Source organism: Lysinibacillus sp. G01H, from assembly GCF_028872195.1.
In the GTDB taxonomy this organism is placed as follows: Bacteria; Bacillota; Bacilli; order Bacillales_A; family Planococcaceae; genus Lysinibacillus; species Lysinibacillus capsici.
This window is the reverse complement of sequence record NZ_CP118397.1, coordinates 1,787,818-1,845,488: the sequence shown is the minus strand read 5'-3', so window position 1 is coordinate 1,845,488 and position 57,671 is coordinate 1,787,818. Positions and strand designations below refer to the sequence as shown.

Sequence of the window (57,671 nt, the reverse complement as noted above, 5' to 3'; positions counted from 1 at the left end):
AGGGCCAAATGTCTCTTTTGGCGACACTAACCCTGTAAACGGACCAATAATGAGCCCAGCGATACTCATAATGACAATGGCAGGCATGCGAAATCGCCATGCTAACCACTGTGAAAACAAACCGATAAAAATAATAAAAGGTAACTGAAATAGTAAATTGTCAAACATATGTACCACCTACAATATCCTAGGATGAATGTATATTCCCTCATTTTAGAATGACTAAACCTGTTACCTTACATTATGTACGTATTGTGCCAAAATTATCACTTTACCTCATCATGATCATGAACGTAATCACATTATAAAGAGCTGGTGCAACCAAAGCGAAAGCTAAACACACCACTGCTGCCCATTTTGTATTCTTAATATCACGGTCATCGCCTGTCTTGAGATGATGAAAATAAGTTAATGTGAAATAAAAGCATAAAATCATAAACAAGGGGAAAATGAGTTGTTGAGCAAAGCCATGTAGAAATGTAGCCATTGACGAAACCTCCTATTAGTATCCTCTTTATATAAATATTGTAATCTATGACCTATATTTCTACCATAAAAAAAGCAGGATCACCACTCGGATCCTGCTCCTAATTATTTAGATGAATCTTTTTAACAATGATTCATATAGACCCACCATTAATAATCCAATTACTATTGGAATGAGGGATGTAAAACTGAAATAAAAGCCTACGTCCTGATATTGTCCCGTAAAATGAAATTGTAGCCAAGACACCTCATATGTTTCCCCTACCCCATACAGGAAAATAGTGGTAAATAAAAATAGTGCCAGACATTTTAGTCCTTGCGCTTTTTTCATAGTATCACCTCATTGTATAACGGTCATTTGTTGCGCATAGCTTAAAAGATCCTCAACTGTTAATGCTGGATTTTGCCCAACCATACTATATTGGTAGCCGTTTTCTTGCCAAGCAAGGGAACGGAAATTTTCACCATCCATAACTGTGCCTTTTTGTCCACGAATATCGATTTCTTTTTCATTTAGAATGGGACCAATATCTGCAACGCTAGCATCTGCTTTAAAAATCGTAACAAAAAAAGCTAACTCTCCGTCTATGCTATAATCAAAAGAGTATTCTGGTCGATCCTCTATCCCTTTAACCATGGATATGTTGTCTAAGGTAAGACCATTTACTTCTGGCACTAATAAAAACTTTTCAAGCTGCTGCTTTACGTCGTCCAAAGAAATGGATGCTGAAGTGTCCTGTCCGCTAATTTCCTGAATCGTTACATCCTTTGGTAGATCTAGTGTAAATTGTTGAGCATCTATTTTTTCACCAAAATTAAGCTTAGAATACTCAGTGATCATATGAGTCCCTGCACTATCTGTCTTCATTTTTAAAGTCAGCCAAGTTTTTTTGTCAATCCATGCTTCGATATCTCCAAATAACGATTCCGTTTTCTTCGTTTTTGCGACGATTTTATACGTATCTCTACCTGCAACCTTCTCTTCCCCTGCTATCTTGATATCATGTGTATCTTTAACCATATTAAAAATAAGCTGTACCTGATCTTTAGGTGATTGCAAGCCGTCTAATTCGTGTTGTGAATAATCCATTGTGTAAGCCGTCTTTTCAGTGACATCATAGCTAATGACTTTAGCGTCATTTTTGACTGTGATAACATGTTCTCCATTATCACCTGTCATTTCTATCCGTCTATTGCTATCCTTTACCCATTCCTTCACTTGAGCTTTACCACCTAGCTCTCCCATATCTAACGTATATTCGCCATAATAAGTGAGTGGCTCTTTCGATTCTTGAAGGGCTTGGTCGATAATTTCCTGAGGTGTATAAGATGCCTCTGAATTACAGCCCACTAAACTAAATGTCATCACAGCAATTAAGCCTGCTGCTTGGCAAGATTTTTTCCAATTCATCATTCTTTTACTCCTTTATAAGGTGGTAGCCAGCAAATTACCGCTGTTCCAATGTTCTCTCTAGAAAGCAATTCGACAGTGCCACCATGTTTTTCAATAATTTGTTTTGTAATATTTAAGCCTAGTCCTGTTCCTCGTTCACCAGCCTTTGATCTCGCATAATCTGCTTGATACATAGGCTCGAATAATTTTACAATGTCCTGCTGTGGTATACCTCTTCCGTGATTTTGTACAATTATATACATACCCTCTTGCTTGTTTAAAGCCGACTTCAAGAAGTCAAAGCCCCATTTGGGATCATTTCCAGCATTGACTGCCGCTAAGCAGATTGTTGTCCCCTTTTCCCCATAACGCCATGCATTGCTTAATAAATTATCAATGACACGCTGAAGTTGTTTAGGATGCACAGCATAGAGCCCATCTACGGCACAGAAGACTTTTAATGTAAATCCTTCTTCCTCACATAAAGGTTCATAGTCAGACAGGGCCATGTCAAAAAATTCTTCTCCATCCACAGCAATGAGCTCTAATGTATAGTTCGTTGATTGAAGTAATGTAAACATCATTAAATCCTCTAGCATATGCTTCATCCGATCTGCCTTCGTAACGATGACCTGCTGATATTCTGCCTCCTGCTGTTCTGACAAGCCTTTATTTTGTAAAGATTCTGCATAGGCTTGGATGGCTGTAAGGGGTGTTTTCAAATCATGGGAAATACTTGCAATCATCATTTCTTTTTGCTGTTGTTCCGCTTTTAAAGAAGCCCGAGTCTTTTCAATTTCATCCTGCATCGCCTCAAATGTTTTGGCGAGTGCCCCAATCTCATCTTTTCTTACGCTTAGATTTGATTTAACATGCTGACCTTTCGCAAAATTACGCATTTGCTGCATCAGTTCACGTAATGGCCGATTCAGTTTCCGATGAAGCAACAAGATGACAGTTAAATAAATAATAAGAAATAACAGGATCGTGCTTGCGATGACGAGCCACGAACGCTTTTCTACACCCTTTACCCAATCTGTTCGTAGTAATTGAATTTCATAGATGCCAAGCAAATCACCTTTTAGATATACAGGCTCCTTGTATGTAAAGGCGTTATATGCTTGCTGTAAATCATATAAACCATTTAACATGCGCTCTTTCCCTACATAGCCCGTTAGCAAGGGGTTGGAGGAATATAAAACATAGCCAGATTTCGTATAGAGGGTAATCGCCAGCTGCTCATTGGTAAGTTCCTCTATTTCCTCAAAATCGGCATTTTTTTGATAAAGCACTGGATTGTCAAGGACGTCTTTTACCTGATTTAGCTCTGTCCACTTGTCAAAGTACTCCGCCACATTTTTATCTTGGTAATAAGCATTAATCCACACATAAAGGCTATAAGCCCCTACTATGGGTAATACCATTACAATAAAAAACATAATTAGTAACCACGCTTTTATTTTCATAATGGTTCACCAATAAAACGGTAGCCCTTACCCCACACAGTTTGAATGAAATTTGGGTTTTTCACAGAATCCTTGAGCTTTTCTCGCAAAGCCTTAATATGCACTGTGACAGTATGAGTGTCCTCTAACGTTGCTTGCTGCCAAATATGCTGATACAGTTCTTCTTTTGTAAAGGTTTGACTCGGATTTTTAGCTAGCAGCCTAACAAGAGCAAACTCCTTTTGAGTTAATGCAATTTCTTGCTGATAAACACATACTATTTCTCGTTGCCAATCTATTGTTAATCCATTCGCATAGGCAGTATGCTCTTCTATCACGTCTTGCTTGTGGTAGCGTCGCCATCGTCTAAGGTGAGAGGCAACTCGTGCCTTTAATTCTTCTAAGCTAAATGGTTTAGCGATATAATCGTCTGCCCCCTGCAAGCCCTCCACCTTATCCGCATCTTCCTTGCGGGCACTCATCATTAGGATCGGCACATCACTCTCCCAACGGATATTTTGAGAAACCGTTAACCCATCCATTTCTGGCAGCATCCAATCCACTAGCACTAAATCGAAAGGTTGCGTTTGAAAATCTGCCAGTCCCTCAAGGCCCGTAGTAGCCCATGTCACATAATAGCCCTCCTGCTCCAGCGTATCCTTCACAATGCGTCCAATCGCTGTATCATCCTCAATCAGTAGTAACTTTTCCTTCATCATTTTCCTCCTGTATTCACCTTACTACGGAAAAAACGATTTTCTCCGAACTTTACACTTTCTTTATAATTACCTTAGAGCGTATCCGCACTTTACACAAGGGGAGGAGGCTACCGATTTCATCGAAGCAGTTTTTCTTCCTGCCCGGGCTATCCGCCACTTTTGTGGGGCTATCCTTCACTTTGCCGCTCCTATCCACTACTTTAACCGGGCTATCCTTCACTTTGCCGGTTCTATCCGCTACATCCTTCATTTTTATCCCATTTAAAAAAGGAATGCACTATGATTGTGCATTCCTTAGCGAACTAGAAAAATAAACTTAAAATATAGTAAATCAATGCTGCCATGACAGCAGAGATTGGCATCGTGATGACCCATGTTGTAACGATTTTTCGTGCCATCCCCCATTTTACTCCTTTAACACGGTGTGCTGTTCCGACACCCATGATGGATGAAGAAATAACATGTGTTGTAGAAACTGGTAAATGGATTAAAGTGGCTCCAAAGATAATCGATGCAGAAGCTAAGTCTGCCGCTACCCCATTTACTGGGCGGATTTTCATGATTTTACCGCCAACGGTTTTGATAATTTTATAACCTCCGACAGATGTACCAAGACCCATCGCAGTTGCTGCAGCAAAACGTACCCAGAAAGGAATATCATCTCCTTGGTGTAGGCCGCCCGCGATTAGCGCAAGGGTAATAATCCCCATCGCCTTCTGCGCATCATTTGTCCCGTGTGTAAAGGATTGTAAGGCTGCTGTCCCAATTTGCATTGTGCGGAAGCCTTTATTCGTGCGATATAAATTCATATCTTTAAAGATGACCTTTAATAATGTCATCATCAGGAAACCAGCTGCGAATGCTAGTAATGGTGAAAAAATAAGTGCTTGAAGAATTTTAATAAACCCAGCATAGTTCAAAATATCAAATCCTGCTGCGGCAATAGCTGCCCCTGCAACAGAACCAATCAATGTATGAGAAGAACTTGATGGAATCCCAAAATACCATGTTAATAAATTCCATGTAATGGCAGATAATAAGGCTGCTAAAATCACAACAGAACCTGTAATATCGCCATCATAGGCATTTAAAGAAAATGGGTCCACAATATCTTTTGTTAAGGCTTTGGCTACCCCAACGAATGTAATCGCTCCGACGAAGTTCATTACCGCTGCCATATAAACCGCAGTACGTGGCTTTAAGGCACGGGTAGATACAGAAGTAGCAATCGCATTTGCTGTATCATGGAAGCCGTTAATAAAGTCGAACACAAGTGCGAAAATAACGACTAATATGGTGATTAATAAGATCGTATCCATTTCGTACACTCCATCTTATGCATTACGCATAATTATTGTTTCAATTGTGTTTGCTACTGTTTGACAGCTGTCCGCAATGTCTTCAAATTGCTCATAAATATCCTTGAAAACAATCAAACGCATTGGGTCTTTTTCTTGGATGAATAATTGCTTCATTGAAGAACGGAAAATTTCATCACATTCACGTTCATTGTCCTTAATTTGAATAGCATGTTTACGCATTTCCACAAGCTTTTTACTATTTAACAGTTCCATGGCTTGTACCATTTCATCTGTACTCTTCGCAATATATGTGAGGAATTGGCGCATTGGCTCTGTTACTTCTGTTAGGTTGTACATATTGAAGTGCGCAATACAGCCTTCCATTCCATCAATTACATCATCTAATTTATTGGCTAAGGCTAAAATATCTTCACGCTCAATTGGCGTCATAAAAGATTTATTCAGCATAACAATTAGCTCATGGATTAATTTATCGCCACTTGTTTCGTATTGCTTCATTGTATCTGCGATTTCTTTTAGTGCATCTATATCTTGAATACGTGCATTATGAGCATAGTAAATACCCTCATTCACGTTTTTCGCGATTTTTAATAGTGATTGAAAAAATGGATCTTGCTTGTTTGAGTTGAACATCCTGTTCCTCCTGTTGAAAAAATATTGTCGATTTCTGAACCATCATAACAAAACATTTACACAATTCAACAAAATTTTAAACACTTTGCTGTTGATTTTACAAAACTGTAATATAAAATTTGCCACATTTATTTTCAAGCTATTTTCCAAGTTGCAAACGTTGGAAATCAAATATTAAAAATCACGATTTTTTCTTTAAAAACGCCCATTTTTTCTTTTATTTTTATAAAAATACTTGAAATAAACTTTTTCCTGCTTATTTGTTTACCTTGTGAAATGTTAAGGAATTGTAAACAAAATTTACATGAAAATGTTGGAATTTCATTGTGATTTTTTGACTTTCGCAGTACGCTATGGTAATACGCGATGAAGAAAGATGGGAGCATATTTATGGATATTGATTTACTTTCACTCACAATATTATTACTACTTGCTTTTATCGCCTCTTTTTTAAATGCGATTGTTGGAGGTGGTGGGCTCATCTCCTTACCTGCATTAATGGCTGTTGGTTTACCTCCAAGTACAGCTATTGCCACAAATAAACTAGCCAATACCATTAGTAATGGTACAAGTATGCTAACTTTTTTACGTGCAGGTAAAGTAGACTTCAAGAAAATTGGAAAAATCCTCCCCTTTATCTTTGTAGGATCTTTACTCGGTGCCTTTACTGTCCATCTTGTATCCCCTGCTATTTTAAAACCACTTATGCTTGTTATGCTCGTCCTTGTAGCTGCTTATACAATGTTTAAAAAAGATTGGGGACAGCAATATCAAGAGCGTGTACTTAGCACAGCTAAAAATTTAGCCTTTATAGGTGCATTTGCGGCTATTGGCTTTTACGATGGCTTTTTTGGACCAGGTACGGGTTCATTTTTTATTTTTATTCTATTAATGATGGGCTATGATTTCCTCCAAGCTGCTGGTAATGCAAAAGCTTTTAATTTTACCTCAAATTTAGCGGCATTAATCATGTTTTTAGTTTTAGGAGAAGTTCATTTTCTATATGGTTTTTCGATGGGCTTTGTCATGATCTTTGGGGCAATTCTTGGATCCAAATTTGCGCTGAAGCGTGGAACGAACATGATGCGTGTCATTTTTATTGTCATGACATGTTTATTGATTTTGAAAAATGCTTGGGATTATCTCTTCTAAGACCACCAATTTTCAGTCAATTGACAAAAAATATTAGCGTGCTATAATACTTTTGGGCTTCACCGCATTGAAGCGCAGAAGTATGTATTAGGAGGATTCACATGTTTCGAATAGAAGCAAAGAGTAACCCTCGATTTCTTGAGGCAAGCTTTATCACTATTTTAATTATTGCCATAATGGCTTATAGTATTGGCTATTTAAAGGCTACGCCACATATCCCGATTTTTCTTGTGATTGCCATTTTACTCGCTTATGGACTACTGAAAAAAGTACCCTTTCGCGATCTTGAAGGTGGTATGATTGCGGGTGCTAGCGCTGGACTTGGCGCCGTTTTTATTTTCTTTTTTATCGGCATTTTAATTTCAAGCTGGATTATGGGCGGAACGATCCCAACCCTTATCTATTATGGCTTTTTAACTGTTTCGCCAAATTTTTTCTTTGCCATCGTGTTTTTAATTTGTAGTATCGTTGGTATTTCTATTGGAAGCTCCCTGACAACTGTCGCGACGGTTGGTGTGGCATTTATGGGCATTGCCGGTGCCATGGATATCTCGCTAACCATTACTGCTGGAGCGATTGTTTCTGGGGCCTTCTTTGGTGATAAAATGTCACCCTTATCCGATACAACCAATCTTGCTTCTGGTACAGTTGGTGTAGACCTTTTTGAGCATATTAAAAATATGGGCTGGACAACCATTCCTGCTTTTCTTATCTCCTTTGTAATCTATGCTATTATTTCGCCAACAGGAGCTGCTACATCCTTTGAGACTGTGGAACAATTTAAAGAAGGTTTATTGTCTACAGGACTTATTCATTGGTATACATTATTGCCAATTGTTGTTCTCGTTATCATGACTTTTTATAAGGCACCAGCAGTCATTACATTGGCTGTTGTATCCATTATTGGAGTAGGTCTTGGCTCTCTACTTGACCCAGTTCCCGCTTCAGATATCTTCAAGATTCTGTTTGATGGCTATGTCTCTCAAACTGGTAATAAAGATGTAGACGCCTTGCTCACTCGTGGTGGGATGAATAGTATGCTATTTACAATCGCGCTTGTTCTACTTGCTTTAACAATGGGTGGCCTTTTATTCACATTAGGCATTATTCAAAGCATTTTAGCGAAGGTACAAAGTTTATTTAAAAGTGCTGGATCGGTTATTACCGGTGCTGCGATCACTGGCATCGGTGTCAATACATTGATCGGTGAACAGTACTTATCCATTCTATTAACTGGTGAGGCCTTTAAGGCTCAATTTGCAAAGGTTGGTCTTGCACCAAAAAACCTTTCACGCGTCATGGAGGATGCAGGTACGGTCGTCAACCCACTTGTGCCTTGGAGTGTTTGTGGTATTTTTATCGCAAGTGTCCTCGGTATTTCCACATTGGATTACCTACCGTTCACCTTCTTCTGTTTACTTGGACCAATTCTTACGATCTTGTTTGGCTGGAGTGGCAAAACATTAACAAAGCTTTAACCATAACAAAAGGTAGCTGAAAAAACATCAGCTACCTTTTAATTTTACTCAAAAATTTTATGGACTTCATTTTTCATCGAATCGGAAATTTGATAGCGTGTAAAGCTAGCTGTTATAGAGAAAGCTATCATTCCAATTTGGAATCAAAATTCATGATTTTTCGCATTTCTGATGGTTGTCCTCCTTTGCTATGCTCTACTAAAGGAGATGAAATAGGATGACAACAAAAACAAAATGGAATGCTCATTTATATGATGAAAAGCATGATTTCGTGTCAAAATTGGGTACAAGCTTAGTCGATCTACTAGCGCCGCAGAAAAATGAACATATTTTAGATGTGGGTTGTGGTACAGGAGATTTGGCTAATGACATATCAGCACTTGGAGCTTCTGTGCTCGGAGTTGATGCGTCGGCTACGATGATTTTAGCTGCTCAGCAAAAATATCCTGCCATAAATTTTCAAACAATGGAAGCTACAGCGATGCATTTTTCTCACCAATTTGATGCTGTTTTCTCCAATGCCGCACTTCATTGGATGAAGGAACCTGATGTAGTTATCGAAAACGTCTATGGCGCACTGAAGAACGATGGACGCTTTGTTGCTGAAATGGGTGGACAAGGCAATATTGCATCCATCGTTTGGGCCCTGCAAAAAAGTATGGAATCTTTCCAATTTCCCTATATCGACCACTATTTCCCTTGGTATTTTCCAAGCGTCGAGGAATATCAATCAAAATTAGAAAATGCAGGCTTTGAGGTCGAGAATATCACACTCTATAAACGTCCTACACCACTTCAAGGGCAGGATGGGCTTCGCAACTGGTTGGTCATGTTTAGTGAAAATCTTCTACAACACTTAAAGGCGGATGAGAAAGAACAGGTTTATACGACATGTGAGGAATTATTAAAGCCAACGTGTTTTCAACAGAATGAATGGGTCATTGATTATTATCGTCTGCGCTTTATTGCTCGTAAAAAATAGATTATAAAAGGTTACTATTCTGTTGTAGTAACCTTTTTTCCATGCTAAGAGCGAGGCAGCAATATCACAATGACGCCTATTAAGCATATCCCTGCGCCAATAAAGTCTAAATGATCGGGCTTTTTGCCATCAATGCCCCACCCCCATAAAATAGACAACACGATGAATACCCCACCATAGGCTGCATAAACTCTGCCAAAGGTAGGAAAGGACTGGAATGTTGCAACAACACCGTACAGAGCAAGTGCAATACCGCCAATAATGCCCCAATAAAAAGGTTTGCCCTCTCGTAACCAAAGCCAAATTAAATAGCCCCCACCTATTTCACCAATTCCCGCAAGAATAAATAATAATATAGCGATCATACTGTAACTCTCTTTCTCGTTTTGACTCTATTATACATGTCTTACATGCCCCAATATGTAATAGTGTCCGTTATTCCGATTAAAATTAATAGGATACCTGCTGTCATTTGAATAGCCCTTCCCATCTTCATACTTTTTCGTAGGATAAGGCGCTTGGCATCAAAGACATAGATCAACAGAAGCATGATGATAAGCGGTACAGCGGTCGCTACGCCAAAAATACTAGGTAAAAGCAACCCATAGGAAGTGCTCGTCACAAGGGGCATTAACCACACAAAGAATAAGACAAACATAGTAGGACAAAAGGCTATAGAAAAACTAGCACCCATTAAGAACGAGCCGATTTTCCCCTCTTTTACTACAGGCGGCAGCAGCAATGTTAAGCGTTGTAAAAAGGTTAATTTGAATAAACCAATTAGCACCAGCCCTGTTAGCAGCATCATCGGCCCAATAGCCTGACGAAAGATTGGAAAATAAACGGTCATCTTTGTTTCAAATGATTGCCCAAAAAGCCAAGCACAAAAGCCAAGCACACTAAAAACAACCACTTTCCCCACTATAAAAAACATAATTTCTTGCCAATTACTGCTCTTTTGAAGTGTTCGATTGCCGTAAAATGTAATGGCACTCATATTACCTGTTAACTGACATGGAGCAAAGGCGCCTATCAAGCCAAGAAGAATGGTCATCATCAGGGCAGAATGCTCATAGCCCTGTAGAAATTGCGTAAGCGGTTCACTAATAAACTGACTAATGGTGGACAATATACTATACATCTAAACACCCTCTATCTATTATTTCTACTAAAATAGTATAAAGGTACATTATGAATAAACAGTGCAGAAAACGGCTTTACCCATACACGCTATTACACGCTACTAAAAAATCATCATAATCAGCCGAGACATACTTTGTAAGCAAGTAAGTATCCGATACAATATGAGAAAATTCTTTTACTGAATAGCTATGTAGAAGATGTTGCTGGCAATCCGCTTCAATCACACTCTTAGGCAGCAAGGCAATACCAAGACCATGCTTGACGAAATGCTTGATTACCTCTGTTTGATTAATATGCATTGTTTGATGGCTAGTAAATTGCTGTAGCACCTGTTGTACTTCCTGCCAATAGGGCGCATATTCATGTGTGAAAAGCGTTTCCTGCTGTAAAAGGGTGAAAGCATCATATTCCTTTTTAGCAATAGGAGCAATTAAATGCAATGGTTCTTGTGCGAGCATCACCGTGTGAAGCTCACGAGTTGAGGTTAATTTGGATAAGCCCATATCGATTACACCAGTAAATACCGCTTCCCCAATTTCATTGGATTTTAAAAGTTCTATCACTACCTGAGTAGAGGGCTTTCGATGCTGGAATGCTGTAATAATAGCTGGTAATGTTGAATTCGCTATTTGCGGAGCAACGCCAATCGTAAGCTTAGCGGTGTAGCCTTTTACGAAGGAATCCATTTGTTGTAGCCCCTCATCTAAAGCGGACAGGATTTTTTGTGCCTGCTGACTAAAATAAGCACCCTGCCGATTTAACGTAACCTGTTTGCTCTGTCGATCAAATAACGGGGTTTGCAATGCCCTTTCTAAATGCTGGATATGCTTCGTTACAGTCGATTGTGTAATAAATCGTTTTTCAGCCGTTTCTCGAAAGTTTTCTGTTTGTGCTGCCACGATAAATGTGCGTAGCCACTCTGTTTCCATCGCCATCCCTCTTTCGTTTTCAACTAGTATAACGAAAAATTTGTAAGTCTTGAAACCTTTTTTCATCATAAGCGTATGTATAGCTAACGATGTCAGTAGGAGGAATGAAAAATGTCTTTTTTTCATAAAGCATTAGCAAGTATTGGTATAGGTTCAGCAACAGTGGATACAAGATTGGAGAAGGATACTTATCGTGCTGGAGAGGTCATGCAGGGGGAAATCATTGTGCGAGGCGGTCAAGTTGAGCAACAGGTCGACACGATTTACCTATCCGTCAATACGACGTATATCCGTGAGTCGAATGATCACAAACATACAGAGGTTGCCACACTGCAGAAGGTCAAAGTAACAGAGCCTTTCACACTGGGCGCAGGCGAGGAAAAAGTCTTCCCAATTTCATTAACATTGCCATTTGAAACACCGATTAGTGCAGGTAAAACACAGGTATGGATTCAAACGGGCCTTGATATTAAAAATGCGGTCGATCCGAGTGATAAGGATTATATTCGTGTCGAGCCAACAGCACTAGCAGGTCATATATTAGATGCGATTCGTGGATTAGGTTTCCGTTTACGTGAAGCTGAATGTGAACAAGCTCCTTCACGCTTCCGAGGCTACTATCCATTTGTCCAAGAATTTGAATTTGTACCCACTGGACAATATAGAAGCCATTTAGATGAGCTTGAATTAGTTTTCCTTTCTCAATCCAACCATTCTGCAGAGATTTTAATGCAAATTGATCGCAAAGTAAAAGGCATTGGTAGCTTTTTTGCTGAAGCATTAGATATGGATGAAAGCTATGTTCGCACAACGGTTACGATGCATGACCTACCGACACTGCAAGCAAAGCTTCAGCAAATCATTTCAAAACACGCCTAATGAACAAAAACTTCAGACGTTCACTTTTGAAACATAAAAATTTAATTTCAACATCAATAGGGTACGAAATCATAATGATTTTCGTACCCTATTTAATAGAATGAGTTTATAAAATCACATAGCATTCGTCGTACCTTTTTTAGAACAGGCATGTATACCAAATGAAGTAATACTAAACAATTTTTCGTTATCAAGACTTAAATAAAAATAAGATAAAAAAATTAAAGGATTCTACATGTTAGATATGACTATACTATAGCCCTATTAATGGAAGGTGTAAATTTGAAATAAAGTAGACCCGTTTATAAAAGAGAAGAATATGAATTTCCTTTCTTTATAAAGTGAACTTTGCTTTTCTTTTGGATTAGTAGCCTACTAAGTGGGAAACGATATTCTATTAAATATTGAATAACATTATTTTCTGAAAGATTACCAAACAAAGTTTGTAAAACTTCTTCATATGTAATATTTGTAATAAATGTAATAATATAATATTTTTACCCTTAAGTAGCTCTGCTTTAAATGCTTTATAAGCCATGTTTATCTATCACCATATGTTACTATCTCCTAATCGTTTTATTTAGATAGGATGAATTCTAGACGTGTTTAATACCTTTATTGAGGCACTTTCCACTTCGGTAGATTTGGTATTTAATCTTATTTTAAACATAGTGTAACAATACAAAACTCCCTTTATATTACAATTGAATTACATAAGGAGGGCGTTAGATGTTAGTTAAAAATAATGAAGATTTATATGAATTACTAGATTCTTTGTTAAGAGAGCCAACAGAATTTTGGGATACATTTTATAAAGATAAAAAAAGAAATGTCCCATTCTTTTGTGATAAACCTGATGAACATTTAGTAAAATATATTGAAAAAGAAACTATAAAGCCACGTAATGTACTTGAAATTGGCTGCGGAAATGGACGAAACGCTATTTATCTAGCTCAAAAAGGTTTTAATGTAACCGCTGTGGATTTATCACAACAAGCAATCGATTGGGCAAAGGAGCAAGCTGATGTCCAAAATGTAAACATTCAGTTAATTTGTGAAAATATCTTTAATTTAAAGCTGCAATCACAAAAGTTTGATTATATATACGATTCTGGTTGTTTTCACCACTTATCACCTCATCGAAGAGTATCCTACATTCAATTTATCAACAAATATTTAAAGAATAATGGTTATTTTTCAATCAGTGCTTTCAAAGAAAATGGAAAGTACGGCGGATCATCGCTGTCCGATAAACAATATTATATGGATAGAAGTTTACATGGTGGTATAGGATATTCCAAAGAAAAATTACAAATAATTTTTTCAAATTTCCAAGAAATTGAGATACGTGAAATGCAGCACGATAATTTAAGTCAAAATGAATTTGGTCTCGAAGATTTTATTGTTTGTCTGTTTAGAAAAATATAATTCTAGGTAGATAAAAATGTATCTTTATATTGTCAATTTGACGCTTTAAACCTGCATTTTTTATTGTTCCTATACTACAATAACAGGGGCTATAGTTGAATAACATAGGTATAAAATGATTAAAATTTTTTAATAAATTATATACATATTAGACTAATGATTAGCCCCCCTTAAATTAGTCATTGTAAATGTTTAACCTTTTAACAAATGTAGATGAGAAAAATAGTCAAAATAAAAAGCACATCACTAAAATTTGCATTTAGTAATGTGCTTTTTCATTTAATGTGTAACATTATAAAAGAAACACTATTGAATAAGACAAAATGTACAATTACTTGTACTTCATATTACAGAGTGGTAGATGGGTTATTGTTCTAATTTATTTCACAGCTTTCTTTACTTTTTCCAGTACTTCTTCAGCTGTCGCTAACTGTAATGCCTCTGTTGCTAAAGACTGCATCTCTGGGACAGATAATTGCTTTAGCAAGGCCCTCGTTTTTAGAATAGACGTAGCACTCATGGAGAACTCATCTAAGCCTAAGCCTAGCAAAAGTGGCACAGCATGCTCATCGCCAGCCATTTCTCCACACATTCCTACCCATTTCTGTTCTTGATGGGCAGCTTTAATGACCATTTGAATTAAACGTAAAATGGCTGGGTTATAGGGTTGGTATAAATAGGAAACTTTTTCATTCATCCGATCTGCCGCCATTGTATATTGAATTAAATCATTTGTGCCGATGGAGAAGAAATCCACTTCTTTTGCAAAAATATCTGCCATTACGGCTGTCGAAGGAATTTCAACCATCATCCCGACCTCTATGGAAGAGCCTACTGCAATACCTCCTGCTATCAGCTTTTCTTTTTCCTCAAGCAAAATTTCTTTAGCCGCACGGAATTCTTGAATGGTCGCTATCATAGGAAACATAATTTTTAAGTTTCCGTAGACAGATGCTCGCAGTAGTGCACGCAATTGTGTGCGGAATAACTCCTGCTGGTCAAGACATAGACGAATGGCACGGTGACCAAGGAATGGATTCATCTCTTCTTGCACAGGTAAATACGGCAGGTGCTTGTCGCCACCGATATCCAGTGTTCGAATAACAACTGGCTTGCCCTTCATACCTTCCAAGACTGTTTTATACGCTGTAAATTGTTCTTCCTCAGATGGCAAATTTTCTCGGCCCATATATAAAAACTCTGTTCGATATAAGCCAATTCCCTCTGCTCCATGACGCAATACCCCATCCAAATCACTTGGCGATCCAATATTAGCCGCTAGCTCAACATGCACGCCATCTTTAGATACGGTTTGCTCATTCACTAAAGTAGACCATTCCGCCTGCTGTGCCCGATAATTTTGTGCCTTTTCCTGATAGTCTGCAATCACTTCGGCACTTGGGTTCACTAGGACTTGACCCGTCAAACCGTCAACAATTAAATAATCGCCATCCTGAATTGTTGTCGTAGCAATCCCTGTTCCTACGACTGCTGGGATTTCTAAGCTACGAGCCATGATGGCTGAATGGGATGTACGCCCACCAATATCGGTAATAAAACCGAGAACAAAGTTGCGATCTAATTGGGCTGTCTCTGAAGGAGTCAAATCATTCGCTACGATAATTACCTGTTCGTTCATATTGCTTGGATTTGGAATATGTACACCGAGTAAGTGTGCTAATATGCGATTTGTCACATCTCTAATATCTGATGCTCGGGCACTCATGTATTCGTCATCCATACCTTCAAATAATGCCACAAACATAGAGGATACTTCATGCAATGCATACTCCGCATTCACCGCTTCGTCCGCAATTTTTTGATTGATAGGCCCAAGTAATTCGGGATCATGAACCACTAATAAATGTGCCTCAAAAATTGCGGCTTCTTCTGCACTAAATTTTTCGAATGTTTGCTGTCGAATGATAACTAGTTCTTGTTCTGCTTTGGCAAGAGCGGCTGCTAAACGTTGCTGCTCTGCCTCGATATCATGAATAGTTGTTTTAGCGAATGTTAAATCTGGTTGGACGAAACGATATGCCTTCGCAATGGCAATGCCGTCTGAAGCGGCAATACCAGTGAGTTGTGTCATTGTGCAAGCCCCATTTCCGTGATGAGTGTCGTTAGTGCTGCTAATGCTTGCTCTTCGTCTTCCCCCTCTACCACTAGTGTAAATTGTGAACCTTGCTTTAAGGCTAATCCCATCACACCTAAGATTGATTTCAAATTAGCGGCTTTTTCTTCTGTACGTATTTCTATAGATGAAGCAAACGGTGTTGCTTTTGCCACAAGCTGGCTCGCTGGTCGTGCATGAATACCTAAAGGATCGACTACTGTCAATTGTTGTGTTTTCATAATTTATTCTCCTCTTCTTGTAAGTCTGTTAAAATCATCACATTTGGATGTTTCGATAAAGCAGTTGCAGGTACGTCTTCTGTATAATCAGATGCCAGTAAACGCTCTAACACCTCACGCTTAGCTTCTCCCACTGCGAGTAACAAAATGCATTTTGCCCGCATAATCGATTGAATACCCATCGTGTAGGCCTGTGTTGGCACTTCGTCAATGGATGAAAAGAAACGCGCGTTAGCTTGACGAGTAGATTCTTCGAGTGTTACAAGATGTGTTAAAGAAGCAAATGACGTACCAGGCTCATTGAAGCCGATATGACCATTTTGACCGATACCAAGCAGTTGGAAATCTAAGGGATATTGTTGCAACAATCCTTCATAGCGAGCTGTTTCCATTAGAGGATCTACTGCTAATCCATCTGGTAAATACGATGTTAAAAATGGTTTTTGATTAAATAAATGTTTGTTCATATAATAGGCGTAGCTTTGCTTATGAGTTGCCTCAAGCCCAACATACTCATCCAAATTAAAGCTAATACAATGTGAAAAATCAATATCTGTTTTACAAATTTTAGCATATAGCGGTTCCATTGTTCCACCAGTAGCTAATCCGAACGTTGTGGCGCCATTATTTTTGGCTTCCGAAATAGTTGCTACTGCATATGAATATAAATCATCCATTGAGGAAAATCTTTTTACTTTCACCACATATCCTCCTTTGTACCCTAGAAATGAATACGCTGACCATACTGATCAATGAGCGCATCGTTATTATTTCCCCCTAAATTATTGCTACCAAACACTGGTACACGAGCGCCCTGTGCATGCATAAGCTCAATGATTTGAGCGAATAAAGCATTTAATAAAGTCGCACCTAACACCGTTGAAACAGGGGCATATTGCAATTGGTCAACGCTTAACACACCATCACCTAATGGCACATGCGTATTCAATACTTCATCTACTACTTGCTCTAAACGCTTTCCTGACGGATGGCGCGATGGCTGGTGCTGATATTCCAGTGATTGCAGTGAAATGGTCAAAGCGCCCGCTTCCTTTGCATAGATAGCCATATCAATGGGCGCTGGATTATTGGCAGAGGTCGAAATGATGATACAAACATCTCGGTCATCAAATTGCAGCTGATCCTTATAGGAGGCTAAAAAAGCCTGTTTTTTTTCATTTTGTGAGGATTGCCGTGCACCCTGATGTAGCATTAACGATTCTATGTGTATCGGTTTGACAGGCACTAAGCCACCTGCTCTGTAGTAACATTCCTGTGCTAATAGCATGGAATGACCAGAGCCAAAGAGCTGGATAATGCCCCCCTTTGTAAGACGTTTACCAATTTGCTTGGCAATATGCATAAGCTGGTTGCTTTCCTGCTGTGCCATCATTGTTAAATATTGATTGACTTGTTGAAAATAGGTATTCATGTTCTATCACCTTTTCATTTCCATCGTTTCATGCCAGATGTTTGTACCTGATGCATATTAGTGACTATTGTCCGCTTGAATTTACATCATATAAGACCTTGCCCGCCTTAATCGTTTGATGGAGCCTTAGATGGTCATCTAAAATCACCGCGTCCGCATCATAGCCTTGTACAAGCTGACCCTTATTACCTAGCTTCAATTGCTCGGCAGCATTATAGCTGGACATTTTGACAAGCTCCTCCAGCGTACAATTCGTAATGTGATGCATATTCCGTACAGCCTGATCCATTTTTAAAATACTGCCTGCTAACGATCCATTTGACAAATGAGCACCTGCTTCTGTCACATGAACTGTTTGACCGCCTAAATCATATGCACCGTAGGGCATTCCCTTTGCGCGCATCGCATCGGTAATTAAAATAAGCCCGTCTGCTCCCTTTAAGCGGTAGGCCATTTCCACCGCACCTTCATGCATATGGATAAAGTCAACAATCAGTTCTGCCTTAATCGCATCTAGTAGCAGGACACCACCAACTACACCTGGATCTCGATGGTGGAATGGACGCATTTGGTTATATAAGTGTGTCCCCTGTGTGGCACCTAGTTGAGCGGCTTGTTGCATTTGCTCAAAGGTAGCATCCGAGTGACCAATTGAAACAATGACACCGCTAGCAGAAATACTTTGCACAGCTGCCATGCCATTCGGTTCTTCTGGTGCTAGCGTAATTTGCTTAATTTTATGGCCACTTAGTTGCTGCCATTTTGTCCATATATCCAAATCTAGCTCGACAATATATTCTAGAGGCTGTGCCCCTGCTCGCTGCTTCGAGACAAATGGCCCTTCGATATGAATACCCAGTACCTCTGCTTCATCTGGCTGTGGCTGGAACTGTGCCACATTTTCAATAGCTCGTTCAATGTTGTCATAGCTTTGTGTCATCGTTGTAGCTAAAAAGCTCGTCGTTCCTTCTTTTAAAAGGGATTGAGCCATCGTATGGAGCCCTTCATCAGAAGCATCCATCGTATCCATTTGAGCGGACCCATGAATGTGCAGATCAATAAATCCTGGCAATAAAAATTTCCCTGAACCATCAAGCTGTTCGACATTGTGGATATCAAGCTGAGGAGCAATTTGAGCAATTTTACCATCCTTCATCCATACATCTACCTGTTCTTCTCGTCCATTGCCATTTACTACTGTGATATTTCGAATGATTAAACTCAAGAAAAACATCTCCTTCTTGAACAAGGGCTGTCGAAAAGGCATCCGTGTGCAATAGCATTGCCTCTGTATACCTTCGCTAACAGCCCCATTAGTCGTTACTTCTTCATTGTAATAATATTCGTTGAGCCTGCTCGTTGATAGCCAGTCTTTTCAAGTGTTATCGCTTGCCCCATTAAGCTTGTGAAGACGACTGGTGTGATGACAGAAGGTACTTGACCTTCAATCTGTACAAGGTCTGCTTTTAATAACGCATCCCCACGCTTAACTTTTTGACCATCTGTCACGAACAGATCAAAACCATCACCATTTAGTTTGACCGTATCTAAGCCAACATGAATTAATACTTCAATGCCCGTATCAGATTTTAAGCCGATTGCATGCTTTGTTGGGAACACCATCACTACTTGACCATCGAATGGTGCATAGACTGCTCCATCTGTTGGACGAATCCCGAAACCTGGGCCCATCAAGCCTGCTGAAAATGCCTCATCAGGCACTTCTGTTAAAGGTAATAAATCGCCAGTCATTGGCATTTCGAAATCATGGAATGTCAACATGTCATTCTTCACTGTTTCTTCTAGGACAGGCTGTGCTGTTGGAAGTCCTGCATTGGCTGGTGCTGGATTGCCTTTTTTCAAACGTTCTTTTATGGCTTCAGCTAAAAACTCAACAGATGTCCCAATGATTACTTGGACATTGGTTTTACTGATACGCATAACACCTCTTGCACCTGTTTGCTTCAATGTTTTTTCATCGACGCTAGCAGAATCCTGTACTAATAAACGTAGGCGAGTTGTACAATAATCCACTTGCTTAATATTGTCTTTTCCACCTAATGCTTCAATTGTATAATATGCACGTAAATCGACATCATTAGCAATAGCATTTACTTCGCCATCCTCATCCTCATCGTCTTCACGTCCAGGTGTTTTTAAGTCTAATTTTTTGATTAAGAAATAGAATACTACAAAGTAAATCGCCCCAAAGCCTAAACCTAAAGGTAATAAGAGCAATGGTTTATCTGCCAGACCAAGGTTGAGTAAGTAGTCAATTAAACCTGCGGAGAAGCCAAAGCCGTCACGGAATCCAACAAGATAGGCCACAGCCAATGAAATACCTGTTAATACCGCATGGATACCATAAAGAACTGGTGATAAGAACATAAAGGAAAATTCAATAGGCTCTGTAACACCCGTTAAAAAGGCTGTTAAAGCGATGGAAACGAACATCCCTCCAACGATTGGACGCTTTTCTTTTTTCGCCGCAAAATACATTGCTAGACAGGCTGCTGGTAAGCCAAACATCATGATTGGGAAGAAACCAGCTTGGAAATGTCCAGCTGATGTGTCTCCTGCTAGGAAGCGGTTGATATCTCCTTTCACGATTTCGCCTGCAGCATTTGTAAATTCACCGAAATCAAACCAAATAATTGTATTGATTACATGGTGGAGACCCACTGGAATTAATAGACGGTTGAAGAAGCCATACATCCCTACGCCAAGTGATCCTGCACCGATCATCCAATTGCCGACAGCATCAATGCCACCCTGAATTGGTCCCCAAACGATCGCTAAAATACTACCTAAAATGGCCATGGTGATGGACGTAATAATCGGTACAAAGCGCCGTCCACCGAAGAATGATAACCATTCTGGAAATTTCACATTATAATATTTGTTATATAATAAGCCTGCCGTAATACCGGCAATAATACCACCAAACACACCCATATTTAATTCTTCGTTAACAGTCCCTAAAACGGCGACTAAAACAAGATGCGCAATCGCACCCGCTAGAGCTGCGCCGCCACTACTATCATGTGCAAACCCCATCGCAATACCAATCGCAAAAACAATTGGTAAATTCCCTAGTATAGCATTACCAGAAGCGGCCATTATACTAGCAATGTACTGGATGGCTTCATTCGGTACGGCCCCAAGCATATCCGCTGAACCTAAACGCAATAGTAATGCTGCTGCTGGTAAAGTTGCGATTGGAAACATGAGCGACTTACCGATTTTTTGTAAGAAAGCAAACATTCATTATCCCCCTTTGGTATAGTTGTCTAGACCACTTTAGTAAAAAAAAAGCGTTTTCACTAAGTTGCTATTATTATAGGCGCAATTCAAAAAAAAATAAATACTTTTTTAATATTTCGTGATGTTAAACAAAAAAACCGCACCCTAATTCGAAATTAGGGCACAGTTCTTCTATAGCTTATGCCGTGACATCACGTTTCATAAAGGTTGAATAACTAATGACAAGGAAAACTACTGCGTAAATAGCAAGTACTGTTAATGAGAAGGGCAACGTCACATCAGCAATCATGGAGCCACCACCATGCTCATACTGTGTTAAATCAGAATGTGTGAGCCAAATATATTTGACGATGTCGTAGCGGCTTAAGAACATAACAATCATGCCGCCTGTAAAAGAAAGGAACATCGTTAAACCAATTGCTAAAGAGCTTGAACGGAATACTGAACCAATCAAAAAGGCAAATAATGTAGACATCACAAAATCGCCACCAGATAATAGGTAATGATAGGCTAAATCACTCCATACGGCCTTTTCAACGACCTGCCCATTGACCATTTCTAATTCCACACCTGTTCCCATGCCGAACAAGACTAAGCCGATAAGGGCACTTACCACAACATTCACCACATACAATAACAAACCAAAAAGAAATGTTGTCAGTAATTTAGACGTCAACACTTTTGCACGGGACATTGGGCGCGTTAAGAGCATTTTAATCGTCCCTGTTGAAAATTCGCTCGATACAATACTAGCTGCGGTAATGACTGTAAATAAAGTGACAAGCGTTAGCATACCGCTTGTAAAGGACATAAAGCTTGCAAGACTACTATCTTTTTGACTTGGTGCATCATTCGCTAAACGATATTCAGAAATAGCCATCTGCTCTTGAAAGTAAGCTTTATCTTCCTCCGTTAAATCTTCACCTGCTAGCGTCTCTTTATAGGATTGAATGGCCTCCTGCTCTATGTCTTTCCAGGAGCCTTCCGTCGGGGATTTTACTTCATAATATTTGGTGATTCCAGCAGGAACAAGAATGACAAGAATCAGCATGGCCACCATTGCCCATGTTCCTTTTTTATGCCATAATTTCATCCACTCATTTTGAATTAGCTTCAGCAATTTGTCCGCCTCCAGTCATTTCTAAGAATTGATCCTCTAATGTTTTTTGATGTGGCTGTACGGCAAATAATTGAATACCTGCTTGGACTAGTTGTGTAGTCATAGCCGGGACATCCTCTTTCTTCATTTCCACCACATAGCCCTGATTCTCTGCTACAAAGTTAAAGTCACGCTGTTCCAGATAAGCAGACACCTGCTCTTTTGGCTCTGCCTCCACATAATAAAACGATGAGCTTTCATTGTGAATATCGCGCAGATCAATCAGCTGCCCATTTTGAATCACGGCCACTCGATCACACATCAATTCAATTTCTGATAATAAGTGACTTGAGACAAAGACAGATACGCCCTCTTCTGAAGCAATCTTACGCAGGTACATACGAAACTCACGAATACCAGCAGGGTCTAAGCCATTCGTCGGTTCATCTAAAATCAAAAATTTCGGTCTGTGCAATAACGCCTGGGCTAATCCTAGTCGCTGTCTCATACCAAGTGAATACGTAGAGACCTTTTCATGTATACGATTTTCGAGCCCAACCTGTTGAATGACCTCCTGAATTCGTTCCTTCGTTACATTTTTATGCATACGTGCAAAATGTAGTAAATTTTTATAGCCTGACATAAATTTATACATTTCTGGATTTTCAACAATCACACCAACTTTACTAATGGCTTCCTCATAATGCTCCTTAAGTGAAAGCCCGTCGATGATGACATTGCCCTCTGTTGGATGCATAAGCCCTGTCATCATTCGGATCGTTGTTGTTTTCCCCGCTCCATTCGGTCCTAAAAACCCTGTAATTTGACCTGGATATAAATCAATGTTTAACTGTTGAATTAATTGCTTTCCTCGAATAGTTTTCGATAAATTTTGCAATTGTACAATTGGTTCTGTCATATTTTTCACCCTTTCTAATCTATTTCGCCTGAGCAATATGCAGTCTGGCAAGACAACATTGCTTTATTGACGATTCTTTCTTCACCTTTAGCTGTCAATATTTTTTACTGAAGGCCGATAAAATCCTTTCATCCACTCAACTGCATCCTTATTAGCCACATCGCGTAATGTTTCCACGTTCTCATAGGCCATGATTGATCCTGCCTGCAATAAAATAATTTGATCTAAAATAGGCTCTACCTCATATAATTCATGTGTGGATAGCAAGATCGTTTGATTTTCGATGTCCGTAAATTGAATTAAGCCTTTAATCAGCTGCTCTCTGACAATAGGGTCTAGCCCAGCAAATGGTTCGTCCATGATATAATAAGGAACCTCTCGCCCAAGGGTGGCAGCCATTTTCATACGACCACGATTACCCTTTGATAATTGGCGTAGCTTTGTACGTGTATCTACCTGTAAAAATTGTGCGACGATACAGGCCTTATCATAGGAAAAATCTCCAAACTGCGAAGCATAATGCTGGAAAAGCTGTTCACCCGTGTAGTACTCAAAAAACAAATCTGTATCTGGTAAATAAGCAATTTTGTCAGCACTTCTACGTGTGACTGGTTCACCCTCTAGTGTGATCTCACCAGCAGTGGGTCGCAGTAAACCAGCTAAAACTTTCATAAGCGTAGATTTACCACTACCATTTTCCCCAACTAGTCCAATGATTTGTCCAATCGGAAAGGAAAAGGATAGATCCTGTAAAACTGGCTTTTTCTTATATTGAAAAGATACATTTAATAGCTGTAACATCCCTTCACCTCACGCTTTATTTTTCAAAACCACCAGCATTTCTTCCTTTGAAAAGCCTAATGCCTCAATCGATGTTAAAAAATTTTCAGCCAGCTGATTTTTCATCTCTTCCCGCAATAACTCAATGCGCTCCTCATTGCTCGTAATAAATGTACCCTGTCCTCGTTTGGTTTCCGTTATATTCATTGCCTCTAACTCCTTGTATACACGTTGCACCGTATTGACATTGACACCTGTTTCTACTGCATATTCTCGAACGGAGGGAAGTCGATCACCTAGCTGCAACTTCCCCTTCAAAATGTCTCCACAAATTCGATCGACAAGCTGGCTATAAATGGGTTTGTCACGCGAAAAATCCATCGTCATCGTAAAACCACCCTTTCAAGCCACTTCGATGCTGCTAAAAACAGCAGTAGTAGTAATAACGTAATGGCTACTTCCTCAACGACATAAATCGAGCCAAGCATCCATTCCATCGTCATTTCTTTCCCTGTTGGTAGATATTGTTCGATGCTTTGAAGCGAAACCTCTCCATGGAGGAAGATCGTTCGATACAGCTGACTCTCCGTTACCCGCACCCAACCAGCTGTGGTTACATAAAACGCAATCATTGTCAGCACAATCGAAAAACGACCTATTACGCGCTTTAATTGTAAATAAAAAGCTAAAAAGAATAAAAGAATGATAAATAGCATTAATTGTAAAATCGTCAATATAATAACAACTATTACCAGAACCAATAAAATTTGTCCAGCGCTGGCAATCAGCTCATCCTTAATATTGAAAATGGCTATACTCGTAAAAAGGATAGTGAAGAGGACATATCCTACTAATGAGCAAACCAATTTTGCGCCGATAAGCTTTGTGATGGAGCTTGTTGAATGGAGCCAGCTCTCCTTTGCTTTAATATCCAATCGCATCGATGCCAAAAATTGTAAAACAGAATAAAATCCTCCTAGAAAAAGGACGAGTATCGTAAATGCAAATGCTAGTTGATGCTCATGTGCAAAGAGATTGACATACTGATGTAGGATATAGGGAACGATCCAAGATAGCATAAGTCCCATAAATATCCCTACTAGAAACCATGAGCGATAAAGTACCCATTCTTTTTTTAAAAGTCCTGTAAAGCTTTTCAATCACAACACCTCGTGTCATAGTGTACTAGTTACATATTACACTATAACTTTTTTGTTGGCAAGTGGTAAATACAAGAAAAAGGAAATTTTGTTTACTCAACAATTACGCTTATGCTCAAAGAAGGTATTCACCTATTAAACACAGAATATATGGATAGCACGCTAACACTAAGCGTAAGGTGGTACTTGAATGGATAAAAGAGTTGTCTTTGATTTTGAAATTGAATTTACCAATGGTGGTGGCATACAAGGGCAGGATTTTCGCCTTGATATTGATGGAGATGACATATCGGACGAAGAGCTAGCTAAGTATATTGTGGAAGATATGAGGTTGCTCATGGTTGGCAAGGTAACGATCCTAAACAAAAAAATTATGAATGAAAAACATAAACGAAAACCTCTTGATGAGCAAGAAAGGATATGAAGCTCGTTGAAAGCGATACTATTTGATTTAGATGATACCTTACTTAATCGAGATCATGCTGTCGATAACCTGTTTTATATTATTTTGGAAAAATACTATGGTGCTATTCAGGGTATGCTCAAAAAGGACATGCTGGAAAAATTTAAGGAATACGATAAAAGAGACTATGGGATTGCCGATAAAACCAATGTTTTATCATCGTTTTTTGATGCGTTTCCATCAACTTTTCAATTGCCTCGCCATGACATGCAAGATTTTTGGGATCAGCAGTTTCCATATTGCTTTTCTATCGATCAACATACGTTGAATGTTCTCCAAACGATTAAGAAGCAAGTACAAGTTGGCATTATCACAAACGGCTCTACACAGCGACAAAAGGCTAAAATCACACATACAGGTTTAGCTAGCTATTTTGATGTTATCCTTATTTCTGAGGAAGTAGGCTTAACTAAGCCTGACAAACGCATATTCGAATTAGCCTTAAATCAGCTTCATGTACAACCAGAAGAAGCCCTATTCGTTGGGGATGACCTAGAAAAGGATATCGTTGGTTGTCAGCAAGCAAGGATGAAAGGCATATGGTTCAATCCTCATCGCCTCACGAATCCTACTGACATTAAACCTGATGCCGTGATTCATTCATTTGATCCATTAATAAAAGGAAGAGCCCTGTTTAACTAGGACTCTTCCTTTGACTGTTACACCATTTTCCCTACTACTTTTACCTTTAATCTGGTTGCATTTTCTGGATGATACGCGAGAGGTGTTTCTTCTACTTCCACTAGCTCAATGGTATCCTCAAGAGCACCTGCTAATACGGCTTGTTTCACAGCCTTGTTTTGTGCATCTTTTAAGGATTCCTCACGCGATTCTTTGGAATATATATAAATCTGCTCATATTGACCACTAATTTGTGCAATCGAGGCACCGATGGCATTCGCTACACCACCGTACTCAGATTTTACAATTGTGGAAACGCCTCGAATTTTGTCTGGTACAATAATTCCACCACCTCCTACTAAGACTAGTGACACATCCTCTGAGGAAGTTTTCATCTTATCAATCGCCTGCTCCAGTAACGAAGAAATTTCTTCTTGAACAGCTTTGGCAAAGGCTTCATCAATATGTGCAACTAACGTGCAATCGCCTACCTCTGCTAAGCCTAAACGGACAGCGATATCTGTTGTCGTTAAGGTCGAGCCACCGAAAACAAGGGCCTCCTCACTGATTTTATAGCCTACACTATCCGGCCCAACTGTAATTTTGTCACCATTCACACGAACAATACTACCCCCGCCAAGTCCGACTGAAATGATATCTGGCATCCTAAAGTTTGTCCGAATGTCCCCCACTTCAACTGCGACCGAGGATTCTCGCGGGAAACCATCCTGTAATACACCGATATCTGAAGTGGTACCTCCAACGTCCAATACCATAGTGTTTTGAATTTGTGATAAATATGATGCTCCACGGATACTATTGGTTGGTCCACAGGCAATTGTTAAAATTGGGAATTGCTTGGCGTAATCGATAGACATTAATGTACCGTCATTCTGGCATAGATAAACCTCTACATCAAAAATGCCTTCTGCTTGTAACGCCTGTATAAAGCCCTGTGTTGTTGTCTCAATCACCTTACATAATGCAGCATTCAGAATCGTAGCATTTTCACGTTCAATTAACCCGACTGAACCTATTAATGAGGAGCAGGAAATCGGGAATTCCTCACCATAGACTTCTTGAATCCATTCACGAACCTGCAATTCTTGATCATTTTTAATAGAGGAAAAGACACCAACAATTGCAATGGATTCCACTTGACTACGCCATTCCTCTAGTAGTTTTGTAATTTCCTGTTGATCAAGCGCACTTAATAATTGGCCGTCATATTCATAACCACCACGGGCAATGGCATAATGACCAGATAATTTATCAATCATATCGGCTGGCCAAGCTGTATAAGGGAGCACGGAAGCCGTCGCTGGATAACCTAGTCGAATGACACCCACCTTTGCAAGCTTTTTACGTTCCACAATGGCATTGGTGCATTGTGTTGTCCCTAACATCGCATGGGTAATTTTTGCTTTATCGATATTTGCACCCTCTAGTAATTGTTGCAGTGACTTTTCAATTCCCGTTTTAATATCTAAGCTTGTAGGTGATTTCACACTGTAAATAAGCTGGCTATTATGGTCTAAAAGGATGGCATCTGTGTTTGTTCCACCTACATCGATTCCAATCTTATACATGCTCTGCTACCTCCTTTTTCACCAATTCCTCAATTGGCGTATACTCATATTCATAGCCAAAGTATTTGGGTCCAGCTGTTTCAATACCCTTTGCTGTACGCCATTTTTCATGTGCTGGTAAGCCAATCACACGCACACGTTTACCATATTTTAAGCTCTCTGTTGTAACAGGCAATAAGGTTTCATAATCCACCAAACAAATTAAGTCTGGTGTCATGGCTATAACCTGCTCGTTTTTCTCAGCTAATAAGTTTTCATTTTGGAAATGAACCTTCATTTGATCATTTTTATAAGATTCAATACCTTCAAGATTCATTTTACCTAGGTTAAAGCCACCTTTCGTTTCACGAATAACATCCACTATTTTTCCTTGGAAAAGCTCATATCCTTCCACAAGCTTTAAAAGGCTTTGTAGCTTATCGTTCACCTCTTGATCTTTCGAGGCAATAACTTCACCGATTTTTTCAGAAAGCGTCACTATATGATGAACACCGCTTTGTTTAATTTGTGCACCCGTTGTTGGGTAGAGGCTCACTAAGGAACTAGCGCCCATTTCTACTGTTGCTGTTCGGGCGATACGCTCGGTCCATTTATTATCAATCGTTTCAAAAATACCAATATTCCCTTTTTCATCGGTGATGGCCATTGGCGTTGCTGAAATCCCATCTAAGTGGAATGTCACCATTTGTAATTCTGGAAATGCACGCCCCATGCCATCACAATCAATCAATGGTAAGCCAAGTTGTGCAGCTACTACAATAGGAATCATCGAATTGACCCCACCTGCTTCCATTGGATAGGTGCCTGCAATTTTTTCTTTACCCAAATATTGCGCGAGCTTTTGGAAAACCTTAACAAACTCACCGCCACGTGGAAATTTTTCTACCAAAACCGATGGCGCCCCCATCATTGCGGCAGGAATGAAAAAATCATCATCCGCAATTTCATCCACTGAATACAACTTTACAGGGCCATTTTTTTCGATGGCAGAAAGCGCCATTAATTTTCCAATATAGGGATCTCCTCCCCCACCTGTTCCTAGAAATGCTGCCCCAATGGCAATATGTTCAATAGCTGCTTGATCTAAATATCTCATCTATGTTCCTCCAATATGACCGTTTTTTGTACAGATACACGATACCCAACATAATAAATCACGAATGAAATAATGATGCCAATCATCGGTTGGTTTGGTAGTGCTGGCAATGCAGGGTATAAGGAGAATACCACTGGCATACAGGCAATGACAGCTCCTACTAGCCAAGAAAATACACCTAATCGATTGACCCCTTCCACTTCATGCCAGCTATCTGCTTTGCCCTTATGAATGACCCAGTAGGAAGCAATCATCACCCCTGCAACAGGCGGAATCATCGCCGATAAAATTGACATGATGGGTGTAAAATAATTTAAAATCCCCACAACGGCTAAGATTGTGCCAATTGTACCCGCCACACCTATGGCTAATCGTTCTTTGTTTTTCGCAACATCAAATACATTAATTAAGGCAATTCCACCTGAAATTGCATTGACCAAGTTGGTTTTCCATGTTGCTAAAATCAGACCCACTCCACCAATAAAGGGTGTTGCGATATGCAGAAAGACTGCTGTAATATCACTTGTTTGATAGGCAATCGTTAAGACAGCTCCCACAGCAATCATTAGCACTCCTGCGGGAATAATCCCTAATGTAGCGGCTTTGAAAACGTCTGAACGTTTTTTGGAAAATTGCGAATAATCACCCGCTATAACAGCCCCTAATGCAAAGGACCCAATCGTTACAGCTAAACCATCCATAAAGCTCATATTGCCCTGTGGCTGATAATCGCGAATGAGCTGTAGTTGCTCACCTGTTAATATTTGGCCTAAACCGTACAGGCAAATGATGACGAGCAATGGTACGGCGATATAGCTTAAAATACGCAACACCTTCATCCCATAAAGTGCGGATACGACCATGACCATACCACTAATGAAGGAAGCGATTGGAATGGGTATATTCAAATGATAGATTGCTAATAAATTTGCTAAGGCTACGCCACACACATTGGCCTGAATGCCAAACCACCCTAAGCAAGCAATAGCTAAGATAATGGATAATATTGTACGAGAGCCCTTTTTACCAAACACCTGTCCTGCTATATGGACAGTGGGCTTTCCTAAATCACTGCTTTGCATGCCTTGCAAGATCATGATGATCACGACAATAGCATAGCCTACAAAAGCAACAGCCAGTGCCTTTGATAAACTCATATTGGTAATCAGTGCGTTACCGACTAATAAACTGGGAATACAAATCATGGCACCAGCCCAAATAATGCCTAAGCTATACCAAGATTGACCTTTATTTTCATTTTGCATGTGACTCCCTCCTTATTTGGTGATGGATTAATGTTTTTAATTATAGAAGATAGGTAAGAGTTGAGTCTTTTGCGCAAATGAAAAAAATAATCTGAAATTTTGTCATTTTGAACAAAATTTCAGATTATTCTAATCATTAATTAATCGATATAGCATGCAAGCCATATAGGCATCATAAAATTCCGAATACACGGTAACATCTGTGCCAATCAGCTCACTAATTTTTTTGATGCGGTATTTCACCGTGTTTTTATGGATATAGAGGAGCTCTGCACAGCGCTCCACACTAGCATTTGCATCTAATAAAAAGGTTATCAATGTCTGCAAGGAATCATGGTCACGTAAAATCGGTTCAATTACAGACAAATATTCTTCAATCATTTCTTCGCCCTGCTTACTGACATCGATTGCCCTTTTCATGGAGCGCACTTCCGCTGCAGTAAACAATTTCCGCATCGGATAGATCGTATGGGCTTTGTCCCCCACCTGATTGACCAATTGATACATTTGACGAACAGACTTTGTATTTCTCATTTTAGGTGCATAAACAATTTCTGCGATTTGGGCATCATACTGAGTCGTTTCACTATATTCAATGGCAATTTCAAACTCATGATGCTTATAAAAGCAATTGCCTACCAGTACAATCATACAATGGTCAATGCATTGGATGACTCTTGTTTGATAATATTTGGACAGTTGCTCTTCTAATTCATCGCGAATTCTTTTTTCTTCTGCTAACTCATGGATGTAGACAAGCCACATCATTTGAATCGCGGAAACATCAATATGAAGGAGATTGGCTAATCTTCTCATTTTCTCCCCCTCATCATTGATAATAGCTTTAACTAAGGCATATTCACTAACCTCATCATGCTTGTCTCCCCATAAATTTATAGCTACTTGCACAACCTCACTTACTTTTTCAATTGTCTTAGCAGGTAATTTTGTATTTTCTTTAATCAGAAATAAAAATAGCGGCTCACCATTTTTTTGGTGTACTCTTTTATAGTCTACGACACAGGCGACATCACTTCTTAGTAGCTCAAGCTTGCCTGCTTCTCTCTGAAAATTGGATTGGGAGCATTGTTCAATGACATTCGCTACATCTAATGATGAATTTCGTGGCCACATCACTTGGTTCACAATCTCAAAATGACTATTAGTGAGCACAATATTAGCCTTCAAACGATCTGAAAGCATTTTTAGTGTAATTTCAACACTTCTTAAATGCTCAGGTAGTAACGATACTTTTTCTAATGTCTCTTTGACAAAATGATCATTAACGCCTTGATTACTAACAATCGCTTCCATAACCTCATAAATAACCTCGTTATAGCGCAGTGAATAATCATTTCGCGGCATACAAATGATAATAAAGCCTTGCGCCTCCGCTAACGCAAGCACTTCCTGTGGAATATCAGGCAATACAATGCCGACATAATATAAAATAAGCCCCAGCTCTCCTAAATCATGTAAATGCTGAATCGTTTCACATTGCTGCTCCACACTATCTCGAATGGAGTAAAAAGAGCTAATGACAAGCTCCTCTGCATACCATTCCTCCTGTACACGGTTAATAATTTTCGAATAAAAATCAACATTCGATACCTCTAATACAGATAGAGATGATACGGTACGATGCAGATTATCTCGCCCTGTTAACACCTCTGCCCCTCGAAAAGATGGCAATTGTAATAATTCATTGACCGTTACCCCATGTTCCACCACCACTTTTCTTTACAACTCTTTTGAAGAAGAATACCATATCCCCTACTATCTTTCAAAATACAGTTTCTCTCTATTTTAACTGGTAGCTTGTTAGTGTTAAAATAGTAATTAAATGGATAAGATGAGAGAGGAAAATGAGGATGTCTAATCAGACAAAAAAAGAGACAACCGTTGGTACAAAAATCCGACATAGTCTACAGGCAGATTGTCAAAGCTGTTTTGGCTTGTGCTGTACCGCTTTAAATATTTTGGCTTCTAGTGATTTTGCGATCAATAAACCAGCAGGCACGCCATGTCCTAATTTGCAGGATAACTATAGCTGTCACATACATAGTCAGCTACGAGAGACTGGTTTTAAGGGCTGTACCGTTTTTGATTGCCTAGGCGCAGGTCAACAGGTTTCACAGGTGACATTTCATGGACAGGATTGGCGACAATCTCGTGAGCATGCGGACAAGATGTTTCATGTTTTTCCCATTATGGAACAGCTTTACGAAATGATTGCGTATGTGGCGGAGGCTTTGTCCTATCAGGTGGATAATATGCTTTATGAACAGCTTCTTGCTCAATTGAAGCACTTACAGCAGATCATAGCTCAGGATGCAGATACATTATTAGCCTTGGATATGGTAGCTAGTCGTATGCCGATCAATGCACTATTGCTCCAAACTAGCGAACAAATTCGCCAGCACAGTGTGAAGGGAAAGGCTTCTAGAAACTTGAATCAACGTGGGGCTGATTGGATGGGCAAAAATTTAAAAGGCAAGGATTTACGAGCGACTGATCTAAGGGGGAGTTATTTAATCGCAGCAAATCTTCAAGATGCGAATTTACAAGGAGTAGATTTCATCGGAGCTGATTTACGAGATGCCAATTTACGCGGTGCTGATCTTTCAACAAGTCTGTTTCTAACCCAAATGCAAATCAACGCCGCGCAAGGGGATCGTTCGACTAAATTACCTTCTTACATAAAACGACCTGCTCATTGGCAATAAAAAAGGTAGATGGCGTTTTACGCTCATCTACCTTTTTCTTTAGGCTTGTTTCTTTTTATAGAGCACAGTAGTCGCCACTAACAAGAGTAAAATAGACTGCCCTATGATTGTTTCCACTGTTGGATAGAAGCCAATCAAGCTAATAACAGGTAAGCCATCAACAATCGTTGTGGACAGATTATCTGTCAGCTGCAAAGTATGCAGACTGACCCCAATAATTTTAAAGGCTAGCACGTAAATTAAAATGGTTGCTACTGCGAAAAATTTGTGAATTGGAATTTTACCACTTGCTTTAAATAACACGACTGCAAGTACAGCCAGAATGAGTAGTGCAACCACAATCCCAAGAATAAACTGTGACGTTTCCATTTTTGGTGCAATCCCCGCATAAAAGACAAGCGTTTCTGCACCTTCACGGAAGACCGATAAAAAGCTAATCATAGCCATCGCAAAAATAGAGCCACTCGAAATGGCATTACCCATTTGTTTGGAAATATAGCGATTCCAGCTGACCACGCTTGATTTGCTATGTAGCCAGATACCAACACCGATCATCATCGCTGCAGCAACTAGCCCTACATACCCTTCCATTAACTCGCGATTCGTATCAATTGTTGCCGAATTTAAAATCGTCGACATAAGAATGGCTGCAATAGCAGACAATAGAACGCCGACAAACGCGCCGACATAAATCCATTTGCGCATCTTGTTCTGCCCTGATTTATTGAGGAATGACACTAAGGCTAAAATAATCAGTAATGCCTCTAGCCCTTCGCGTAATAAAATTAACGCAGCGTCCCAAATTGTGTAATCGGAATCCCCTTGAATCAGTTCAATCTCAGTGCGGAATGTATTTAATTGTTTGGTAATTGCTTGCTGATCGACGTTGGATTTTAATAGATCACTCGCGATCATCGGCATATCACTTTCAATTTTCGTATAAAGACTACTATTACGTGTGGAGATTTCAATTTCTACACTTGGCCAAATGGTAATAAACTCACGTATTTTATTTGAAGCTGCCTGGTAATCACCTGCATCCAGAAAATCATTGGCCTCATCTATATAGGCAATTAATGTAGCTAAAGAATACTCTCCCTCTACCACGTCGGCTGTTTCTTTGCCAGCTACAAAATCCTCAATCGTTTGCTTTAAATCATCGAATTGAGATTGCATAAGCGCTACATCAGGCTCCTCAGCAGAAATAGAGATACGAAGAAATGCCATTTGTGTTTCGATTTGCCCGTACATTGCGATACTTTGTTCACGCACAGGTCGCTCATTTTTATTCCATTTACTATTAAAATCTTTGTAGGCTTCATCAATGGCCTGAATATCACCACTTGCTAATGCTTTTTCAAAGTCTGCCATGATCGGCTTAAATTTTTGCCCAAATTCTGCTCGCTGTGCCGCTTCATCCACTGGATTTTCAAGCTTTTCTAATGCACGCAATGCATTCGATAGTGCTGATAGCGCCTCTAAACGCTCATCCTTGGACGTTGCCTCAGTAGCCTGTGCAAGGATTTCATCCACCTTTGCTTTTGCCTCTTTCTGCTCTGAAGATACTTTAGCCCAATCAACAGCAAATTGTTCAAGTGCCTGCTTGGCCTCCGCCTCTTTATCCTGCTTTGTATTCATCAGTGCATCACTAATCGCAATATAGAGATGACTATAGGATTGCGCAGCTTGTACAGGTAAAGCTAAAGTCAGCATAAGGACAATCACGATACTACAGCGCGTTAAAAAGTGCTTCACCTAAATAACTCCCCTTTTGTACACCAGGGAAGCAAGCAAACACGGCACTGCCTCGATGGGTAATGTACTCATTCATTTTATCCATACGCCCTAAGCTATTTTGGATGGTTGTAAATTGGGCTGGGTCCTTTTGAAAAGAGATAAAGATTAGCCCTGCATCATGTGTCCCTGTATTTGACATCACGCCTGATGCATAGGAATAAGAGCGTCGCAAAATACGCGCACCTGATTTCCGCGCCAAATGGACATGTGATGTATCAGGCATAATATAATTGCCCTTATCATCCTTTGCCTCTACATCAAAATCATCGAATTCCTTTGTTTTGCCAAAAGGTGCCCCACTATCGCGGTAACGGCCAAATGTTGCCTCTTGATCTTTCAATGATGTACGATCCCACGTTTCAAGATGCATTTGAACCTTACGCGCAATTAAATAAGAGCCGCCCTTTAGCCAGCCTTTATCCACCCACACGACCTCCTTTAAGTCTTTTTCATCGGTAATAGCTGGGTTTACCGTACCATCCTTGAAGGCGAAGAGGTTTCGTGGTGTCCCTCCACTAGCTGGAAACGAGTTAAAGCCCGCCTGTGACCATTTTATTTCTACTTTACCTGAAGCAGCTCGTACTAAATTACGAACTGCATGGAAGGCCACCTGCGGATCATCTGCACAAGCCTGAATACACAAATCACCACCTGTGTATTCTTTTTGAAGCTGATCTTTAGGGAAATGTGGTAAATCCTTTAGCTCCGCTGGTTTTAAATGCTGGATGCCCAGTTTATCGAATAATGAAGGTCCGACACCAATGGTAATGGATAGATTAGATGCATCTAAGCCCTCTGCCTCTCCAGTATCCCCAGTTGGCACTCTTGTATTTGTCGATACATCGACCATGACTTCACCGTTCATTAAACGCACAACAAGGGGTGTCCATTGCTGGAACAACGCTTGTAGTTCCTTCTTTGATGTCACTAATACATCTAAAGAAGCAAAATAAATATTCGTCTGTACAGGTGTCACAATACCTGACTGATGCTTGCCATAGAAATTGACCTTATTGCTAGCCGTCGTGCTATCTGCTACTGGCTCAAAGACATCATAGCCCATTGCTTTCATGACACCACCCAAGCCAGAGGCACCGATGGCAACACCTGCCACACCGATACCTGTTAGCTTTAACATATCACGTCTAGAAATTTTTTTATTTATAAATTTTTCCTCATTTGACGTTGTCATTGTTTATGTTCACTCCAAAATGATACCCATTTGACTTAATGGTTCTCCAAGCTGATTCACCGCTGCTGCTAGTGCTTTTGTGTTTTCCTCCGTTAATTCTTCGTAAGATATATAGCCACCATCAGCCGTTGCATGCTGTGCTAATAAATCGTCCACTGCTTTGAATTTTTCATCAAGTGTTGCCACTAATGTAGAATCTTTTGCTTCTAATTTTGAGCGTAAAATCTCAAAGATTTTTTCTGCGCCTTCAATATTCGCTTTAAAATCATAAAGGTCTGTATGAGAGTAAATTTCTTCCTCACCTGTAATTTTAGATGTTGATACTTCATTTAATAAATCTACTGCACCTGTAATCATTAAGTCAGGTGTCACTTCCACTGTTTGCACAAGTGCATGCAATTCCTTCGCATCTGCAAGAAGCTGATCTGCTACAGCCTCATAACCTTTTGTTGTATTTTCTTCCCAAAGAGCATACTCAAGCTTATGGTAGCCTGACCATTCTTCCTCACCCTTACCTTCTTCTTGAATATCTGCTAAACGTCCATCGATGCGAGGGTCAAGATCACCGAAGCTTTCCGCAATTGGCTCAGAGCGTTCAAAATACATACGTGCTGGCGCATACGCTGCCTTTGCCCCTTCAATATCGCCTGCTTTGAATAGGTTCACAAATTTCTCTGTATCTAGTAAAAATTGATCCATTTGCTCTAACGCAAATTGTTGATAGGCTGATAATTCAGAAGATAAATCCACCTCTTTTGTAGCTTGCTCCGCCTGTTCTGTTGCTGGCTTATCTTCTTTTTTTACTTCTTCTGTATTGCCACAGCCAGCCATTAAAATGCCTCCTGCTACTAATACCGACAAAAATGATTTGTTTTTCATACTTCGTACCTACTTCCGAATTTGTTTTATATTGTGATGATAATGATTATCATCATCCATTGCAACATATATTTTTGTAAATAGAAAAAAACGTCATTTTTCAGTTATTCTTTACGAACAACTAGAAAAAAGACGTTTTTTCTACAATATAATGATTCTAATCTACAAAATTTTTGCTTGTTTCAAATTTTTATATTTTCCATGTAAAAGGTAATAAAGCACAATCGACACTATAATAACAAAGACCATCGAAAAGAAAATCGAGCTGTAGCCCATAGAAGGTACAAATAAGCCTAAGAAATAAGGCCCGACACCTAAGCCTAAATCATAAAAAATAAAATACGTAGATGTCGCAAGGCCTAAACGCTCATTTGGTGTTACTTTGATGGCAATTGCCTGTGCCACCGAGTTGAAGTTTCCATAGCCAATCCCGATACAAGCGGCAGCGATTAAAAAGGCAATCGTAGTGGTTGCTGAGCTAAAGGCATACATACCTATTGCAAACAACACTAAGCATGGATAGATAATTATATTCGCCCCTCTTGTATCAAGCAATTTCCCTGTAAATGGACGTGTAGCCAAAATGACAATGGCATAGATAATAAAGAAGTAGCTACCTGCTGATACTAAATCAAGCTCCTTTGCATAAAACGTCATAAACGACATCACACCTGAATAAGCAAAGCCAATCACAAGTGCCACAAAGGCAATCGGTACTGCACGCATTTCAATAAAGTTCGTCACTTTAAAGCCTGCCTTTACAGCTGTATCCTTCGCTTTTTTCGGTGCATCTGGCACGGTCACAATGTAATACATAAAGAAACAAATAATCGCTAACACAGAATCAACTGCAAAAATCATACGATAATCTGCAAATAGCTGTGTTAATAATATGCCAACAAATGGGCCAATGGCTGTGGCTAAAATGGCGCTTAAGCTATAATAACCAATCCCTTCGCCACGACGCTCAGCTGGTAAAATTTGTGCAATAATGGTACCTGTTGCTGTACTTGCAATCCCTAGTGCAATCCCCTGTACTAAACGATTGATCATCAGCAGCGGTAAATTGCCTGCTATAAAATAAGACATTGTTGATAACATAAATAATAATAGTCCACAAAATAATGTTTTTTTGCTACCCCAGTCTCCAATAATACGCCCTGTCCCAAGACGACCTAATAGTGTCCCGATAATAAAAATACTCGATACAAGCCCCGCTGTACTTGTAGCGGCATTAAAATGCTCCACCGCATATGCTGCAATCGTAACCATTAATAAATAAAAGATTAACGTAATGGTAAAATTAATAAGTGAGACAATTAAAAAATCTTTTGTCCATAGTTTCTTTCTGGCTGCTTCCACGTTACTCTCTCCTATTGATTAATATTCATACAAATTCTTGCTAAAACCTGTGTCGCAATGTCAATATCTTGCTTTGGCACGCCTGCCAAAGCCTGCTCAAAAAACGGATTTAGATGCGACTTTATTTCCTGCACAAGCTCTTCCCCATGCTTTGATAGGTGTACCAGCTTTTCACGCTTATCCTTGCCCGTCATCGTTTCCACATAGCCTAGCTCCACAAGTTTATGTACAAGCTTCGTGACACTTGGCTTCTCTATAGACATGAAATTCGCGATATCAACAAATGAATGTGGACCCTTATCATTCAAGAAACGAAGCACTGCCCACTGCGAGCTATATAACTGATAGGGTTCAAGCTGCACATTCAGCTGGTTAATAAACGGCCGATACATTAAGCGGTACTGATTAAAAAATTCCTGTTCAATTGTCACACTATCACTTCCTTTTATATTAGTTAGCCTAGCTAACTATATACCTAAAAACTCTATTTGTCTAGTAGGAAATAAGCGAAACACCGCTCTTGGGGGTGTGTACTGCTAGAGTGGGATAATTGCTGAGTGGTATCCTTCACTTTTATTGCTCTATCCGCTACTTTCCTTATTCTATCCGTCACTTTCAGCATTTTATCCACCTACACGAAGCGTATCCTCCACTTTCTCTGTTCTATCCGCTACTTTCTTTGTTCTATCCGTCACTTTCAGCATTCTATCCACCTACTTCAAGCACCCTAACCCACTACAACACTAAAAGCTACAATTCAGACCGCTTGAATTGTAGCTCTTAGTTCGTTATTCCTTAATCCAATATTTCCGATGCTTTTTGACACCCTCCGCTTTCAATGGGAGTTGTTGCAACAACTTGTATGCTAAATCGGGAGAGTCAATGCCAAAGAATTCGCGGAAGCTTCGATTGGTCAGCTGCTGCCCGATTAGTAACCTGTAGTCCTCTAATGTTCGAAGCAATGCATCATCATCCACCAATCCACAGCTTGGGCACGTCCATTTGTTATAGTGATATGATAATCGCTGCCCATTAACACATTGTGGACATAGCACACCTTTCACTATTTCCTTGAGCGGCACCTCTACCTCTTTTTTCAACTTTGTGTGCAGGGATAATAGAAGGTTGACTAATTGTAAAAGATCAACTCTTTCCCTAGGTTGATAATGCTCCATCCATTTTTGTAAATAAAATCGTAACCCTGCCACATGAAAGATAGGCAGCCCCTCAAATCCCTTTGTCAAAATACCATTTCTCGTTGCCAATACCACCGCATGCAAAACTGGTAAATCGATGCGTTCCCTCTGTAATAGCTTCTTCATCCATACTACATGCCGGTCTAGCTGAAGAAATGGATCTGTCATGCCTTCGACCTTATCATCTGCGGTCGTACGTGTTAATTGAGCGAACGAAGCATCGTATGAAAGTTTGCCTGTAATATTTTTGATTTCTAGGATGAGTAAAAAGTGAGGACAGAGAAAGATGGTGTCCATTTGATGGGTAGAACCGAAGTCATTCATTGTTTGAAAGTCATGAAGAAAATAGTGATGGATTGGTAAGTCTAGTTCAAGCCATTTTGCATCAACGAGCTGTTCACCAGCGAGTCCTGCTTGTAGGCGCCTTAAATGCTCACAATATAATGTGTATTTACTATGGGAAATAGGAAGTCTTTGTACAAGTGCCTCTAGCATCTTTTGTGTCTCTGATGTTTGACGTTCTAATAAAATCATCTAATCACCTCCTGCCATGATTATATAAAAAAAGAACCTCAAAGAATGAGGTTCCTAAAAACTTGCTATATAGAATGCCTAAAATAAAAATTTCCCTATTTTCGCTAAAACAAAAGTCTTTTCTTTCGAGCATCACTCAATTTTGATTAGTACTTTTCTAGACACTCTTCCGCAATAAATACAGAAAATAAGGTGCGCCAATAAATGCAACAACAATCCCAGCAGGAACCGTTGCACTTGCAATAGCAACACGTCCAATGGTATCAGCGAGCATTAGCAAGCTTGCGCCAATGAATAGCGTCAGTGGTAAAAAGAATTGGTAGCGTGGACCAACGAGCTGTTTTGCAATATGGGGAGCCATCAAACCGATGAAGGCTACGCCCCCTGTTACGGATACAGCGGCAGCCGCTAGTGCAACCGCAACAATTAATAATCGGAAACGTTCTCTCCCAATGTTCATACCAAGACCGACTGCTGTTTGCTCCGTCATGGCTAAGACGTTTAACACGTTGGCTTTATAGAAAATGTAAGGGATGCCCAGTACAAGCCAAGGCATTAGCGCCCAGAAAAATGGCCAATCTGTGCCCCACACATTTCCGGCTAGCCATTGTGCAATAAATTGTACATCGCTCCGTTCAGCAGAGGAGATTAATACCATCATGACCCCGGATAAGGCTGATGCTACGCCTACCCCTACTAAAATAAACTGCACAGGATGGACACCCTTATTACGCTGATAAGAGAAAAAGTAAATACCCAGTGCTGTCACAAAGGCACTACAAAAGCCGACAATCGGTAAAATATAGGCAAAGTGAGGAAGGTCGCCATCTACTAGCAAATAAAAGACAGTAATCCCAACACCTGCACCAGCACTGATACCTATAATTCCTGGGTCTGCTAAATCATTACGGGTTACGCCCTGCAATACGGCCCCTGCCAGTGCTAATGCCATACCCGCAGACGCTAGCACAAACATTCTAGGTAAACGGACTGAAAAGAGCACAAAGGACTCTTTAAAACTACCATCGCCCAGTAAGGTTGGAAGAATTCGGTCAATAGAAACCGAAGCAGCACCTAATGAAATCCCTAGAATAAAAATGAACAAGGTTACCACAAGCCATATGAGTAACCATTTACGTTGTTTTTTGCGACCTTCTTTAAACAAATTGACGTCCTCCCTTCCGCACTAATAATAGGAAGAATGGAAGACCTAAAATCGAAATAATAGCGACAACTGGCGTTTCATAAGGTGCGTTAATCATGCGCCCTGCAAAATCAGCCAACACCATAAACCAGCCACCAACAATGGCGCTCATCGGTAAGACAAAACGATAGTCTGTCCCAACAAACGCGCGGACAATATGCGGTACCATTAAGCCAACGAAAGCTAGATTTCCGACGAGGGCCACAGCAGAGCCTGCCAGAATAACTACAACGAACATCATTACACCCTTTACGAGCGTAGTATTTTGTCCGACACCTACTGCTACTTCCTCATTTAAGCTTAAAATCGTTAATTGACGACTAAAAGCAAATGAAAGCAGTAAGCCAATAATAATAACAGGTACGATCAATAATGCCTGCCATGTTGTGCCAATGAAACCGCCACTTGTCCACATGGATACATCCTTGGAAATTTGAAATAAAATGCCTGTCCCTTCAGCGATTGCCTGTAATAATGCTGTGACAGCTGCACCAGCTAAAACAAGCTTTAAAGGGGAAAAGCCTTTTTTAGTAGAGGCACCAATCCCATAAACTAACATCATTCCGATTCCCGCTCCAACAAAGCAGGCTAAAATTAACGTATAATACGAGAATTTAGGGATGAATGCCATTGTTAAAGCAAGGGCAGCATTTGCCCCTGCCGTTAAACCAAGCAGCCCTGGATCAGCTAATGGATTTCGTGTAACCCCTTGCATAATCGCCCCAGCGACAGCGAGGGCACTCCCAACAAAAATAGCTGCAATGATACGAGGAAATCGAATTTCACGTAAAATCGTGTAATGTTTACCTCCACTTTGTCCGACAATTGCTTGAAAGACATCTTGAATGCTTGTATTCGCTGCCCCTAAGCACAGCGAGATACTGGCAGTACCAATTAATACAAGCAATGCAAGCAATACCTGAAGCCAAAATGGAAGCTTTCGAAACTTTGTCATTCGCCTTCGCTACTCTCTACTAATTATTGTAAAAATTTCTCTTCAAAGAACTTCAGTTGATGTTCTAATGTGATAGGGTCATTGAAATAAAAGGCATTTGCATTCACTTCAAATAAATGACCATTTTTCACTGCTTCTAAATCTTTAAACCATGCTGCATCTGTAAAGGAATTATCTTGATCTTGGAACATACTAAAAATCACGTAGTCACCTGCATATTCCCCTAAAACTTCTTGAGAAATGGCATAGTAGCCAGGCTCTAACGCTGTTTCTTTTACTTTCTCAGGCATTTTCAAGCCCATTTCTTGATATAAAATCTCTGTTCCACGACCCCAGTTATCGCCATAAATATAGAACTGTTTATTAAAGTTCTCTGCTACTGTTACAGTCGCATCTTCACCGATTTTTTCTTTAATCTTTTTACCAGCTTCTGCTGCACGTGTTTTAAAATCTTCTACCCAAGCAGTTGCTTCTTTTTCTTTATTCACAACTTTACCGATTTCGATGAACTGCTGTAAATAGTCTACTTTACCATACGTAAATAATACAGTTGGCGCGATCTCTGCTAATTTATCAGCATTTTCAATACCATTTAAGCCAATAATTAAATCTGGTTCTAGCTCAAGAATTTTTTCAATATCTGTATTTTCAACTACGACAGCATCTTTAATTGCATCTTCAAAGTTGGGATTTTTTGCTGCCCATGCATCCACACCAACAACATTTACATCAAGCTGTAATAAGCTTCCTACAAAAGAAGATAGTACAACAACACGTTTCGGATTTGCTGGTACTTCTACAGGACCTGACTCTGATTGATATGTGATTGTTTCTGATGAAGCTTCCTCTTTTGAGCCCTCATCCGCCTTCTCTGTTTTTTCTTCCTTACTGCCACATGCTGCAAGTACTAGGACAAGCATCATAAACATTGGTAAAAGCCACTTTTTCATTGTTATTCTCCTTTTAAATGGTTTGTAATAAGTCATATGTAATGCACATTGGTTTGTTTGTTCGTGGATCTTTGCCAATAACTGCATCTATATTAAATACTTTTTTCAATACTTCTGGAACCATCACTTCTTCAGCCGTTCCGAATTTTACAAGCTCACCTTGTGAAAGCGCTACAATATAATCTGAAAAACGTGCCGCTTGATTTAAATCATGGAGGACCATGACAATTGTGCGCCCCTGTTCTTCATTCAGCTTGTAAAGTAGCTCTAAAACTTCTAGCTGATGAGCCATATCTAAATAAGTTGTTGGTTCATCTAAAAAGATAATGTCGGTTTCTTGGGCCAATGCCATCGCAATCCATACGCGCTGACGTTGTCCACCAGACAAAGCATCTACAGATTGTAAACGGAATTCTTCTGTTTTGGTTACCTGTAAAGCCCAGCCAATAACATCTTTATCTTTTTGTGATAAATTCCCGAAGCCCTTTTGATAAGGAAATCGACCGTAGGATACAAGCTCTTCCACTGTTAAACCATGTGCACTTTCTGGACTCTGTGGTAAGATTGCCAGCTCTTTTGCTAACTCTTTTGTTTTCATCTTGGAGATATTTTGACCATCTAATACGACCTGTCCACTCTCATGCTTTAAAATCCGTGTGATAGCCTTTAACAAGGTTGATTTTCCACAACCATTTGAACCAATGATTGTCGTGATTTTGCCATCAGGAATTTGCAGCGATAAGTCATGCACAATCGTTTTATTCTCATAACCAACACGAATCGATTCAACTTCTAAACGCAAATCGGACCCTCACTTTCTTTTTACTTCTTTCCATGCTATGATATTCAAAGTTAAAAATGATAATCATTATCACTAGAATTAGTCTAGTTATCTGATAAGATTTTGTCAATTACTTTTTTACTATTTGTTAAGGATGTGGCAATAAAAATGCAGCATGTGTATGATGTGACAATTATTGGCGGCGGTCCAGCTGGCTTATATAGTGCTTTTTATAGTGGTTTACGGGGTTTAAAAACAAAATTATTAGAAAGTCAACCACAGCTTGGCGGTAAAGTATTACTTTATCCTGAAAAGCTGATATGGGATATTGGGGGGCATCCTCCCGTCTTGGGCGAACAATTTGTTAAACAATTAATCGAGCAAGCTAAAACATTTGATCCTACTATTTTGACAGGTACAAAAGTGGATTTAATTGAACGTCACAATGATATTTTTGTGATACATACAGCAGCTGGTGAAAAGCATTATTCTAAAACGGTACTGTTAGCTGTAGGTGGCGGCATTATTAGCCCTCAAAAGCTAACACTTGAGGGCGCTGAAAAATATGAAATGGCCAATCTACATTACACTGTGCAATCATATAAACGTTTTGTCGATAAGGATATCATCATCTCAGGCGGTGGTAATGCAGCCATTGATTGGGCTGTTGAATTAAGTCCGATTGCCAAAAGCGTAACGGTTGTTTACCGCAAAGAGAATCTATCAGCTCACGAAGCCACTGTACAGGAAGCACTGGATGCAGGTGTGCGCATTGAGTGTAATACAACGATTACAAAGCTTTCCGCAAATACTGATAAAACGGCTATTCAATTAGTCACATGTGAGAATATGATAACGAAGCAAAGTTATACGCGTCAAATTGATGAGGTAATCGTCAGTCATGGCTATAATCGTGAGGCGTCTCTTGCATTTGATGAGGCCATTGCCATTCCAAAAAAGGATGATTATTATGTTGAAGGAAAAGCAACAGGTGAAACAGCACAGCCAGGTATTTTTGCAGCAGGTGATATTTTATCATTTGATGGAAAAATTAATTTGTTACTTGGCACTTTCCAAGATGCAGCCAATGCAGTCAATTCTATAAAAACGTATTTAGAACCAACTGCCTATCGTCATGGCATGGTGTCCTCACATAATGAGCTATTTAAAGAGAAAAATCGCTCTATTATCGAAAAGCAATTTGCACCAGCCCACTAAACCTAAATATAACCCTCTTAAGATCCTGATCTTAAGAGGGTTTCTGATTTTATCTAAATAAACTTAATAACGCTCCCATCTGTCTCAACATATTTACTCCATTTGTAATCGTCCCAGCATGCCCCATAATTGTATTTAAATGATCTGGTAAATTTCCTAATCTAGGACCTTGCTGTTGCTGATTGGGAGAATAGTATGGTTGCACCATCCTACCTCGAAAAGGTGGGCCAAAATATTGCCTATTGTTTGGCGGATATGGACCTCTTCTAGCATTCGGCTGAAAATATGGCATTTATACACCCCCTATCTGAAAGCTTCTAACTAGTATATGTGAAAATTTTTATAGCGAATTAGACTTTTGGAGAAGAGGTTAAAAATAATAAGGGAACCATACTAATTTCTCTGTCATACTATAAGAAAAAAGAAGGTGGTACTATTCAAGGCTCTCATTATCTTACCTTTTTAGCTAAGTTCGGGGTCGGAGGCGCACATCCTGGGGGCATTAATCTATCAAAGGCTGTCTTGCAAGCAGAGAATATCGAGCAAAACGCACATATTTTAGATGTGGGATGTGGTACAGGGCAAACGGCTGCTTATTTAGCATCTTCCTATCAAGCAAACGTCACAGGTCTCGATATTCAGCCCATCATGATAGAAAAGGCTCGTCAGCGTATGGATAAAGCGCGTCTACCTGTTAAACTTCTGCAAGGCTCTATTGAACAAACATCGTTAGCGAACGAGACATTTGACTTGATTCTAGCTGAGTCGGTTCTGGCTTTTGTTAATTTGCAGCAGGCTTTGCAGGAAATTTATCGTTTATTGAAAAAAGGTGGCCGCTTTATTGCTATCGAATTTACTATTCCTAAAACACTTCGTACCGAACTTGCAGACGACCTCCAACAATTTTACGGCTTTCAGTCTCTCCTCAGGAAAAAGGATTGGGTAAGACTACTGCAACAGGCTGGTTTTTATGATATCCATATACAAAAAAACAAATCCATCTCATCCAAGCCTGAATTTCAAGTTTCCACAGATCTAGAATCGGAATTCTATGAAATCATGGATCAGCATATTGCCATGAATGAAAAATACGAAGACATTTTAGACTATCGCATCTATACTTGTACAAAATAATGAGCCGGCAGCAAAAGCGTTGCTGGTTTTTTTGTGCTGTCACAGCATACTTTATGACACCTGTCATCAAGATTCTTTGACTGGTGTGAATAGGTTTTTTTTTGAGATTTTCTTATCCTTAAGGTAAGAAAACAAAGAAAGAGTGATCGAACTTATGCAAACACAACAAAGACTTCCCTTTATCGATATGTTAAGAGGCTTTGCCGTCTTAGGAACGCTTGGTACAAATATTTGGATATTTGCTTATCTTGGTGATTTATCGTATATCACCACAAGTGATTATTCTGGTTGGTGGTCCTTCAATGATTTTTTACGTATGGTTGTATTATTTTTCGTTAATGGCAAGCTGCTTGGATTGTTAACAATTATGTTCGGTGTAGGTCTACAATTAAAATATCAGCAAGCCTTACGTAGAGGTACAGCTTGGCCAGGAGTGTACCTGTGGACTATCGTTTTTTTAGGGTTAGAGGGGCTACTGCACTACACGCTTGTGATGGAGTATGATATTTTAATGAGTTATGCTGTTACAGCATTCATCGTCGCTTTTATTGTACGTTTGGGTGATAAGGTCATGACAGGAGCCTTTTATTTTTTTGGTGGCTTTCACATCCTATTGATTCTGCTTATTTTTATCAGTACCTTACAAGGAGCGGGTGTTTCCTTAAATGGCATGGCGTCCGTTACTGAGCTCTATGAACATGGTACATGGTTTGCACAGGTGCAGCATCGTCTCACAAACTTTTTATTTTATCGCTCAGAAGCTATATTTATTATCCCAATGAATGTCTTTTTATTTTTACTTGGCGTGAGGTTCATGCGTAATGGGGTATTTTCACCAACAGACAAAGGACGTCAAACTCGACAAAAGCTCTTTAAAATCGGTGTATTCATTGGCTTTCCTATCAATCTGCTTATTTTTATTCCTGGGGGGCTTTTTGATTTACCTGTTCGCTATCTTTGTGCCCCTATTCTATCCATTGGCTATATTGGAATTTTAGGTAAACTGGTAGAATATAAGAAGCTAGACTGGCTTTGGCAGCGCTTTGCTCATGTCGGTAAAATGTCTTTAAGCTGCTATGTCCTTCAAAACGTGCTTGCGTCGATTATTTTTTATGGCTGGGGGCTTGGCTTAGGTGGGCAAGTCAATAGCTTCTCTGTCATTGGTATTTGGCTATCTCTATCAATCTTACAACTTGTTATAGCATTTGCTTGGTTACAGCAATTTCAAATGGGCCCTATGGAATGGATTCGTAAAAAAGCCCTTCAAGCGATGACACAGCAATCAGCAACAAAGGATGGTGCTAGTAATAAAAATATATCCAAGAGAACAAATTAAGCATTATTTAATCATTGATGCAGCTTCTGTCATTTTCCTATTCGCACTAGTACTAGGGTCTCATTCCCTTCCCTTAGCTATGAAAATAACAGTGCTCCTTTTATACCTAATAGCCTTCTACATTGCTTTATGGCATCGAGATTGGAGGCTACTTGCTGCATCTCTAGTAGCCTTTGTCCTGATCACCTTACTTAGCATAATTGTCGATCCTTTTATGCTTATTTTTGGCTTTACCTTTGCCGATTTACTAGGACGGGCAAAATCAAAATGGCATATTGCCTGTGGAATTGTAGCCATCGCTGTCATGTTTTTGACGGTTTTGTACATGACAACCGACTCTCTTTTACCGAAGGAATCACAGGTACTAGTACCGATTATGATGTTTCAACTAGTGCTCCCGATTCTCATTTATTTTGTGGAAAAGTCCAAAAATCTGCAAGCTGAACTGGCAGATGTAAATACTCAGCTTGTTCAGCAAGAGGAACGACAACGGATCGCTAGAGACCTTCATGATACAATTGGCCATACGCTCACAATGATTAAAGTAAAAACCGAACTAACGACCAAACTGATTGACCGAGATCCTTCAAGCGTGAAGCCTGAGCTACATGACATATTAGCCACTACCCGTACCGCCTTAAAACAAGTACGTGAGCTTGTGTCTGATATGAATTTTATTTCACTGCACACGGAGCTTATCCATTGCCAACAGCTTTTACAAAGCGCGAATATTACGACAACCCTTGACAATCATTGTCCTCAAATCGTACTTTCTAGTGTGGAGGAAACGATGCTTGCTCTATGTGTACGAGAGACGACTACGAATATTCTCAAGCATAGTCAGGCAAAAAAATGCCATTTCACCATTCAATGTTGTGCTGGACACTATACACTTGTGATGAAAGACGATGGCATCGGTTTACAGTCACAAGCACGTGGGAATGGCATCCACTCCATAAAAGAAAGAATGCATATGCTGCAAGGCTATGCCCTGATTGAAAGTGACACACCAGTAGGCACCAGCGTCACACTTACTCTACCAATTCAAGATGGAAAGGAGCCTCTAACATGATACGTGTATTACTAGCAGAAGACCAACAAATGTTACGTGGTGCCCTAACTTCGCTACTAGCGTTTGAGCCTGATATTGAAGTCATAGCTGAGGTGGCGGATGGACAACAAGCATGGGAATTGATCCAGCAGGAGCCACCAGATATTTGCCTAGTCGATATTGAAATGCCCCATCTATCAGGGCTTGAGCTTGCTGAAAAGATTAAACAGGCCAACCTCCCTTGCAAGGTAATGATTGTGACAACCTTTGCACGCCCTGGCTATTTGCAGAAGGCAATGGATTGCGAGGTACACGGCTATCTATTGAAAGATGAACCCATTGATTATTTAATCGCTACTATACGAAAAATCATGCAGGGAGAAAAGGTGGTCAGCAAGGATTTAGCCGCCTCCTTATTTATGAAGGAGTCAAACCCTTTAAATGAACGAGAAATTGCGGTGCTTCAGCTAGTCAAAAAAGGCTTGACCACAAACGAAATCAGTAAGCAATTATTTTTAACGAAGGGCACGATTCGCAATTATTTATCCACATCTATTCAAAAGCTACAAGTTGAATCTAGACAGCAAGCCGCTCAGGTAGCAGGCGAAAAAGGCTGGCTATAAAAAAAATCTCGCCACAGCTGTGACGAGATTTTTACAATGGTAGCATAAGACACGTTCCTAGGTTTCAAATGACAGATTCATTATTAAGCAAAAGAACGTTTATTTTCCTTGTAGAACTAAATTGGTTGCTGTAGCCCAGTTGTTTAATGGGGTTACGGTATAGCTGACATTTGTTTTCAACGTACCACCATTCGTTAGATCAAAAATACCTATAGCACCTTTACGTGATGAATAACGATATTGTGCTTGCAATGTACTCCCATCACTGCCTTTTAACGCTACACTTCGGCCAGCAAGTAAATCAGATTGCGGATCGTTTCTTAATTGTAATTCAAAGGATTTTTCATCCATGGCCTTCACTGACTGCAGGCTGAGTGGCGCGATTTCGTTCGCTACAAAGCTCTTTACATCTATTTCCGCCCATTGTGCGTACACACGGTAAGTCACACCTGGTTTTAAAACTTTGCCAGCAGGGAGTCTAAATTGAGGAGCTTGTCTGCCATCAGCTGCCTGTGTAAATGGAACATAATTAGCTACAAATTCTTCTCCCTCACTTGTTTTCACTGTCACATAGCGATCACGTAATGAGGAAATAACATCAAAGCGTTTTCCGCTAGCATCTCGATTATGACGATCTAAGCTAAATGCTAAATCTCCTCGACTCGCGCGATAGGCTTCAATAATATTAGCATAATCTACTACGCCATCCTCCTGAAAGGATTCCAATGTGAATGTATCATTTGTGACTTGCTCCACATTGCGTACATATACCTTTTCATCTGTGCCATCAAAAACCTTATTGCGTTGCTCTTTATAGCTCAATGTATAGATAAAATCATCCTCTTGGAATGTTGTTGGTACAATATATGTACGCTTAGAGCCGGTCATTAAGCGTGGCACATTGACAATCTCTAAATCTCCATTAAACGTAAAATGTTTTTTTATAGCATCTAAATGATTGAGGTCTATATCAGCTGCTGCCAATGGCTGATTAAATGTAATTTGTAGGGTCATTGTATTTAATGACTTGATGTTTGTAATTTTAGCTACTTGCTCGTTTTCCGCTGCTACTACTGCTTTATTGCTTGCCGCATCTGCATTTAGTTGTTCGCCTACGGTTACTAGACCTGCTGATAATACGGATAAAGCTAATGCTGCTGGGACAATGCGTTTTCTTAATTTCATTTGTTGAACACTCCTTTATGGTGTTATTTAGTTTACAAAATTTATCATAAGCTCCATATCTAAACTGCCAATAAATAAACTATTAAAAAAGAATTAAAAAATAGGAAAAAGAATTTAAGAACAAAAAACTGTAGAGAGCCATCTCTACAGTTTGAGTTATTTTGCGCCTGCTGCAAGTAGAATTTGTTCGATTTCTTTAAATCCTCGCTGTTTTGCATGTTGCAGTGGTGTCACGTTATTTTGATCGGGAATATTTACATCAGCACCATGTTCAATTAGTCGTTGTATTACGCTTTGCTGTGTTGGATTGCCGTTATTTAAGACAATCGCCTCCATCAGGGCTGTCCAGCCTAAATGATTCACATGATTGACGTCAATATCGGTATTGCTCAATAGCTCCTCAATGACCTCCACATGACCGTGCTCTGCTGCTGGTATAAGTGCCGTTCCCCCATATCGATTTAAAATAGTCGAATCAGCACCAGCTTGAATGGTCATCTTTAAAATAGCCAGATAGCCCTCCGCACCTGCATAGAGAAATGGTGTATTTTGCTGATTATCCTGAATATTAACATCTGCACCTGCATCTATTATTAATTTCGCTGCCTCGATATCCTGATTATAGGTAGCTATCATCAAAGCTGTTCGATTATTTGAATCTTGTACGTTGATGTCCCCTTTTTGACTTAAAACATGTTGAAGTCTATCGATATCTCCCTTTTCAGCTGCCTTTAGCAACTCACTCGCCCAATCTGTTTGTACCACTTCACTCCCTCCTCTATCCTGTTGTCTTGTATCCATTGTGGCACACCCTTGAAGCAAAAATGTTAATGCAATGATAACTGTCTGCCTTTTTTTCAATATTTATACACCGCCTTTCTTTCCTCAGTGTAAGCGGTAATGCTAAATTGCCCATTAACGAATTCTTAAAAAAGTCTAAAAAAACTACCCCGCCACAAGGACGAGGTAGTTTTACTTAAACATTGAAGCGATAGCCTGCACCCCATACTGTTTCCAAAAACTTGGGATGCGCTGGCTCTCGTTCAATTTTTTCACGTAGCTTTCGTATATGAACAGTGACAGTCGAAACGTCTGCAGCTGATTCATAGCCCCAGTTTCGCTCATATAGCTGTTCCTTACTTAATACTTGATTGGGGTGTCTAACAAAAAAGACAAGTAAATCAAATTCCTTCGTTGTAAAGGCAATCTCCTCACCATTAACAAACACCTTTCTAGCCGAAGTATCGATTGTAATGCCATGAATGGACATCATCTGATTTGTTTGTTGATGGCTCGCCAGACGCTCATATCTCGATAAATGGGCCTTGACCCTCGCTACTAATTCACTCGGACTAAATGGTTTTGTAATATAATCATCCGCTCCTAGTCCAAGACCACGAATTTTATCAATATCCTCCTTTTTAGCTGAAACAAATAAAATGGGAATATTGTGTACAGCTCGAATCTGTTTACAAATGTCAAAGCCACTTATGCCTGGGAGCATAATATCCAAGATGATTAAATCATAATTGCCTTTAAGTGCCTGCTGTAGCCCATCCTCTCCATGATGTTGGATATCTACTGTAAAGCCATTAATCTCTAAATAATCTCGTTGAAGCTCTGCTATGCTTACTTCGTCTTCAATTAGCAGAATTTTTTTCATGATGATTCACCTTCTCCTCAGCCTTTTTCAATGAAATGAATATGCTCGTCCCTTTCGCTAATTCACTCTTTGCCCAAATATCGCCACCCATTTCAACAACGATTTGCTTTGCAATGGCTAACCCTAAGCCACTGCCTCCTGTTTGCGAATTACGTGAAGGCTCCGCACGGTAAAATCGATCAAAAATATAGGGCAATGCGGCAGGATCAATGCCTGCACCATTATCTGTTACCTGAATAATCGCATCCTCTGCTCGCTCATGCAAGGAAATAATGATTTGCCTATACGGCTTATCCATATATTTTTCGCTATTACTTAAAAGGTTCGTCAGGACACGTCTTAATTTATCTCGGTCCACCATCGCCAAAAGCGGCGAGCCTGCTGATAGATATTGTAAATGAATGTCTCGTGCAATAAAATCAAAGCTTGCATCCTCTACATAATCATGCATATATTGCTGTAGATTGACGCTTTCTAATTGGAAGGGAATCTTTTTTAAGTCCAATTTAGAAAATAAGAATAGCTCATCAATTAATACATCCATATCCTTTGCCTTTGTATAGATAGTAGTTAAGTATTTATCCATTTTTTCCTCTGTATTTGCCACACCGTCTTTAATGCCCTCTACATAGCCGATAATGGAAGTCATCGGCGTTTTTAAATCATGGGAGATATTGGAGATGAGCTCCTTTCGATTTTCCTCGTATTGAAGCTGAAGCTGGATGGATTCTTTTAATTTGACTCTCATTTCCTCGAATGACCGATTCAGCTGACCAATTTCATCCTTCGAGTGGGTCGCAATCTCAAAATCCAAGTCGCCCGATTTAATTCGTTCTGCCCCTTCCTTTAATGCCGATATCGGTTTAATAATACTTCTTGAGACTAAATAATTTAAAAAGCCAATAATCATCATAAACAGGACAAATAAAATACCTAAAAGAATCGGTAACAGTTCCCTCGTTACCTCTGCATGGGAACTAACCTCTCTCAATACGAAAATACTGCCCTCTGTTTGATCTGGAAAATAAAAATCAAATTTGACATACGTATAAAAAGCTCGATTTATCATGATGGTGTCACGAGAATTAATATTGGTCTCTTCAAAGCTAGGCAAGCTTTGAAGCAATAATTGTTTATGCTCTTTCTGTGTTGAATACACGATTTGATGATCTTTTCGTACCACAATCTCTATCGAAGGCGCATTGATTTGTTCAAGCTGTTCGAGATCTAAAAGCTGCTGGGGACTTTTTTTAGCTAGTAATTTTAAATCTAGAAACGCATTTTCCTCTACTGTCGTCAAAGGCTTTTGGACATAAGATTTTTTATAAAAATGCTCAATCGCTTTGACATCACCTGTAATGGCAAAGGAAAAAAGAAAAACCGCTGCTAGTAATAGCGTGATGGCAATGATTATGACACCCACATATGATAGCAAAAACCTTGTTTTTATTGACATCTACATACCCCCATAAGCTGAAACTACTAGCAATGTACCATAAAAATCTTAAAACTTTATAAAATCATGCTGAAAAATCTATAAACATTTTTATCGCTTCAGTATAGTATTGCGTTCCTATAAATGAAATAAACAAAAAATATACGGCACAATCCCGCTGTGCCGTATCATCTTTGCTTTATTTAGTTTCTTCTGCTCTTAGCTTCTTCTTTGTTTGCCAACCTAAAATGATATATTCAATTAATGCCACAGCGATTAATGACGCACCAAATAGTGGCATCATAATCCCTAATATGACAAGGAAAATGATGAATGGCATGGATATTTTATGAGAAATTTGCGGTGGTGCAGACAGCTCCCCTTTTTTTCTACGTAAAATCCAAGTGCGAATGCCCCACACGATTACGGCTAAAAAGGCTAAACAAACCACTAAGTTTAAAAGCTTATTCGGCCAGCCGAATAAATGCCCCTCATGTAATGGTATCCCCCACGTAAAGAATTTAGCTAATAGGCCATAATCGTCATAATTCACTTGATCGATAAACTTGCCACTATACTGATCAAAATACATTGTAGCTTCCGCTGTAGGTTTTACATCTAGCCCTGTTACACCAGAATTACTAGCCTTCGCCACTGTATAGACGCCCTCACCGTTTGACGGATAAATGATAGAGTAAGGCTTAGCAATGTTCATCGAATTGATTTCTTTTTCAAGCTGAGCAATCGTCATTTGGCTGTCGTTCGTATAACGGACAGCACCACCACCATGATGCTGTGCATGTTCCCCTTCTGAGGTCGGTGCCTCTAATTGACGAGTGGCCCATGGAATTTCAGAGACATCAGATGTTGGTGGCTTTTGTTGGAGTAATGGATACCCAAAAGTCGGATTTTCTGACGCTATATCTGCTAGCATGGAACCTTGAAAAGCAGACCATAATAGCCCAGTCGAAATGAACATCACCATTGGAATCGTAATGATTGTCCCAACAAGCGCATGCAATCTCTTACTTTTTTGCCTCTTATTCTCCGACTTGCCCTTCTTTAGGAGATTTCCTTTGAATGTCATATAAAGACCTGACAGTAATAAAAAGATCGTCCAGCAAGCTGCTAGCTCTACTAAATAGTTGACAAAGGTCCCACCAATAAAGAGAGAGCTATGCGTATTTCTCATAATATTTGAAAATGTATAATCGGCATCCTGACTACCAACCATTTGATTGTGATCATCTAAAAATACGTACTTTTGTTTAGCGCCATTAGATAAAGTTAAACGCGTATTATAAGGCTCCTCCAACATAATCACTTTTGTAGTAGAGTATCCTGCAAATGCCGCCTCCGCTTTTTCCACGGCCTCATCAATTGTTAAGACCTCTTCCTTATGGCTTTCACCAAAGAAATAATCGTCATATAATCGATTTTCTACATCTGTAAAAAACAAATAACCAATCCCACTTAATGTGAGAGACAGCAATAAAGGCGTAATAAAAAGTGCTGCGAAAAAATGCAACCGCCAAAACCTAGAATAAAGCAAATTTTTCATATTTGATCTCCAATCTCTCTATTTATAGCAGATTAATTATATAAATAAAAAGTGAAATATGAATGAAGTCCTAAAGGCAGTTTTATGACAAACAAATGTATTCCAATTGGTATTATGTTATTTACTCACAAAAATGGCTACTTCGTTTTTCGAAGTAGCCAAACATATTCTATCCTCTTAATTCTTTCAAAACATTGGCGTACGCTGCTAAAATAGATTGCTCATGTGAAGCATCGTGCCCAACATAATGTTCGACAAGCTCCTTTAAAGGTTTAGGCTCTAGCATAATTTCAAATTTGAATAAGCTTTCATAGTACTCAACAACTTGTGGATTCATGTGGACCGCTCCTTTAATTTTTTACATAAAAAAACATCTTTCTCTCATCAGAAAGATGTCTACTATGACAAATACACGACATAATACGGTGATTGCCAGATGGAAAGAAGCTTTCTATTAAACATAGAAGCACCCTTTTTAGCAATCATCGTACTATGAGCATGCAGGAGAAATTCTCTAGTCACACTCAACACCCCCTATCCGCGTAGGTTTTTTGGCTGTACTAGATAAAGGCAGGTCTCCTGGCTTATGTTCATCACACATTTCACCTTCCCATTACGACTCGTAACAGTGGCCTTTTGAAATGTGCTCCCATTTACAGTTGCGGGACAGCGTCGGCTTCACACCGATCTTCCCTTTTAAACAAATTAAAAAATCTAATTTGTACCTCTATCCTATTATTCCGTTTTTATTATTATACCATAGTATTAAATCTTAACAGAATAGAAATGTTGTGCTTTTAAGTTCCAAAGACTAAATTTGGAGCTCTATCCCTCTCTTTTGAGGTTTTATCCACTTAATTTGAAGCGCTATCCTCTAGTTTTGAAGTTCTATCCACCCGTTTAAATTCTATCCTGCAATTTGATGATTCTATCCACCAGTTTTAGAATCCTATCCTCCACTTTTGAAGTTCTATCCGCTAGTTTAAACTCTATCCTTCAATATGATCTTTTACAAATCTATCCTCTCCTCCATTTCAAATATCTAGGAATTACTCTATAATTAAGAAAAAAGGGGGCGGTTTGAGATGATTATGGGTTTACATCATGTGCAAATTACAATTCCGAAAGGCTGTGAGGAGCAAGGGAAGGATTTTTATTGTCATGTTTTAGGACTTCCAGAATTAGAGAAGCCTGACTCTCTTAAAGGACGCGGGGGATTTTGGTTACAGCTTGGTCAACAGGAAGTCCATGTAGGGACAGAGGATGGCTTCGATCGTTTGACCACAAAGGCGCATATTGCGTATCAAGTAGCGGATATTCAGTATTGGAGGAAGAAGCTCACAGCACATCAAATCAAGATACTCGATTCTGTGCCTATTCCTCATTACGAGCGTTTTGAATTCCGTGATCCCTTTGGTAATCGTGTAGAAATGATACAGAAAATCGTGTAGGCTGCCTCGTTTTGGGGCAGCTTTTTTCATGGAATTGTTCCATATTACATCTTACTGAAACATTTGTAATAAAACTGTAAATTCCCTTGATAAAGCCTTTTATAGCAAGTGTTGAAGCCCTTCCTTCAGTCACCCTGGTAACATTTACCGCCCAGAAGCCCTACTTTTTCATGCTACGATTATTTCCATGGCAAAGGTATACAGGAGAAATCCTACTAGATGCTTTAGGAGGTTACACAACATGAATAAACGATTTTTATCTACAACACTTGCATTAACAATTGGATTTAGTTCATTTGGAATGGTGCAAACAGCGATCCAGCCGATACAAGTAGAGGCTGCAACAACAAATGCTCAGAATAACGCACAGGCGGTAGCTGCAAAAGCAGACCAATTAATTCAGACTGGTAAAAGCTTAATGGGGCGAGCAACATACAGCAATTCGGTTTACAAGCCTACATACCCATACAAATTTTCTTGTGCTTCATTTTTAATGTACATCTTCGAGAAAAACGGGGTAGACCTTGGTACGTATAATGAAAATTATATGATTCAGCAAGGGACTTATGTAGCGCGAAACCAATTACAAAAAGGCGATTTAGTGTTCTTTAAAAGTAAAAAAACAGGAACTGATCCCGATCATGTCGGTATGTATATTGGCGACAATAAAATCATCCATATGGCTGATAGCAAACAAAATATAGTTATCTCTGATTTAAATAGTAAGCCATATTATACGGAAAACTATGTATCTGCACGTAGAGTATTACCTACTCTGCTATCTGCCAACCCTGCTACAAAAGGCGATAAAATTGTAGAGAATGCTCTATCCTATAAAAACAAAGTAACGATTAGTTCAACAACAAATGAAGCTAGCTTACGCTTTACAGCTCCAACTTTCGTTGATTTTATCTATCGTAAAAGTGGAGTGACACTAGGCGCAACGTCATTAAATCAATTAATGAACCAAGGATCCACTGTGGCACGTGCTAACTTGAAGAAAGGTGATCTAGTTTTCTTTAATAGTGTCAAAGGCTCTAAAACACCTTCACTTGTTGGGATTTACGCAGGAGATCACCGTATCATCATTCCTAATTCAGATGGTGTAATGACAAGAGTATTATTTGTAGATTACTATACTGAACATTATATTACAGCGAAGCGGGTTTTCTCTAATAGCACCTCTACGCCCAGCGTAAGTGCACCTTCAGCAAGTACATCTGCCGATAAAATTATTGCCACTGCTACTGGTTTAACAAGCAAAGCAAAATTCGGCTATACGTACAATGAGAGTGCACTGACTTTTACAAGTGCGGGTTTTACTTATTATGTCTTTAAAAAGCATGGTATTGATTTAAAAGATAAACTAGCAAGTAAACAGGCTTTAGTAGGGACACGTATTCAAA

59 protein-coding genes and 1 riboswitch (2 of these 60 only partly in view) are annotated in these 57,671 nt (G+C 39.5%); of the genes, 15 read left to right on the top strand and 44 right to left on the bottom strand.

The features are described 5' to 3' along the window. The 8 genes from PSR12_RS08955 to PSR12_RS08920 form a co-directional block, all read right to left on the bottom strand. A protein-coding gene (locus PSR12_RS08955; protein ID WP_274772734.1) for a cation:proton antiporter crosses the window boundary here: on the bottom strand, nt 1–168 show its beginning. The gene continues 1,608 nt to the left of window position 1, outside the view; the window shows 168 of its 1,776 coding nt (coding positions 1–168); the start codon lies at nt 166–168; its stop codon lies off the left edge, out of view. Nucleotides 169–271: 103 nt separating this feature from the next. Next, complete coding sequence (locus PSR12_RS08950; protein ID WP_221683141.1) at nt 272–487, bottom strand: hypothetical protein; 216 nt, start codon at nt 485–487, stop codon at nt 272–274. Nucleotides 488–595: 108 nt separating this feature from the next. After that, nucleotides 596–817, bottom strand: coding sequence for a hypothetical protein (locus PSR12_RS08945; protein ID WP_221683140.1), 222 nt, complete (start codon nt 815–817; stop codon nt 596–598). 9 nt (nt 818–826) lie between these two features. Beyond that, a complete protein-coding gene (locus PSR12_RS08940) occupies nt 827–1,900 on the bottom strand; it encodes a LolA family protein (RefSeq protein ID WP_274772731.1) in 1,074 nt (357 codons plus the stop codon). Continuing rightward, entirely contained in the window at nt 1,897–3,345 is a 1,449-nt protein-coding gene (locus PSR12_RS08935; RefSeq protein WP_274772729.1) for a HAMP domain-containing sensor histidine kinase, read from the bottom strand. Before PSR12_RS08935 ends, PSR12_RS08940 begins: the two co-directional genes overlap by 4 nt. Continuing rightward, entirely contained in the window at nt 3,342–4,040 is a 699-nt protein-coding gene (locus PSR12_RS08930; RefSeq protein WP_257521906.1) for a response regulator transcription factor, read from the bottom strand. Before PSR12_RS08930 ends, PSR12_RS08935 begins: the two co-directional genes overlap by 4 nt. Nucleotides 4,041–4,345: 305 nt before the next feature. Further along, entirely contained in the window at nt 4,346–5,362 is a 1,017-nt protein-coding gene (locus tag PSR12_RS08925) for an inorganic phosphate transporter (protein WP_004229076.1), read from the bottom strand. Nucleotides 5,363–5,377: 15 nt separating this feature from the next. After that, complete coding sequence (locus PSR12_RS08920) at nt 5,378–5,998, bottom strand: DUF47 domain-containing protein (RefSeq protein WP_004229078.1); 621 nt, start codon at nt 5,996–5,998, stop codon at nt 5,378–5,380. A gap of 390 nt (nt 5,999–6,388) precedes the next feature. Between PSR12_RS08920 and PSR12_RS08915 the strand changes: the two genes are divergently transcribed. The 3 genes from PSR12_RS08915 to PSR12_RS08905 all read left to right on the top strand — a co-directional run bounded on the left by PSR12_RS08915 (nt 6,389) and on the right by PSR12_RS08905 (nt 9,610). After that, nucleotides 6,389–7,150 (top strand): sulfite exporter TauE/SafE family protein, encoded by a 762-nt coding sequence (locus PSR12_RS08915; protein ID WP_221683136.1) that lies wholly within the window; start codon nt 6,389–6,391, stop codon nt 7,148–7,150. 101 nt (nt 7,151–7,251) lie between these two features. Then, nucleotides 7,252–8,628 (top strand): Na+/H+ antiporter NhaC, encoded by a 1,377-nt coding sequence (gene nhaC, locus PSR12_RS08910; RefSeq protein ID WP_257521905.1) that lies wholly within the window; start codon nt 7,252–7,254, stop codon nt 8,626–8,628. Nucleotides 8,629–8,845: 217 nt separating this feature from the next. Continuing rightward, entirely contained in the window at nt 8,846–9,610 is a 765-nt protein-coding gene (locus tag PSR12_RS08905; RefSeq protein WP_274772725.1) for a class I SAM-dependent methyltransferase, read from the top strand. Between the two features lie 44 nt (nt 9,611–9,654). Here the strand turns inward: PSR12_RS08905 and PSR12_RS08900 are convergent, their stop codons facing one another. The 3 genes from PSR12_RS08900 to PSR12_RS08890 form a co-directional block, all read right to left on the bottom strand. Further along, nucleotides 9,655–9,975: a YnfA family protein gene (locus PSR12_RS08900; RefSeq protein WP_004229297.1), complete on the bottom strand. Its 321-nt coding sequence runs from the start codon at nt 9,973–9,975 to the stop codon at nt 9,655–9,657. 41 nt (nt 9,976–10,016) lie between these two features. Continuing rightward, nucleotides 10,017–10,751: an urease accessory protein UreH domain-containing protein gene (locus PSR12_RS08895; protein ID WP_274772722.1), complete on the bottom strand. Its 735-nt coding sequence runs from the start codon at nt 10,749–10,751 to the stop codon at nt 10,017–10,019. Nucleotides 10,752–10,827: 76 nt separating this feature from the next. Continuing rightward, nucleotides 10,828–11,682: a LysR family transcriptional regulator gene (locus tag PSR12_RS08890; RefSeq protein WP_274772720.1), complete on the bottom strand. Its 855-nt coding sequence runs from the start codon at nt 11,680–11,682 to the stop codon at nt 10,828–10,830. A gap of 111 nt (nt 11,683–11,793) precedes the next feature. On the opposite strand from PSR12_RS08890, the gene PSR12_RS08885 reads away from it, so the two are divergent. Both PSR12_RS08885 and PSR12_RS08880 read left to right on the top strand, forming a co-directional pair. Further along, nucleotides 11,794–12,561: a sporulation protein gene (locus PSR12_RS08885; protein ID WP_257521901.1), complete on the top strand. Its 768-nt coding sequence runs from the start codon at nt 11,794–11,796 to the stop codon at nt 12,559–12,561. Nucleotides 12,562–13,290: 729 nt separating this feature from the next. Further along, complete coding sequence (locus PSR12_RS08880; RefSeq protein WP_221680862.1) at nt 13,291–13,989, top strand: class I SAM-dependent methyltransferase; 699 nt, start codon at nt 13,291–13,293, stop codon at nt 13,987–13,989. A gap of 379 nt (nt 13,990–14,368) precedes the next feature. Here the strand turns inward: PSR12_RS08880 and ptsP are convergent, their stop codons facing one another. From ptsP to PSR12_RS08825, 11 genes are all read right to left on the bottom strand, one after another. Then, complete coding sequence (ptsP, locus tag PSR12_RS08875) at nt 14,369–16,081, bottom strand: phosphoenolpyruvate--protein phosphotransferase (protein ID WP_274772717.1); 1,713 nt, start codon at nt 16,079–16,081, stop codon at nt 14,369–14,371. Further along, nucleotides 16,078–16,344, bottom strand: coding sequence for an HPr family phosphocarrier protein (locus PSR12_RS08870; RefSeq protein ID WP_221680860.1), 267 nt, complete (start codon nt 16,342–16,344; stop codon nt 16,078–16,080). The genes ptsP and PSR12_RS08870 overlap by 4 nt, the downstream gene beginning before the upstream one ends. Then, on the bottom strand, nt 16,341–17,045 hold the full coding sequence (locus PSR12_RS08865) for a glucosamine-6-phosphate deaminase (protein ID WP_221680859.1): 705 nt from the start codon (nt 17,043–17,045) through the stop codon (nt 16,341–16,343). Before PSR12_RS08865 ends, PSR12_RS08870 begins: the two co-directional genes overlap by 4 nt. Before the next feature lie 20 nt (nt 17,046–17,065). Then, nucleotides 17,066–17,776, bottom strand: coding sequence for a sugar isomerase domain-containing protein (locus PSR12_RS08860; protein ID WP_274772714.1), 711 nt, complete (start codon nt 17,774–17,776; stop codon nt 17,066–17,068). Between the two features lie 64 nt (nt 17,777–17,840). Then, nucleotides 17,841–19,001: an N-acetylglucosamine-6-phosphate deacetylase gene (gene nagA, locus PSR12_RS08855; RefSeq protein ID WP_373880542.1), complete on the bottom strand. Its 1,161-nt coding sequence runs from the start codon at nt 18,999–19,001 to the stop codon at nt 17,841–17,843. Nucleotides 19,002–19,096: 95 nt separating this feature from the next. Next, on the bottom strand, nt 19,097–21,040 hold the full coding sequence (gene nagE / locus PSR12_RS08850) for an N-acetylglucosamine-specific PTS transporter subunit IIBC (protein ID WP_274772711.1): 1,944 nt from the start codon (nt 21,038–21,040) through the stop codon (nt 19,097–19,099). A 178-nt stretch (nt 21,041–21,218) separates the two neighbouring features. Continuing rightward, on the bottom strand, nt 21,219–22,160 hold the full coding sequence (locus tag PSR12_RS08845; RefSeq protein WP_004229314.1) for an ABC transporter permease: 942 nt from the start codon (nt 22,158–22,160) through the stop codon (nt 21,219–21,221). After that, complete coding sequence (locus tag PSR12_RS08840; RefSeq protein WP_004229316.1) at nt 22,138–23,058, bottom strand: ABC transporter ATP-binding protein; 921 nt, start codon at nt 23,056–23,058, stop codon at nt 22,138–22,140. The genes PSR12_RS08845 and PSR12_RS08840 overlap by 23 nt, the downstream gene beginning before the upstream one ends. An 87-nt stretch (nt 23,059–23,145) precedes the next feature. Continuing rightward, nucleotides 23,146–23,859 carry an ABC transporter ATP-binding protein gene (locus PSR12_RS08835; protein ID WP_274772709.1) on the bottom strand — a complete coding sequence of 238 codons (714 nt, stop codon included), beginning with the start codon at nt 23,857–23,859 and terminating at the stop codon, nt 23,146–23,148. 9 nt (nt 23,860–23,868) lie between these two features. Further along, entirely contained in the window at nt 23,869–24,225 is a 357-nt protein-coding gene (locus PSR12_RS08830; protein ID WP_004229320.1) for a GntR family transcriptional regulator, read from the bottom strand. Next, nucleotides 24,222–24,998, bottom strand: coding sequence for a hypothetical protein (locus PSR12_RS08825; RefSeq protein ID WP_221680853.1), 777 nt, complete (start codon nt 24,996–24,998; stop codon nt 24,222–24,224). Before PSR12_RS08825 ends, PSR12_RS08830 begins: the two co-directional genes overlap by 4 nt. Nucleotides 24,999–25,188: 190 nt before the next feature. Here PSR12_RS08825 and PSR12_RS08820 point away from each other — a divergent pair, with 190 nt between their 5' ends. Continuing rightward, on the top strand, nt 25,189–25,422 hold the full coding sequence (locus PSR12_RS08820) for a cyclase (RefSeq protein ID WP_274772707.1): 234 nt from the start codon (nt 25,189–25,191) through the stop codon (nt 25,420–25,422). A 6-nt stretch (nt 25,423–25,428) separates the two neighbouring features. Then, nucleotides 25,429–26,103, top strand: coding sequence for an HAD family hydrolase (locus PSR12_RS08815; RefSeq protein WP_274772706.1), 675 nt, complete (start codon nt 25,429–25,431; stop codon nt 26,101–26,103). 17 nt (nt 26,104–26,120) lie between these two features. Here PSR12_RS08815 and PSR12_RS08810 read toward each other — a convergent pair whose 3' ends face one another. The 4 genes from PSR12_RS08810 to PSR12_RS08795 form a co-directional block, all read right to left on the bottom strand. Next, complete coding sequence (locus PSR12_RS08810; RefSeq protein ID WP_221680850.1) at nt 26,121–27,671, bottom strand: hydantoinase/oxoprolinase N-terminal domain-containing protein; 1,551 nt, start codon at nt 27,669–27,671, stop codon at nt 26,121–26,123. Next, nucleotides 27,664–28,767 (bottom strand): S-methyl thiohydantoin desulfurase family protein, encoded by a 1,104-nt coding sequence (locus PSR12_RS08805; protein WP_221680849.1) that lies wholly within the window; start codon nt 28,765–28,767, stop codon nt 27,664–27,666. The genes PSR12_RS08810 and PSR12_RS08805 overlap by 8 nt, the downstream gene beginning before the upstream one ends. Then, nucleotides 28,764–30,032, bottom strand: a complete 1,269-nt coding sequence (locus PSR12_RS08800; protein ID WP_274772705.1) for a cytosine permease — start codon at nt 30,030–30,032, stop codon at nt 28,764–28,766. The genes PSR12_RS08805 and PSR12_RS08800 overlap by 4 nt, the downstream gene beginning before the upstream one ends. Nucleotides 30,033–30,161: 129 nt before the next feature. Next, complete coding sequence (locus PSR12_RS08795) at nt 30,162–31,766, bottom strand: PucR family transcriptional regulator (protein ID WP_221680847.1); 1,605 nt, start codon at nt 31,764–31,766, stop codon at nt 30,162–30,164. Nucleotides 31,767–31,903: 137 nt separating this feature from the next. On the opposite strand from PSR12_RS08795, the gene PSR12_RS08790 reads away from it, so the two are divergent. Beyond that, a complete protein-coding gene (locus tag PSR12_RS08790; protein ID WP_263082430.1) occupies nt 31,904–32,758 on the top strand; it encodes a pentapeptide repeat-containing protein in 855 nt (284 codons plus the stop codon). Between the two features lie 39 nt (nt 32,759–32,797). Here the strand turns inward: PSR12_RS08790 and PSR12_RS08785 are convergent, their stop codons facing one another. From PSR12_RS08785 to PSR12_RS08740, 10 genes are all read right to left on the bottom strand, one after another. Then, entirely contained in the window at nt 32,798–34,513 is a 1,716-nt protein-coding gene (locus PSR12_RS08785; RefSeq protein ID WP_274772704.1) for an FTR1 family iron permease, read from the bottom strand. Next, nucleotides 34,488–35,747: an iron uptake transporter deferrochelatase/peroxidase subunit gene (efeB, locus tag PSR12_RS08780; protein WP_274772702.1), complete on the bottom strand. Its 1,260-nt coding sequence runs from the start codon at nt 35,745–35,747 to the stop codon at nt 34,488–34,490. The genes PSR12_RS08785 and efeB overlap by 26 nt, the downstream gene beginning before the upstream one ends. A 9-nt stretch (nt 35,748–35,756) precedes the next feature. Further along, nucleotides 35,757–36,626 (bottom strand): iron uptake system protein EfeO, encoded by an 870-nt coding sequence (gene efeO / locus PSR12_RS08775; RefSeq protein ID WP_274772700.1) that lies wholly within the window; start codon nt 36,624–36,626, stop codon nt 35,757–35,759. A gap of 162 nt (nt 36,627–36,788) precedes the next feature. Then, the gene (locus PSR12_RS08770) at nt 36,789–37,988 is read right to left on the bottom strand and encodes an MFS transporter (protein WP_274772698.1); all 1,200 of its coding nucleotides are present in this window, start codon (nt 37,986–37,988) and stop codon (nt 36,789–36,791) included. Nucleotides 37,989–37,999: 11 nt separating this feature from the next. Next, nucleotides 38,000–38,419: a MarR family winged helix-turn-helix transcriptional regulator gene (locus PSR12_RS08765; protein WP_112117833.1), complete on the bottom strand. Its 420-nt coding sequence runs from the start codon at nt 38,417–38,419 to the stop codon at nt 38,000–38,002. Between the two features lie 357 nt (nt 38,420–38,776). After that, nucleotides 38,777–39,718 carry a nuclease-related domain-containing protein gene (locus tag PSR12_RS08760; protein WP_274772695.1) on the bottom strand — a complete coding sequence of 314 codons (942 nt, stop codon included), beginning with the start codon at nt 39,716–39,718 and terminating at the stop codon, nt 38,777–38,779. 157 nt (nt 39,719–39,875) lie between these two features. Then, entirely contained in the window at nt 39,876–40,883 is a 1,008-nt protein-coding gene (locus tag PSR12_RS08755) for a FecCD family ABC transporter permease (protein ID WP_221680840.1), read from the bottom strand. Next, nucleotides 40,876–41,877, bottom strand: a complete 1,002-nt coding sequence (locus PSR12_RS08750; RefSeq protein ID WP_048390305.1) for a FecCD family ABC transporter permease — start codon at nt 41,875–41,877, stop codon at nt 40,876–40,878. The genes PSR12_RS08755 and PSR12_RS08750 overlap by 8 nt, the downstream gene beginning before the upstream one ends. 23 nt (nt 41,878–41,900) lie before the next feature. Beyond that, the gene (locus tag PSR12_RS08745) at nt 41,901–42,827 is read right to left on the bottom strand and encodes an iron-hydroxamate ABC transporter substrate-binding protein (protein WP_004229355.1); all 927 of its coding nucleotides are present in this window, start codon (nt 42,825–42,827) and stop codon (nt 41,901–41,903) included. Nucleotides 42,828–42,840: 13 nt separating this feature from the next. After that, nucleotides 42,841–43,629 carry an ABC transporter ATP-binding protein gene (locus PSR12_RS08740; protein WP_004229357.1) on the bottom strand — a complete coding sequence of 263 codons (789 nt, stop codon included), beginning with the start codon at nt 43,627–43,629 and terminating at the stop codon, nt 42,841–42,843. Between the two features lie 147 nt (nt 43,630–43,776). Here PSR12_RS08740 and PSR12_RS08735 point away from each other — a divergent pair, with 147 nt between their 5' ends. Beyond that, the gene (locus PSR12_RS08735; RefSeq protein WP_221680839.1) at nt 43,777–44,826 is read left to right on the top strand and encodes an NAD(P)/FAD-dependent oxidoreductase; all 1,050 of its coding nucleotides are present in this window, start codon (nt 43,777–43,779) and stop codon (nt 44,824–44,826) included. Between the two features lie 49 nt (nt 44,827–44,875). Here PSR12_RS08735 and PSR12_RS08730 read toward each other — a convergent pair whose 3' ends face one another. After that, entirely contained in the window at nt 44,876–45,118 is a 243-nt protein-coding gene (locus PSR12_RS08730; RefSeq protein ID WP_004229360.1) for a hypothetical protein, read from the bottom strand. A 230-nt stretch (nt 45,119–45,348) separates the two neighbouring features. On the opposite strand from PSR12_RS08730, the gene PSR12_RS08725 reads away from it, so the two are divergent. The 4 genes from PSR12_RS08725 (at nt 45,349) to PSR12_RS08710 (ending at nt 48,970) form a co-directional block, all read left to right on the top strand. After that, nucleotides 45,349–45,960 (top strand): class I SAM-dependent methyltransferase, encoded by a 612-nt coding sequence (locus PSR12_RS08725; RefSeq protein ID WP_221680838.1) that lies wholly within the window; start codon nt 45,349–45,351, stop codon nt 45,958–45,960. Between the two features lie 154 nt (nt 45,961–46,114). Next, the gene (locus tag PSR12_RS08720) at nt 46,115–47,296 is read left to right on the top strand and encodes a DUF418 domain-containing protein (RefSeq protein ID WP_257521884.1); all 1,182 of its coding nucleotides are present in this window, start codon (nt 46,115–46,117) and stop codon (nt 47,294–47,296) included. Then, nucleotides 47,256–48,368, top strand: a complete 1,113-nt coding sequence (locus PSR12_RS08715; RefSeq protein ID WP_274772690.1) for a sensor histidine kinase — start codon at nt 47,256–47,258, stop codon at nt 48,366–48,368. The genes PSR12_RS08720 and PSR12_RS08715 overlap by 41 nt, the downstream gene beginning before the upstream one ends. Continuing rightward, nucleotides 48,365–48,970 carry a response regulator transcription factor gene (locus PSR12_RS08710; RefSeq protein WP_221680835.1) on the top strand — a complete coding sequence of 202 codons (606 nt, stop codon included), beginning with the start codon at nt 48,365–48,367 and terminating at the stop codon, nt 48,968–48,970. The genes PSR12_RS08715 and PSR12_RS08710 overlap by 4 nt, the downstream gene beginning before the upstream one ends. Before the next feature lie 99 nt (nt 48,971–49,069). On the opposite strand, the gene PSR12_RS08705 is transcribed toward PSR12_RS08710, so the two are convergent. From PSR12_RS08705 to PSR12_RS08675, 7 genes are all read right to left on the bottom strand, one after another. Further along, nucleotides 49,070–50,155 (bottom strand): hypothetical protein, encoded by a 1,086-nt coding sequence (locus tag PSR12_RS08705; RefSeq protein WP_274772688.1) that lies wholly within the window; start codon nt 50,153–50,155, stop codon nt 49,070–49,072. Between the two features lie 156 nt (nt 50,156–50,311). Then, entirely contained in the window at nt 50,312–51,016 is a 705-nt protein-coding gene (locus PSR12_RS08700) for an ankyrin repeat domain-containing protein (RefSeq protein ID WP_446720651.1), read from the bottom strand. A 115-nt stretch (nt 51,017–51,131) separates the two neighbouring features. Then, nucleotides 51,132–51,818 carry a response regulator transcription factor gene (locus PSR12_RS08695; protein WP_274772686.1) on the bottom strand — a complete coding sequence of 229 codons (687 nt, stop codon included), beginning with the start codon at nt 51,816–51,818 and terminating at the stop codon, nt 51,132–51,134. Continuing rightward, complete coding sequence (locus PSR12_RS08690; protein ID WP_257521880.1) at nt 51,796–53,274, bottom strand: sensor histidine kinase; 1,479 nt, start codon at nt 53,272–53,274, stop codon at nt 51,796–51,798. Before PSR12_RS08690 ends, PSR12_RS08695 begins: the two co-directional genes overlap by 23 nt. 178 nt (nt 53,275–53,452) lie before the next feature. Further along, nucleotides 53,453–54,814, bottom strand: a complete 1,362-nt coding sequence (locus PSR12_RS08685) for a PepSY-associated TM helix domain-containing protein (protein ID WP_274772684.1) — start codon at nt 54,812–54,814, stop codon at nt 53,453–53,455. Between the two features lie 169 nt (nt 54,815–54,983). Continuing rightward, complete coding sequence (locus PSR12_RS08680; RefSeq protein WP_257521879.1) at nt 54,984–55,151, bottom strand: hypothetical protein; 168 nt, start codon at nt 55,149–55,151, stop codon at nt 54,984–54,986. 62 nt (nt 55,152–55,213) lie between these two features. Beyond that, entirely contained in the window at nt 55,214–55,336 is a 123-nt protein-coding gene (locus PSR12_RS08675) for a hypothetical protein (protein ID WP_004229388.1), read from the bottom strand. Between the two features lie 30 nt (nt 55,337–55,366). Further along, nucleotides 55,367–55,558, bottom strand: a riboswitch (cobalamin riboswitch). Between the two features lie 341 nt (nt 55,559–55,899). Here PSR12_RS08675 and PSR12_RS08670 point away from each other — a divergent pair. Continuing rightward, nucleotides 55,900–56,265, top strand: coding sequence for a VOC family protein (locus PSR12_RS08670; protein ID WP_221680829.1), 366 nt, complete (start codon nt 55,900–55,902; stop codon nt 56,263–56,265). A gap of 241 nt (nt 56,266–56,506) precedes the next feature. After that, nucleotides 56,507–57,671 carry the 5' portion of a C40 family peptidase gene (locus PSR12_RS08665; protein ID WP_274772680.1) on the top strand. Its footprint extends 191 nt past the window's final position, so the window shows 1,165 of its 1,356 coding nt (coding positions 1–1,165); its start codon is at nt 56,507–56,509; its stop codon lies off the right edge, out of view.

What these genes read in the sequence shown, in the direction of transcription:
- PSR12_RS08950 (WP_221683141.1), bottom strand. Translation starts at nt 487, where the DNA reads ATGGCTACATTTCTACATGGCTTTGCTCAACAACTCATTTTCCCCTTG.
- PSR12_RS08945 (WP_221683140.1), bottom strand. Translation starts at nt 817, where the DNA reads ATGAAAAAAGCGCAAGGACTAAAATGTCTGGCACTATTTTTATTTACC.
- PSR12_RS08940 (WP_274772731.1), bottom strand. Translation starts at nt 1,900, where the DNA reads ATGATGAATTGGAAAAAATCTTGCCAAGCAGCAGGCTTAATTGCTGTG.
- PSR12_RS08935 (WP_274772729.1), bottom strand. Translation starts at nt 3,345, where the DNA reads ATGAAAATAAAAGCGTGGTTACTAATTATGTTTTTTATTGTAATGGTA.
- PSR12_RS08930 (WP_257521906.1), bottom strand. Translation starts at nt 4,040, where the DNA reads ATGAAGGAAAAGTTACTACTGATTGAGGATGATACAGCGATTGGACGC.
- PSR12_RS08925 (WP_004229076.1), bottom strand. Translation starts at nt 5,362, where the DNA reads ATGGATACGATCTTATTAATCACCATATTAGTCGTTATTTTCGCACTT.
- PSR12_RS08920 (WP_004229078.1), bottom strand. Translation starts at nt 5,998, where the DNA reads ATGTTCAACTCAAACAAGCAAGATCCATTTTTTCAATCACTATTAAAA.
- PSR12_RS08915 (WP_221683136.1), top strand. Translation starts at nt 6,389, where the DNA reads ATGGATATTGATTTACTTTCACTCACAATATTATTACTACTTGCTTTT.
- nhaC (WP_257521905.1), top strand. Translation starts at nt 7,252, where the DNA reads ATGTTTCGAATAGAAGCAAAGAGTAACCCTCGATTTCTTGAGGCAAGC.
- PSR12_RS08905 (WP_274772725.1), top strand. Translation starts at nt 8,846, where the DNA reads ATGACAACAAAAACAAAATGGAATGCTCATTTATATGATGAAAAGCAT.
- PSR12_RS08900 (WP_004229297.1), bottom strand. Translation starts at nt 9,975, where the DNA reads ATGATCGCTATATTATTATTTATTCTTGCGGGAATTGGTGAAATAGGT.
- PSR12_RS08895 (WP_274772722.1), bottom strand. Translation starts at nt 10,751, where the DNA reads ATGTATAGTATATTGTCCACCATTAGTCAGTTTATTAGTGAACCGCTT.
- PSR12_RS08890 (WP_274772720.1), bottom strand. Translation starts at nt 11,682, where the DNA reads ATGGAAACAGAGTGGCTACGCACATTTATCGTGGCAGCACAAACAGAA.
- PSR12_RS08885 (WP_257521901.1), top strand. Translation starts at nt 11,794, where the DNA reads ATGTCTTTTTTTCATAAAGCATTAGCAAGTATTGGTATAGGTTCAGCA.
- PSR12_RS08880 (WP_221680862.1), top strand. Translation starts at nt 13,291, where the DNA reads ATGTTAGTTAAAAATAATGAAGATTTATATGAATTACTAGATTCTTTG.
- ptsP (WP_274772717.1), bottom strand. Translation starts at nt 16,081, where the DNA reads ATGACACAACTCACTGGTATTGCCGCTTCAGACGGCATTGCCATTGCG.
- PSR12_RS08870 (WP_221680860.1), bottom strand. Translation starts at nt 16,344, where the DNA reads ATGAAAACACAACAATTGACAGTAGTCGATCCTTTAGGTATTCATGCA.
- PSR12_RS08860 (WP_274772714.1), bottom strand. Translation starts at nt 17,776, where the DNA reads ATGAATACCTATTTTCAACAAGTCAATCAATATTTAACAATGATGGCA.
- nagE (WP_274772711.1), bottom strand. Translation starts at nt 21,040, where the DNA reads ATGTTTGCTTTCTTACAAAAAATCGGTAAGTCGCTCATGTTTCCAATC.
- PSR12_RS08840 (WP_004229316.1), bottom strand. Translation starts at nt 23,058, where the DNA reads ATGACAGAACCAATTGTACAATTGCAAAATTTATCGAAAACTATTCGA.
- PSR12_RS08835 (WP_274772709.1), bottom strand. Translation starts at nt 23,859, where the DNA reads ATGTTACAGCTATTAAATGTATCTTTTCAATATAAGAAAAAGCCAGTT.
- PSR12_RS08830 (WP_004229320.1), bottom strand. Translation starts at nt 24,225, where the DNA reads ATGACGATGGATTTTTCGCGTGACAAACCCATTTATAGCCAGCTTGTC.
- PSR12_RS08820 (WP_274772707.1), top strand. Translation starts at nt 25,189, where the DNA reads ATGGATAAAAGAGTTGTCTTTGATTTTGAAATTGAATTTACCAATGGT.
- PSR12_RS08810 (WP_221680850.1), bottom strand. Translation starts at nt 27,671, where the DNA reads ATGTATAAGATTGGAATCGATGTAGGTGGAACAAACACAGATGCCATC.
- PSR12_RS08805 (WP_221680849.1), bottom strand. Translation starts at nt 28,767, where the DNA reads ATGAGATATTTAGATCAAGCAGCTATTGAACATATTGCCATTGGGGCA.
- PSR12_RS08800 (WP_274772705.1), bottom strand. Translation starts at nt 30,032, where the DNA reads ATGCAAAATGAAAATAAAGGTCAATCTTGGTATAGCTTAGGCATTATT.
- PSR12_RS08790 (WP_263082430.1), top strand. Translation starts at nt 31,904, where the DNA reads ATGTCTAATCAGACAAAAAAAGAGACAACCGTTGGTACAAAAATCCGA.
- efeB (WP_274772702.1), bottom strand. Translation starts at nt 35,747, where the DNA reads ATGACAACGTCAAATGAGGAAAAATTTATAAATAAAAAAATTTCTAGA.
- efeO (WP_274772700.1), bottom strand. Translation starts at nt 36,626, where the DNA reads ATGAAAAACAAATCATTTTTGTCGGTATTAGTAGCAGGAGGCATTTTA.
- PSR12_RS08760 (WP_274772695.1), bottom strand. Translation starts at nt 39,718, where the DNA reads ATGATTTTATTAGAACGTCAAACATCAGAGACACAAAAGATGCTAGAG.
- PSR12_RS08750 (WP_048390305.1), bottom strand. Translation starts at nt 41,877, where the DNA reads ATGACAAAGTTTCGAAAGCTTCCATTTTGGCTTCAGGTATTGCTTGCA.
- PSR12_RS08745 (WP_004229355.1), bottom strand. Translation starts at nt 42,827, where the DNA reads ATGAAAAAGTGGCTTTTACCAATGTTTATGATGCTTGTCCTAGTACTT.
- PSR12_RS08735 (WP_221680839.1), top strand. Translation starts at nt 43,777, where the DNA reads ATGCAGCATGTGTATGATGTGACAATTATTGGCGGCGGTCCAGCTGGC.
- PSR12_RS08730 (WP_004229360.1), bottom strand. Translation starts at nt 45,118, where the DNA reads ATGCCATATTTTCAGCCGAATGCTAGAAGAGGTCCATATCCGCCAAAC.
- PSR12_RS08720 (WP_257521884.1), top strand. Translation starts at nt 46,115, where the DNA reads ATGCAAACACAACAAAGACTTCCCTTTATCGATATGTTAAGAGGCTTT.
- PSR12_RS08715 (WP_274772690.1), top strand. Translation starts at nt 47,256, where the DNA reads ATGGTGCTAGTAATAAAAATATATCCAAGAGAACAAATTAAGCATTAT.
- PSR12_RS08710 (WP_221680835.1), top strand. Translation starts at nt 48,365, where the DNA reads ATGATACGTGTATTACTAGCAGAAGACCAACAAATGTTACGTGGTGCC.
- PSR12_RS08705 (WP_274772688.1), bottom strand. Translation starts at nt 50,155, where the DNA reads ATGAAATTAAGAAAACGCATTGTCCCAGCAGCATTAGCTTTATCCGTA.
- PSR12_RS08695 (WP_274772686.1), bottom strand. Translation starts at nt 51,818, where the DNA reads ATGAAAAAAATTCTGCTAATTGAAGACGAAGTAAGCATAGCAGAGCTT.
- PSR12_RS08690 (WP_257521880.1), bottom strand. Translation starts at nt 53,274, where the DNA reads ATGTCAATAAAAACAAGGTTTTTGCTATCATATGTGGGTGTCATAATC.
- PSR12_RS08685 (WP_274772684.1), bottom strand. Translation starts at nt 54,814, where the DNA reads ATGAAAAATTTGCTTTATTCTAGGTTTTGGCGGTTGCATTTTTTCGCA.
- PSR12_RS08680 (WP_257521879.1), bottom strand. Translation starts at nt 55,151, where the DNA reads ATGAATCCACAAGTTGTTGAGTACTATGAAAGCTTATTCAAATTTGAA.
- PSR12_RS08670 (WP_221680829.1), top strand. Translation starts at nt 55,900, where the DNA reads ATGATTATGGGTTTACATCATGTGCAAATTACAATTCCGAAAGGCTGT.